The following is a 55,300-nucleotide window of genomic DNA, read 5'->3' as shown; positions in this document are numbered from 1 at the left end:
TCATACTCTGCGTATTTTTCTGCGCCAGCGTTTTGGTATTGATGTTCTTACTTTTGAACAGCATCCTGTGGCTTAATTCACATAAGGCGTATAGTATAATCTACATTATCTAGACGATCACAGTCATATCTACCTTTAATCTCTTGATTGAAAAAGCTGCCAACCGAGTCAGAGGAATGTAAATCTTCCCAAGTATCCTCGTCTACGCCTAAGTACTGATAAATAGATCCACTTTGAAACTCAACTTGCAAAATATGTTCGTTGCGATCATAGCCTACAGCCATAGCCATTGAAGAGACAACTGGTAGCATGACAATTGGTTCTTCTTCAAAGGGTAGTGCAGTCGTTTCAGTGATAGCTTCGTTCAGTTCTTGCAATCCTTCATAAGCTTGTATCGGTGCTGGAATTTCCAAAAACTCCAGTTCGTTGCCTCGATCAAGCAACAACTGCAAGTATCCATCAGAGTGAGCGATCGCTATTAAACTGCTCAAGTCTACCTTAGATAGCTTCATTTATTTTGTGTTGTCCTGTTTGCTTAGTCGGGAGTGTTAAAGTTTTGTGCAATACTTAAGTGCTTTTATAGTACATTTATACTATAAAAGCACTTTGCTGTCAAGTTTTTTCACTAAGCGATAATTTTAGGTGTGTAGAGACACGAAAGCATTGCGGTACGTTAGCGTAGCGGGGCGTTCGCGGGGCGTCTCGTAGAGAGGCCCAGTGGAATTTTGCGCCTCTACTAGGTTTATCAGTAAGTACAATTCAAGGGAAATCACTATCCAAATTGTAACTGCGTGTTAATTGTGGATTTTGATGAAGATGAATATGAGTTAGATGACCAAGAACCTACACTAGTCGCTTGCATAGATTGCTCTAACTATCACAGGATTGAGTAGAGCGGCAATTTGATAGTTTGTGGTATATATCCCTTGGGGTAGGATGGTGAGAATTCTCCAGAGTTTATCAATCCCTAGTAACTGACTAAACCGATAATTTGTGGCTAAAGTCATGGTCAGATTCATGACTTTTTTCATGAGTTATTGTGTAAAAGATTTATACAATAGTTGTATAAACTCAAAGTGATATTGAAATTTTAAACTCCAAGTGCTAGACATTAGCAGAAGCTAATCCCTAATCATCACAATACCTTTTATATATGTAATTAGGCTAGCAAACCTAAGTTACAAATATTTCGGAACATTTCTGGAATAAGCATTATGCCTTGTGTAGTCAGATTCAAATGAAAACATCACTTGATGCTTTTATCAGTTCAAGAGGGACTCATGATTAATCGGGCTATAGACTTCATCTTCGTAGATTCTTTTGCCTTTATAATTAATATCACATTTGGTACACTACTTCATACTCAAATATGCAATTACTCATGGTCAGGAAAAACACCCTTAGATTCACAACCAGAAGAGATTAGCTCTAATGAGTCTATTTCAACATCTTCTTCGGAAAACCTAGATTTAGCCACTCCTAGTCTCAGCAAATATTCCAAAGTAAATGCAAAGATGAAGGTAGAAGCTTTGAGTAAAAATACTTCGACGAGTGCGTAGATAGAAATCACTTTTACTTAGAAGGCTACACCTCGAATTTTTAAGTGTGAGTGCATAAATGATACATTGCAAAATACTATAGAATGAGCCTTCTGAGTTTCGCACTCCTGACTAGTCTAAACTTCAGTTAGTAGAACTTAGGCATCAAGTACAAAATGTGGGGGCAATACCCTGCCTTAAGCCGCTTTACGTCTACATGAATTGCCCCTATGGTAAATCAAGGCTTTCACAGCCTTTTTGCGTAAGTCCTGTTTAGTGCAAATCAGGGAGAGGTTTATCGAACTCACGTTATATTAGTCTGTTGGCTTGCGACCAAAGGTATAAAAAGTTGTGATATCGTTCCAAATGCCTTCTTGCGTCACTAATACTGCCAATTCTGCTTCAAATTCCGCCTCAAGTTTCTCCAACTGCCCAAATGAAAGTTGCTTCATGGGATGTGGAAATTGTCCAGGTGCTGGATGAGAACCTCCAGACCACATCTGCTTTGCCTGTTGTAGGCTAATATAACTACCGTCTTGCTCAGACTTAATTTCAATCGCCTCAAAGCCTGCTGTTTTTAGTAGGTCATGGCACTTTTCAATAGTGCCTGTCGGTTTACTGAATGCGAGTGAAACCCCATACTTTTGGGCGACTTTTTGCATAGTTACCCCTCCTACAAAAGCGGTGTCTGCAAATGCATGAAAGCCAATTAGCCCACCAGGTTTGAGCAATTGATTCCAAAGGCATAATGCCGCAGGAACGTCAGCCATCCAAATCAGGGCTGAGGAACATAGGATAACATCAAAACTGTTGGCTGGAAAGTTCAGTTTCTCAGCATCCGCGAGTACAAGCTCAATATTATTCAGCCCCAACGCCTCAATCTTGCGTTTTGCCTCCTCAAGCATCCCAGTTGAAATGTCCACTCCAACAACTCGACCTGCAAAACCGATAAGCTGTGCTGCTTCAATCGCCACCATCCCTGTCCCCGTTGCAATGTCTAAAACATGCTGTCCTTGGCTAATTTGTGCATGTTCAACCAGACGATGAGCAATTCGAGGATGCCAATCGCCCTCATCATAAGTTTGACCTCTGCAACTGTATAAATCCGCAATTTGTTGCTTGTATTCATTTAAATCAAGTTGTTGATTCATAATTATCTTCCACACAGTGTTTTTTGCCTTACATTTACATCATGCTAGAAAACTAATTCAGTATTCAAAGAGGTAAATAACATGTCACAACAGACCTTTATTCAAACCGACCTTGAGCGATCACTAGATATTGAGCAGTTTCCTGGTGCTAAGTTTTTTCCCCTAGCCGAGCCTGTATCACAGGGTTCAATACACCTGCTAACAATGAAGGCGGGTACAATGATTCCTATTCATACTCATCCTTGTGATGAATATGTTTATGTGATGAAAGGATTTGTAGAAACTGCGGGAAAGACTTGTTCGGCTGGAATTTTTTGGTTCACGCCAGCCCACATCCAACAAGGGCCCCACATAGCCATCACTAATGTGGAAATACTCACGATTCGGCTTGGGCCAATTGGCGTGTTTGAGTCATCTGTCGCAGATCCACTTTAGTTGTAAAAAGTGAGGCGTTGCTGATTTGATGTCTGAAAATTATTCTCATACCAATTCTGTATGAAGATGCGCCTATAAGACTTACACAAAACAACACCCTGTAGGGGCAATTCATGTAGACGCAAAGCGGCTTAAGGCAGGGTATTGCCCCTACGTGAATAAAGCGCAACCTTACATACAATTGGTATTACAAAGTTCACTGAGCGGATACTCTCCTCGGTGAACTTTACACTTGGTACAATTTTGCGTCAAAGCGTAGCATTAACAATGCAAGCCGACACATTGGCATTGCAGGGTATTGCCTTTAATTCGCGATGAATTAATCAAATGCTGTACTTAGTTGTGTAACCAAAACCCTTGTAGAGACAGAAAACTTTACGTATTTACATTAACGATTCATACCAGTATTGAGCAATGCAAAAGCGATCGCTCTATTATATTATTGTGAATTGTGATCCACTACACAAACAACACCATTTTGGTTGTCAAATAATTTACTCCTTGCCAATAGCATCAGAAGATAAGCAATAATCGAATAACATCCAGATTCAGGAGTTGCGGCATGACGCACAACGCAAACGACACAGCCAACAATCATTTCAGTTCAGGTGCTAAGGAACACAAAGAGAAAGCTTCTCGAAATCAAGTGATTACGGTTCCATTACCAGACGCAATTGCAAAAAATATTGAAGCGATTAGTTCACTTCATAGCCAGGAAGTTCGAGATATTCCTGCCCACCAGCGGATAGTAGAAGCGATCGCGACATTCTTTGGGCGATCGACATTTATGTATAGTTTGCTAGTCATACTGGCTCTCTGGATTTTTGGCAGTTTTTTTGATGGCTTATTGCCATTCAACCTGCCCCCGTTTAGCTGGTCAGGTCAAGGCTTAGACGCAGCTGCATTGGTGATTTCAACCGGAGTGCTAGTGCGACAAACTCGCCAAGAAAACTTTGCCGAACAGCGGGCGCAACTCATGCTACAGCTTAACCTGCTCTCTGAGCAAAAAATAGCCAAGATTATTGCTCTATTAGAAGAACTCCGTAACGATTTGCCTGATGTGATAAATCGGCATGATTCGGAAGCTGAATTGATGCAGCAAGCTGCTGACCCGATCGCAGTATTAGAAGCACTCCAGAAAAACCTGGCTGAAGAACTGTTATCAACAGAAGAAAACAATATGAGTTGATCACAGTTTTTAGTAGACTTTTTTCTATTTAGAAACATCAAACAAAACTTAAAGTATAATTTTTGTGTGAAGAATAAAAATTCATCGTATATTTGACTAGAGGGATACAAATGGCTCAATTGAATGGTGTAATGATGCAGTACTTCCATTGGTATATCCCTCCAGATGGTAATCTTTGGAATGAGTTCAAACAGAAAGTCCAAGAGTTAGCTGATGCAGGTGTTACATCTGTTTGGCTACCCCCAGCTTACAAAGGAATAGGGGGTAGCTCTGATGTCGGCTACGGGGTCTACGATATGTATGATCTAGGCGAGTTTGACCAGAAAGGCTCGGTTCGGACAAAGTACGGTACAAAAGACGAGTATATCTCTGCTGTCAAGGCTGCAAAAGCTGCTGGCATTCGAGTGTATGCTGATGTTGTCCTCAACCACAAATTAGGTGCAGACGTAGAAGAAGAGGTGGAAGCAACGCCCTATAGTCCAGACGATCGCAACCAGGCGATCGGTGAGATGCAAAAGATTAAAGTGTGGACTCACTTTACCTTCCCAGGTCGCCAAGGCAAATATTCCGATATGGAATGGCACTGGTGGCATTTCGACGCAGTTGATTACAACGTTTACAACGAAGGTGAGAACGCAGTTTATCTGTTTAAAGATAAACACTTTGACGACAACGTTGACCTGGAAAAAGGCGCTTTCGACTATCTCATGGGATGCGATCTGGATATGGAGAGTCCAGAAGTTCGCGAGGAGTTGAATCGCTGGGGTGAGTGGTTTGTAGAAACCACTGGTATAGATGGCTTTCGTTTTGATGCCGTTAAACACGTTAGAGCTGGGTTTTTCCCAGAATGGTTGATTCACTGTCGCCAAAAGGCAGGTCGCGATCTGTTTGCCGTTGGTGAATATTGGTCTTATGAAGTTGAAGCGCTCCACCATTTCCTTGACATCACCGAAGGCAATGTGATGTTGTTTGATGCGCCATTGCACTATAACTTTAGCGCTGCCAGCACACAAGGCAGTGACTACGATATGCGGCAGATATTTGATAATACCTTAGTGCAACAACAACCTACTTTAGCCGTCACCTTAGTAGAGAATCATGATTCTCAACCCTTGCAGTCGTTGGAGTCTGTAGTAGAAAGCTGGTTTAAACCGTTGGCTTATGCATTGATCCTACTGCGAAGTGAGGGTTATCCCTGTATCTTCTATGCGGATTACTATGGTGCTAATTACAAGGATAAAGCCCCAGATGGCAATGAGTACGAGATTTGGCTCGATAGTCATCAATGGATAATTGATAAATTTTTGCACGCTCGTCAAACCTATGCCTATGGCGACCAATACGATTACTTCGACCACGCTAATACAATCGGCTGGACACGCTTAGGAGATGAAGAACATCACGGTGGTATGGCGGTTGTTCTGAGTAATGGGGAAGAGGGGACTAAGTGGATGGAAGTTGGGCAACCCAATAGCACTTACATTGACATCACTGAACATATTAGTGAACCCGTGACAACGAATGATGAGGGCTGGGCTGATTTTCGATGCAGTGCTGGTTCCGTTTCTGTATGGGTTCCACAGTCGTAGTCGGGGTTTTAGCTAAATCTGACATTCATCCCACGCCTCACCTGCAAGGGGAGCGTGGGATAAATGGTACTGATTAAAACTTTAGACGTTAATTGCGATCGCTATGTCCGCGTGCAAATGGCGCAGATGGATTAGCAAGAGTGATCGCAAAATATAACACTATCAACTCTTAGATGCTTGTCGTCAGTGGGATACAAAAGCTGCTGTTCGGTCACTGAAACGATACATTGATACCGCCGGAGAACAGCTAATTGCATAATACAGTTCAGTTAAGGCTTAACTTTTTATCAAAGTCAATTTTTTAATGAACCGTCAAGGGCGCATAGACGCAAAGCGGTGAAGCAGCCCGGTCTTCTCACATTGGGAGAGGCTAGCCCCCATGAGCGACTGCTGTTAGCGTAGCGGTAGCGATAGCGCAGCGTTAGCGATAGCCCAGCGTTAGCGAGGAACGAGCGTCGGAACGAGCGTCCGTAGGAGTGTCACCGGAAGGGCTTCCCTCAGGGTTGAACGCAAAGGAAGAGAAGAAAGAGAAGGAAGAAATGCTGAACTGAACTGTATTGGCTAATTGCATACTTGCAGCAATTGCTCAGAAGCGCTGATTCTTGCTGAAACTAGATGATCTACCAGAACAGACTAAAGGGAAAATTTACACTATCCTGTTCAACGTGAGTTCGACGAACCCCTTTCTGTCTGGAACTTTATTTCAAGTCTCTCCCTTTGGGACTCGCAGAGGAACGGTTTTGCGTAGTAAAACCTCTAAGAGGTTTTTTGATTCAGTTCACATTATTCAGATAAATAGGTAGGGTCATCCATGAACAAACTGATCCAGCGTATTAAAGCATTACTCCAATGTATTTTCAAGAGGTTTTCATCCAATTCTGAGCAACCATCGCCCATAATAAATTCTCGCCCGTTAGATACATCTATCAAGAGTGTTTCTCCCCGATGGAAGTCTGGTTTGGTGCTTGTGTGTTCACAATGTGCAAACGAGCAGTCAGGCTCAACAGCTTCCGAAGAATTAGAGAATTGGTTGAAATCTCGTTTAAAGTTTGAGGGATTATGGGGTGAATTTCGGATTGTTAGCACCAGTTGTTTAGGTGTTTGTCCCCGGATGGGTATTACTGTCGTTATTGTTAGTAATGGAAGTGCTGGTAATAGTCCATGCTTAATTGTAAATCCCCAGAGCGATCGCGAACTTCTTTACTCACGCATCAAACAGAATAAAGAATGATTTTACAGCTTTGCTAACGCTTAGAGGTTGTTTGAAAATTCATGTCTGAGCGATTACTACTTTAAGCGAGGTATATTTGGCTATAACCCAACTATAACTTTCACGCCAACCGCAGATAAGGACACTTTTGTAAAAACCCAGATGCCTTGTTATGAGCCTCTAGGTTATGAGTATGCCCTGGCGTCGGTCGAATAATCCCATCAAACAGGTCATCCAACCCGTAGGGAGTGAAAAATTGCCATTGACCTTGTGCATCTAGTCGAACTCCCACAGCAGTAGCAGTGTGCAGCCAATTTGTGATCCCATCCTCTGTACTAGTGTAGGGTCTACTACCAAGACGCCAACAAGCAAAACTAGCTTGATTTTTGACATCAAACTCGTCATCAGGAAATTGTTCTGTAAGAGTCGCCTTTGCTGCTAGTTCTTGGGAACGACTCCCTTCTATATCAAAGAATGCGATATCAAAATCTTTAATACCTAACCCACAACCATTGCCAAAAATTGAAGCCCAAACGGTGTTTCTGACTGCACCCCCGGCTAACCACCAGTTAGGTAGATTTAGTTTAGCGATCGCTCTTAATACTGTATCAATAGGTGTATCAGCTAAAATCATCTGTAGACGAGTGTTACTATTCATATCAAATTGTAAGGAGATAAAACCTGTGAATCTTCCATATACTGGAGGTTGTCAATGTGGGCAGATTCGTTACGAAATTCATGCCCAACCGTTAACCCTCTATCTATGCCACTGTAAGGAGTGTCAGAAACAATCCTCTAGTGCCTTTGGAATGTCTCTTACTGTTTCGCGAGATGCTGTTGTGATTGTTCAGGGAAAACCGAAAGCTTGGACTCGGAAAAATGATAGCGGACGTGAAGTAAATAACCTGTTCTGTGGCGACTGCGGAACGCGATTGTTCCATGAACGGACTTACAACTCAAATACTATCAATGTCAAAGCCGGAACGTTAGATGATACAAGTTGGTTACGCCCAGTGGGTAATATCTGGACACGGAGTGCCCAATCGTGGGTGATAATTTCAGACCAATTGCTCAACTATGATGGACAACCAGAGGATGTGCGCCCTTTATGGGAAAAATGGACACAACAGCATCCATAAACGCACAATTACCGACATCAGACATCATACCCCTGATAGTTCTAACGCGCTCAGTTCGTAGTCTAACTGATGACTGTACCAAAGGAGAGAATAATAAAATTCTATTGGTAAAGTGCTTTAATGAACATATTAAATTATTTAAAACAGTAATATTCAACTCGAATTATAAGTTCAGTTTGTATATCATTAGTTTTACATACTTGTCTGCAAATTATGTAAAAAAAACTAACATAGGATCAAGATTTTTCTATAAAATCTTACTGGAAAAATTAAATTATGCGATTTAGCTAGAATCAGATTTTGAATAGATTTAAGTTCATTGTCGAAAGTTTTAACAGTTATTTCTAAACAAGGTTGATGAAAAACGATACACCACAAGAATTAAACCAAGATCCAGAAATTGGGCGCTTGATTGATGAGGTAATGTCTTCATCTCTGACTGATGAACAGTACCGCAAAAAGATGCAGCGGCGTAAGGAAGTGCAGGATCAACGGATAGCACAAGCGGTACCAGAAAAAGGGTTAATTATTGTAAATACTGGTAACGGTAAGGGTAAAACTACTGCGGCTTTGGGGATGGTGTTACGATCGCTTGGTCACGGGTATAAAGTAGCGATCGTCCAATTTCTCAAAGGAAGCTGGGAACCTTCTGAAAAAAGGGTTTTCAGCTATTGGGAAGACCAGTTAGAATTTCACGCAATGGGCGAAGGCTTTACCTGGGAAACTCAAGACCGCGATCGCGACCTCGACAAAGCTAGCGCCGCGTGGCAAAAATCATTAGAATATATTCGCAACCCAAACTTCCATTTGGTGTTGTTAGATGAAATTAATATTGCCCTCAAAATGGCTTATTTACCATTAGAGGACGTTTTAGCGGGTTTGGCAGAAAAACCAGCTAACAAGCACGTTATTCTCACAGGTAGAGGCGCACCAGCTGGTTTAATTGAGCGTGCTGACCTCGTAACCGAAATGACCCTAATTAAGCACCCTTTCCGCGATCAAGGCGTTAAGGCGCAACCAGGAATTGAGTATTAAGTTGGAGATTATTTACACATTTGCAATGTGCGGCGATCGCTAACTGTAATGGAATTTAACTGATAAAAGTCTTGCAGAGCCACCGAGTAAGGATAATTGCTGAACTCATCTTCACTGACTTGAGGCAGTCTATTGCTTGCAGCTACCTGATTCGACTGAGTAGAACTGGCTTCATTTGACGAACCATTAACCGTCATCGCCAACTCTCCTGACTGGTTGAGTGTACCCTGAAAACAATTAAACTCTGAATCGGGCATATACAATGCACCAGTTACCTTGCCCTGCTGCTTTTCAAATATGATGTAACCTTGACCAAGCTGGTTTGGTTTTGGGGATTGGCCATAGAGATAAATCCCATCTTTTACAGGAAAATTCGCTTTTGGTAAAACTTCTGCGCCTTTTGTGGCTTCTTGAGAACCTGGAACCAATGCTGTGGTTGTAGGGAAGGTTTTTCCGCTCTTATGCATAAAAAAATCTCTCTCTCCAGCAGTCCCTTTTAGTTGACTTCTCTGCTCTCTAACTATTCTTAGCTGCGACAATAGAGAGGTTTGGGAACTTTTCTGAATCTGAGCCGATGATAATGGCGAATCTGTAATCGGTAGTACTTGAGTCTGCTTGCCTATAAAGCCCAAACCAAGAAGTAAGCCTAAGCCTGCGAGAGAAATTCCCCACTGACGGGGAGATAAGAACTGATAAAAGTTGTTAAGCACCCTACTTCTCCTGTTAAAAAACTAACTAAGTTCTCTATAACTTACTTAAATCATAACCAAGTTTTAATTGTCAAAGACTTTGTTAACGACTTAGAGAATGTTTTAAAAGGATCTTTTGCTTTCATGGTAAGCACTGTGAAGCATCTCAGTACATGACTTAAACCTTAATTTTTCGTCAGAGTTAAACTAAGTCTGAACGGCAAAACTATACATTCCAGGACTTTTAAAACATCCTCTTATATTACTATTGTCCAAAAAATAAAACTGTCAAAAATTAAAGTTTTTATTTAATTAACTGTGTGCCCCTACCGCGTCAAATCTAAATATTTTTCCTGATTGTCAGTATAAAAAAATCGCCCCCTGAATCCAAGAGGCGCGTCACCAAGGTGGTGTAGAGACGCGGCATTTCGCGTCTCTAGTTCTAGCTAGCAACGTATTCTTGGACATTGGCACGACGGCGACGCAGATGAGCCAAAGCCTGATGCTCTAACTGGCGGACACGTTCACGGCTGAGATTCAATCTCTCACCCACTTTCGCCAATGACATTTCATTACCATCTTCTAAACCAAAGCGTAGGCCTAAAACTTCTCGCTGTTGCGGGGTTAGTTCTGCTAGCAGGTTGTTCAAGTCTTGGCGTAAGAATTCCTGGTTAGTGTAATACTCTGGCGATGGGCCGCCATCTTCGAGCATTTCTTGTAACTCAGTATCCTGGTTATCGCCAACTTTAACATCCAAAGACACTGGTTGACGCGCCATGTTCAGATACTCGCGGATCTGAGCAGGTTCTAGTTCCAGTTCTTTGGCAATTTCGGCTGGAGTGGGCGATCGCCCCAAGGTTTGAGCCAACTCACGCTGTACTTTCTTGATTTTATTCAGTTTCTCGGTAATGTGGATCGGTAACCGGATGGTGCGACCTTGTTGAGCGATCGCCCGGGTAATTGCTTGGCGAATCCACCAGTAAGCGTAAGTCGAGAACTTATAACCCCTCATTGGGTCAAATTTCTCCACACCCCGCTCTAATCCTAGTGTTCCTTCCTGGATTAAATCCAGAAACTCCATATTCCGCTTTTGGTACTTCTTGGCAATAGCAACAACCAAGCGCAAATTCGCTTCGATCATTTTTTGCTTTGCCCGCTTACCTTGCGCCACCGTTTGTTGTACCTCAGTTTCCGATTCTTGAACCTGGTCAGCCCACTCTGACATATTCGGTTCGCGGTGCAGCTTCTTCGCCAGAGCTTCCTTGGCGTCGATGAACTTCATCATTTGTTGCACCTGCTTCCCATAGACAATTTCTTGTTCACGGGTTAGCAGTGGTACACGCCCAATTTCCCGCAGATAGGTTCGCACCATATCAGCCGTGAATTTGGTGTTAAGATTTTCCGTTTGGGTGTTGACAGTAGGCATTCGTGTGTTATCCTCTACTCCGTAAGCACAATGTATCTTTTCTTACTAGAATTTATTGGCAAAGGTAGTACATCTATCACGAAATATCGGGAGCTACCAAAAGCAATTATCAATTGATACAGCCGTTGTTAAGACGGTAAGCCCCCAATGATAGGTTCCCCTACCTCCCCTAAATTTTCAATCTCTTATAATAAGCACGCTAATCGTTTCTGAGAATTCTTCTTTTGGGCAGTTACTGGCAGTTACTGATAGTAACTGGGAAATCCGAAGTCGGTATGAGTTCTACTTACCTTTATAATACGATAAATCAGGCGGATAGTAAAGTATCTTAAGATAATAAAGCGTCTAATTATAATTCAAAAGCAATCGTTTGCGAAAAAAAATTTAAAATTCCTTGAAATTACTTACTACATCTATAGTGACGCCAAAAACCCCTCTTCTGTTGCCAAACAGTAGCCGGATAACCGAACTTAATTGGCTGTGAGGATGGAGGGATGTTACGAATTGGGGCATTCATTGGGCATTGGAAGAGAATAACTCAAGACTAATGACCAATGAGCAATGGCAAATAACTATCTAGAATCCCAGGTCAGCTTTGGCTAGTTCAGCAGCGGCAAAGACTTCTGCGTCAGGTTTTTCTTCCCAGGCTGGCTCACCAATTTCTTCGTAAAAAGTTGCGTCGTAAGGACGGGTACGCACTACTACCGGCATCGGAACGGCATGACCCAAAATTAAGGCTTGTTGCTTAGAGTCTAACTTTGCCAACACCGATCGCAGCCCACTACCACCAGATACACCTGTAAAAATTGCGTCAATGTCTTTTTCATCATTAAGCAAAGCAGTAATGCGAGTCCCAATCTGGGACATAACTTCATTATCTATTCCTGATGGGCGTTGATCAACTACCAAAAGTGTGACAAAATACTTTCGCAGTTCACGGGCGATAGTTCCAAAAATCGTGCTTTGTACCACTCCTGGGTCAAGGAAACGATGCGCCTCTTCAATGGTAATCATCAATGGCGTCGGGCGATCGCAAGGATTTTTGCTTTGCAGGAATTTATCTGCTTTTTTGACGTAATGCTCGTGAATCCGTCGGGTGATCATATTTGTCACCAACATATAAGAGAGCATATTTGACTGGGAACCAAATTCTATCACAACATTCTTCCCAGATTCCAGGCATTGCACAATTTTACTAATATAATTCTGGGGGCAAACCGCTCGCATATACTTCAAACTATCCATCCGCAAGAGTTTGCGCTGCAATGCCATAATCGAGCCTTTGTGTCCGCGCTTCTCGTCGCAGAACATCTCGATTTCTTCGTTAGTCATATTTAGCAACTGGACAATCCAGGACTTGCCAAACTCGCTATATAGAATATTGGCATTATCTAAGGCTGCATCAGAGAGTCCTAAATCTCGACTACATAACTTAATATCTTCAACTTCTATTTGCTCATAGCTCAAATAAAGTTCTTGAGCATCACGCACACCGCGACGTTTTGTTGATTCTGGGTCGAGGGTGTAAACTTCCACCTTACTGGGAAAAAGTTGCTTTAGACCCTTAACAGTATTTACGTTCTTACCTTCTGCAACGGCTTCCCAGCCATACTCAGAGTGCATATCAAAAATCAAATTTACTGCCGCATTTTTACGGATAACGCCAGCTAAAAGTAACCGAGTTAGAAAGGATTTACCAGTACCAGATTTCCCGAAAACCCCATTACTCCGTTCTACAAAGCGGTTTAAATCGATACAAACTGGCACATCCATATCCAAAGGTTTGCCGATAGAAAAATTGCGCCTTTGGGGATCATCTTCCCAACCAAATACGCGGCGAAAATCGTCAACACTTGCTTCGTAAACTTGACTAAAGTGGCTAGGAATAGTTTTAACAGGCAACAATTCCATAGTAGTACTGGTTTGTGGCACAAATGAAGCCAAACCTGTCACCGATGGAAGAAAGGGATTTACCGATTTGCCATTTTTGGGGGAGAAAGATTCTTCAGTTTCGGGAGTGAACATCAACATCGGCGCCAGATTGATAGTACCGTATGTACCACTTCCGGCTAAAACATCTCGTAAAAAAGTGTCTTCCCAATTCGGTGGATTAGCAATAATTCGTGCATTAGCAGCTCCCAACGCTACATCTGTCAGCATACAAAAAAAGCGCGATCGCATCCCTTGCACAACAAGAAACTTACCCACCCGCATATCTTCCACAGAAATGTCAGGATGCAATCGTACTTCTAAACCTTCAGTTAGAGAACCTTGAATAACCGAACCTAATGGCTGTACCGAATTCATCTAGTTAATTACATGATTGTGGTGCGCTATCTTATGTTGAATTTTAATTGTATAGGGCAAAAGTTGCGAATAAATTAGAACTCATTCAATTTTAGATTTTAGATTTTTTCTTCAATCCCTTCTCCCTACAGCCCTTTGGGCATCCTACGGCAGGCGTTAGCCTCTCCCAAAGGGAGAAGGGGAGACGCTGCGCTTCTAACGCACCAAAGGTGCGACCTAAAATCTAAAATTGGCAGAGTTTGGAGTGCTGAGTGTCAGGGAATAACTAATGCCCAATGCCCAATTACTTAATCAATCTGAATCGAAGTTGGCGCACTTCCCGTTGGTGGAGTGGTAATGATTAATGGTTTGCGGAATTGGGCGTAAAGGCGATCGCGCCAACTGAAAAATGGTTCATAATCTATATTCTCTGAAAAAATTGGCAGTCCTTTACCTCTAATAGAAGCTGGTAAATCCAGATAGGGCCCAGAGGGGAACTTCAGCAATATTGATAAGCTAGCTACTGCCAAGTCAGCTAAAGTCGGCTCATCTCCTGTTAAATAAGGACTATCTGCCAATAATAACGTTACCGCTTCTAAGTCTTGTTTTAAGGATGCGATCGCTGACTGGATTACATCTGGGCTATAACCTACCCCAACACCCAACAGTGTTAGGAAGTCACTAGGTACTCCTTGAACCAGACTTTTAAATATATCTGGTGTTGAGGTGGGTAATAAAGACTTGCGGAAATTTTGATCTTGACTTAATGCAGCAAATAGTGCTTTGCGACCTTTGATACCTATGGACTCATCAGCCCATTCTTCTATTAATAAAGTTAAACCCCGTTTTTTAGGATCTTGCGGTATTATTGGGCGATCGGGATACTCTAAGTCTAAATACTTAGCTATTTTCGTAGAATCCGCAATATATTTATTACGATCCTTTAATACTGGGACTTGTTTCTGACCAGTCAGCCGGAACAGTTCTACTTGTCCAATTCCAGGTGTAACCTCTATTTTGCGGTAATCTAGTCCTTTAAAATCTAGAATTAGGCGCACTTTCTCTGAGTATTGAGAGAGTTCCCATTGGTATAATTCAAGCATATTGTATACCTTGTAACTGGTCAACTTTTTAACTTTACAATTGTAATTGTATCTTTAGTTAAAGTAATTTTTCTTGACATTAGGACTGAACTTATAAGTGGTTACGCAAAATTATTTATGTGATTGTGAGTGAAATTAAATGTATATTTAATTTTGTGCTACTACTTACCTGATTTTTGGCAAGATTATTGATTTCAAAAATATTACTTTTTGAATGATTAAAATATTAAATAATTAAATAATTTAATTTGGCATATATAAATTAACCTAACCGCTTAATCGTGATCCCAATTTCATGTGAAGATGCATTGGATATCTATACTCACAACTCTTGCTCTACAAAGATTTTATAGTTTGATATTCTGTACAAGCTCACAAAGAATTGATATGAGTCTTCAGCAGTTACTTTAATTTCCGTCACTGTTAGCCTACGTTAAAATATCTAGTACACTATGGCTATGGCGGAAGTTTGCCTAGCTTTAACAAGGGATTTTGCCCTAAGTCTTCTTAATTGAGATGGTAGCTGAATTTGAGCCAAGCTGTACTAGGTACTTAATTTCTCTACTTTTGCTGAGTAATCAATGATTAATTTCGACATTATAGCCTTATCCCATAAAGAGTTCCAGATTTTTGAATTAACTATTGACTTGCGTACAATTTTGTATAAAAATTTGCGTTTAAGTTTATTATTTCTCAGAGGATGTTGTAGCTTATAACTTGTAAATATGATATTTCTCCACGTTCTTAGAGTTTACGCTACACCAAGTAAGGCTTTTTAACTCCTTTTGGTGTAATGCAGAAAATCTGCTCAATTTACATGAAATATATGGTAAGTATATTTAGTACTTGTCAAGCGTGAGTTGAGGTTGGATATTTAACCTAATCAACACAAACTCTCCTGGAGAAAAATCTTACTTCCCTCTAAAGTTAGATTTTGTACATAGCAAAATGTTATAAATCTTTATGTAATGTATAGACAAAAAAGACAAACAATATTTATGAAGACGAATTACAGCAAATTACTGACCGCGTTGACAGGCATAGCAGGATTCACTAGTTTCAGTATTCTTATTACTCTACCATCTGATGCGAAATTGGCGCTAAATCCTAACCCTAGTATTTTCAACGAAGCTCCATATAACCAGGGTCAACGCCTTCAAATAAACGCTCAATACATACCTGCTGAGGCTGCTTCCGAAATAGAGAAAGGCAATACCAAACGCAAACAAGTAGCGCAGACAAGCGGTGTAACAAATCCCAGACCAAGTATTTTCAACGAACCTCCCTATAACCGTGGTGGTAACGCTACACCTAGTGAACCTACACCTCGCACCCCACGCACTATCCCAGGATCTCAACCTACCACACCACCAACACAAGTACCATCTACTGAGACACCTACTCCAACTCCACCAGGGCCAGGGGCAAGTGACAATCAAGGCAAAAACTTGTTAGCGTTAGCAGAGTCAAACGCTTCTTTTACCACCTTAACCAAGGCTTTGAAAGCAGCAGGATTGACCGGAGCTTTGCAAGGCAAAGATAACTTAACTATTTTTGCACCCACTGATGCAGCTTTTGCTAAGTTGCCACCAGATGCCTTGCAAGAATTGTTAAAGCCAGGTAACAAAGAAGTATTGATGAAGATTTTAACTTACCATGTAGTACCTGGTAAGATATTGTCCGCTGATTTAAAGTCTGGCGAAGTTAAAAGCCTTGAAGGCGGCATAATCAACGTTAAGGTTGATCCTGCTACCGGTGTAACTGTCAATGATGCTAAAGTGACACAGGCAGATATCACAGGCACTAACGGTGTAATCCACGCAATTGATCAGGTGATTTTGCCTCCTGACTTGTAATTTTTAAGTACAAATACAGCCAGTAACAAAACTAGATCGGCATCAAGTATTAATACGTAAAAAACCCGTTCAAATGCTAATTTTGAACGGTTTTTTTGTAAGAAAGGTGAGTTAAATTGGTAACCCTGCCTACCTAACTTTTCACAGGATTTCCTTAAAAAAGGCTTTGAAAGGTAAGTTTTTCAGTCCCACATAAGGAATTTTAACAAAACCAAAAATATTCATCGTTCAGCTAGGTTCTTAGCTAGTTAAAATCTCAAAGCAGCAAGTGACTACAATTGGCTGAGTCCCTAATCTAAATCACTGAGGTATAGGCAGACTACCTTGTAGTATCATCTGACTTGCCTTAGCTTGACAGCTGGCGCAGGCACAGCCAAACATCTGCATGGCAAGCTGTTTAACTCTTTCATTAGCACGTATTGATGGGGATTGGGGATATTCTTGTGAAACAGGTGCAGCAACTGTCTGTGTGTCAGTGGGTGTTAAGGTAGGATTGGCTAAATCTTGAGGAGAAAGCTTCTTAGCAAAAGCTGGATTGATAGTTAGTAATGTTAAAGCCAAAAAGCTTGAGCCGCAAAGCAAAGACATGACAATTTTATTCATGATTTACACCAATAGTAAACTTGATCTTTAAGTTGAGCTTAGACGAAAAAACTATAAATCGCCAGAAAAATTCTCAATATCAATATCTGTCATAATGTCATCTCAGACACCAGTTTTAGTTAGGCTAAGGTAAACTACCTTGTAATACCATCTGACTTACACGAGCTTGACAGCCAGGGCAGTCACAGCCAAACTTCTGTATAGCAAGCTCCTCGATTGATTGAGTAGGTCTGATTGATGGAAATTCGGGAGATTTTTTACTTACAGATGTATTAACTGTCTGCGTCTGGGCCGAGTTCAACTTAGGAGAGGTTAAATCCTGAGGAGAAAGCTCTTTTGCAAAAGCTGGATTGACAGTTAGGAGCGTCAATGCAAAAAAGCTAGAGCCGCAAAGCAAAGCCATGACAATTTTATTCATGATTTCCCTGAGTGGTAGACTTTATTCTTAGTTGAGTTTAGACAAAAAACCTACAAATCGCCAGAAAAATTAAACTTGTTTTTAATTGCCAAGTGGCGATTGATAGAGCCACTGATTTCGATCGAAATAACAATTACTTTTTGTTTGCAATCAGCCTTTGATCTTTATCTTGCATTTCTAAAAGTTCAGGGATAGTAACAAAGCTATAGCCCTGTTTCCGAAAGTTTGCAATAATTTCTGGTAAAGCTTGCACAGTTTTAGAGCGATTACCACCACCATCATGCATCAGCACAATCCCACCTGGTTTGGCCTTCCTGAATACATTATTAATTAATTTTGGTACAGCAGGACGCGAGTAGTCTACAGAGTCAGATGACCAGAGAATGATGGCATATTTGCTATTTCTAGCGTAAGCAGCCACCCCATTGTGCATGATTCCCCCTGGTGGTCGAAACAAATTTGTTTTAATCCCTGTCACTTGATAAATCAGGTCTGCTGTGTGGTTAATTTCATAGGCAGCTGCTTGTGGATTAAAGAATTGATACCAATGATGCCAAGTATGGTTACCAATTACGTGACCTTCAGCAATCTCCCGCTTTACTAAGCCTGGATTATTCTTGACATTTTGCCCAATGAGGAAAAATGTCCCTTTGATCTGATTTTGTTTAAGAATATCCAGTACTTGCGCGGTACTCTCAGGCCATGGCCCATCATCAAAGGTGAGAGCAATTACTTTCTGTTCGGGAGTAAGTTTTGCCGACTCAACTATTGTTCCTTGAAAACGTACTGGCACAGCATAGGAGAAACCCTTTATTTGTGCTAGTTGCTGCCAACTGTTAAGCATCGTCGCTTTTAGTTCTTCAATCTGCTGCTGAGTTCTAACCTTGACTGGTAGATTGTTTACATTTATATTCTTTGTACTTTCAGCCTCAGAGGAGCTTGATTTGATAAGCATCATCGTGCTAGCACTCAAACTGGCACTCAAGACAAGCAACGTAATTAATATTTTTTGCAGACTAAAAAATGACTTATTTTCCTCCACTTCATAGCTCCTTCAAGGGTCGAACCATCTTTTTTTTCACAATACTTCTAGCAGTTTTTTATCCTCTGGTAAGCCTTGCCATGCAAGCTACAGCATAATTGGTATATTTTTTAAAGTTAGCTCCAACCTTGACTCTGAAAAAATGGCTTACCCTATGGATAATCTAAGTATCTATAAGCAAAACCCTCACCATGAAAGTGAGAACCTTCTTGCGCGTTAATTTTTGTAACCTATGGGGTATGAGGGGAATTTCGAGAACTGTAAAAGGCAACTAATCCTGCCTTGTTAACATGAATATACTTATGTAGGTTAAATATTGCATATCGTATTGACAAAGCCATTGCGAAATTATGACGAAGATGTGACCTTACTTGAGTGATGACGGTACAGGGCAGACTCGTTAAAAAATTTATTTGATCCCCGACGGTACAAGATGAGTGAACACCATTAACTGCTGAAAGTTGTGCAAATAAGGCTTTAGAGTGAGTCACAGAATCTCCCCCACTTACTTTTGTCTAACTCGCTTAAAAAAGGGATTTCCAATAAATCATCCATTTTGTGGGATGGGCAAGATGCCCATCCCACATGAGGTCACTGCATACTCTTTTATTTTGAAATTCCTTAACAGGTTACAGGCTCGACATTACATCCCGTGCTACTGCTAAAGTCTGATCAATATCCTCTTCGGTGTGAGCAAAAGACGTAAACCCAGCTTCAAACTGAGAGGGTGCTAAGTAAACACCATGCTCTAACATACCACGATGAAAGCGTCCAAATTTGGCTGTATCAGACTTTTTCGCATCTTCGTAGTTATGAACTGGGCCAGAGGTAAAAAATAAGCCGAACATCGCGCTGATTTTACCGCTGCAAGCCGCATGACCATTTTCTTTGGCAATTTGCAGTAAACCATCTGCTAGCTTTTTAGTAATCCGGTCAAGATACTCGTAAGTACCTGGCTTTTGCAGCAATTCTAAAGTCTTAATGCCAGCAGTCATCGCCAGGGGATTACCTGAAAGAGTTCCAGCTTGATATACAGAACCAGCGGGCGCAATCATTGACATAATATCCCGGCGACCACCATAGGCTCCTACTGGCAAACCACCACCAATCACCTTACCCAAAGTTGTTAAATCGGGAGTGACGCCAAATTTTTCCTGAGCGCCACCGTAAGCAATGCGGAAGCCTGTCATCACCTCGTCAAATACCAATAACGCTCCATGCTCGTGAGTCAGTTCCCGTAATCCTTCTAGGAAGCCAGCATCAGGTGCAATAAACCCAGCATTGCCGACGACTGGCTCAAGAATGACACCAGCAATCTCGTCGCGGTTTTCTTCAAATAAGGCTTTAACTGCTTCTAGATCATTGAAAGGCGCGGTTAGAGTAGTGCTAGTTGCCGATTTAGGAACTCCTGGTGAGTCTGGCAAGCCAAGTGTGGCAACCCCAGAACCTGCCTTCACTAGAAACGTATCGGCGTGTCCGTGGTAACAACCTTCAAACTTGATGATTTTGTCTCGGTTGGTGAAAGCCCGCATCAGCCGCAAAACTCCCATACAGGCTTCAGTTCCAGAGTTAACAAATCTGACCATTTCGATACTAGGAACGGCATTGATGACCATTTCTGCCAAAACGTTTTCTAGTACTGAGGGAGCACCGAAACTTGTACCTTTTTCTAAAGCTTCATGCAACGCTGCAATTACTTCTGGATGAGCATGACCGCAAATAGCTGGGCCCCAGGTGCCTACATAGTCTATATATTGGTTGCCATCTACATCCCAAATATATGCACCTTTAACACGCTCAAAAACAATGGGTTGTCCGCCTACAGATTTAAAGGCACGAACTGGAGAACTGACTCCTCCTGGCATAAGGTTTTGAGCAGCGGCAAAGACTTCTTGTGATTTTGTTGTTTTAATTGTGGTATTTACCAAGGTTCTCTCCTAACAGTGGGCAATAAAAAGCTCTATCTTAGGATAGTGTCAAAAACTGCTTATAATTTCTATCCTATAAAACTAGCTGAACAGAAAAATAATAATATGTTATACAAGTCGAATAAAGATTTACCTTTAGATGTTCAAACTCGATTATCTGAAGCATATCAGGATCTTTACCGAGCAGCTTTTAACTCGGCGATCCATTGGTATGGCGAAGCCTCAAAAGCTCACAAAGTCGCGTTGAGTGCTGTGAAGATGCAGTCTGCTATGGAACGGAATGCTCTTGTTGAAAGCTAGATAAGATAGTTCAATTAAAAAAAACATGCCAGCTGCCCTATTCAGAATGGTATCGTAAATCCATGAATTATTCTAATTAGGGCAAACTAGCTGGTATGTCTTCTAACGATTCGCGATCGCTGCATTACGCCATCCCTGTTGAGGAAATTCGCTACGATGAACGCGGTCTAGTACCTGCAATTGTCCAAGATTATTTGGATGGTACTGTTCTGATGATGGCGTGGATGAATCAGGAGTCGTTACAAAAGACTTTGGAAACTGAAGAAACTTGGTTTTGGAGCCGTTCCCGGCAAGAATTGTGGCACAAGGGGGCGACTTCTGGACATATTCAAAAAGTCCAAAGTATCCGTTATGACTGTGATAGTGATGCGGTACTCATAGGGGTAGAGCAATTAGGAGATGTTGCCTGCCATACTGGAGAACGCAGTTGCTTTCACCAAATAGAAGGGAAAATTGCCCCACCACCAGGAGATACATTGTCGCAATTGTTTCAAGTAATATGCGATCGCCGCGACAATCCTACTGAAAGTTCTTATACCTGTAAGTTATTAGCAGGTGGTGATAACAAAATTTTGAAAAAGATCGGTGAAGAAACCGCTGAGGTGGTAATGGCCTTTAAGGATGATCAAGCAGATGCGATCGCAGGTGAAGTGGCTGATTTGCTGTATCATACTTTGGTTGCCTTAGCTCACCATCAAGTTGATTTAAAATCTGTGTATCACAAGCTTCAAGAACGTCGTCAATAGAGGGAATAATAAGTCATTTTACCGTGGGTGGAATGAAACTTTTAATCAGCCCAAATTCGATTTAGGTACTGTAAAATTACCACGACAATCGCCACACTCAAAGAAAAGCCTAGCCAGAAACTATCAGTAATAATTCGCGGTTGATCTAATGCCCATCCACCCAAAGGATGACCAATAAAATAGCCAACACCCCAGCACACAGCGTTGATGGAGAAATAAACGCCGCGTTGATTTTCAGGGGCTAACTCAGTGACTAAAGAGGCAGCAGATGGGGTATAAGAAACAATCGCACCAGCAAATACTCCCAATGCCAATGCTACCCAAACCAGATTATGAGATGGGGCAGTACCGCTTACCCAAACCAGGGCAAAACCAATTGCCCATAAAATAGCAGACACAGTAAGTGCGAGTGTATGAGAACAGCGTTTTAAGGCAGTGGTAACTGGCAATTGACAAATGATCGCTAGCACCAGATGCCAAGCAAATAGAACGCTAATCGTAGTTTGAGCAAATCCTTCGGTAGTACTTTTGATAACAAAGTTTTTGAAGTAAAGCGGCAGGGTGCTATGGATTTGAGAAATATAGATTGTGAAGAATATATTAACTGCTATGTAGACAAGGAAGCGGCGATCGCTTAATAGTGTCATCCAAGAAGCAAAATATTGTGTCTTTTCAGATTCCCCCATCTGCTGTTGTTCTGTTTGATTAATTCCCAGATAGACAACCCCAAAAAATACCATAAAAGAGATAGCATCAATGACAAATAGCCAGCGATAACTTTCAATTATCGCAATTAAAAACCCAGCAAGCACAATTCCTATAGCTAACCCAAGATTATCTGCTAGTCGGGCGATCGCAAAAGTTTCCCGGCGATTGTCAATCTGGCTGGCATCAGCAACAACAGCTTCAGCCGCCGGCCAATAGAAACCTATCCCTAAACCGCTAATCAAGCTACCAATTACCAAAATAGTAAAATTACTGGTTGCAGCTAAAACTAAAGAACCAATTGCTGAAATCGCCGTCGCTAGCAACAAAGTGCGGCGGCGTCCCCATTTCCCAGAATCAGCCAAGGAACCACCTACAATCCGCCCGACAATGCCGGAAATCGAGGCGCTACCCAAGGCTACCCCAACACTGGTTGCAGATAAACCAACTTGATTGACAAAAAAGATCGGGGCGTAAAACAGGGTAAACCCAGTGCCGACTTCCGATAGGAATCTACCAATTGCGAAAATCCATATCTGGGGATGTATCGAGGGCAGCCATGATGATAGCTGAGATTGAGAAGTTAATTTCATGATCTTAAATGTCATAGTTTTGTGACATTTTGGTAATTCTTATCAATTGCGGTAATTTTCCTGACTCATTCCACAGGGTTTCCACAGGGATTTTAGCAGTTTTCCACAGGTACTTTACGAACTAATGGGCTTCTTGCCGTCTTGCTGGGGATTGTTAATCAACTGTGGCAAGGAATTTCAAGGACTGAGTTTTTGTAAAGTAAAGTAACAAAAAATAGGCTCTAAAGCTGATTATTCCGTTCGCTTTTATTTTTTATACAATCGTTTTTAACATTTCGCAGCATTGACAAACCCACCCCCTCTTAGCGCACAATGATTCGGCTTGCTTTTGTAGTCCGTTCAACCGTTGGTATCAAATGTGTAAAATATATTACCTGAGATGTGGGCGCAGATTGTCGGGCTAGCGAAAGAGCGTGTGAGGTAGCTTTAGGCCGTTTCACCGCAAGCAACTTGTCCCTCTTGATTGTCCTCATAGGAGGAAAATCTCATGAAAGCAACGGTTAGCATCTTTACAGAAATTCCCGAAACACTCCACGAATCCTTAAAAAACTACTTAGAAACTCATCCCGATTGGGATGAAAACAGAGTATTGACGGCGGCGTTATCATTGTTTTTACTCCAAAATGGAGATAGCGATCGCCGTGCTGCCCGAGTCTATCTGGAAACTTTGTTCCACCACTCCTCAGTAGAAATGCCCAGCATTGATTCACCCGCAACTGCTAATCTACTAGACACCCCATAGGTACTGGTATAAAGGGCGTTATTCTGGCTCATGCCCTAATAAAGACACGTAAACCGTGCCCGATCAATGGGATTTTGACCCAATAGCGTTTGAGCATATTGGGGCAATATTACAACAAAAAAGATCAGTAGATTCTGATCCTTAAAAGGTTCCAATAGTTTCTCCTATTGCTAAAACTAATTGGTAATAGCGCCAGATTTAGAATTGAGGCAAGACTTGAGTATATTAGCTGACCGTTAGTACTTATTATCTAACGGTTTTTTTGATACAATCACGTTCGTAGGGGCGCATAGCTATGCGCCCCTACGGACTCCAACCTAAGCACGGTTATATACCAAAACAGTCAAATGCAAAGAAAAATTTTCTAGTGGACTCTCTTACCTGTCCACTGTCTTAAACAAATAAAGAAATATCTCAAATAACGGACTGGTCTGTATTTGAGGAATATCTATCTATTTTGATTGTCTAAATTCCTCTTTTACTAAAGTCAAAGAAATTCATTAATTCCTCCCCCAAGAGTCAACAGTCAAGAGTTAAAAAACTTTAGACTATAAACTCAGGACTTGGCTTCCAAGTGCTGGGGGTGAGGAGGAGATTCAAACTTATACCCTACACCACGTACAGTTTGAATCAATGCTGGCTGACTAGCATCAATTTCAATCTTTTTGCGAATTTGGCCGATATGTACATCTACAACCCGCTGGTCGCCGACATATTCATAGTCCCACACCTCTTGGATTAGTTCTGCACGTCGCCAAACTCGACCTGGATGACTGGCTAAAAAATGCAACAAGTCAAATTCCAGAGCAGTTAAGGGTACTGGTTGGTTATTAAGTGCCACCTCTCGTCGCACCGGATCAATCATCAGTTTTTCAAATACCAAGCGTTTCTGCTCGGCATTAGTTATCACTCGTTGACGCCTCAAAATAGCTCCGACTCTGACTTCTAGCTCTCCTAGCCCAAATGGCTTGGTGAGATAGTCGTCAGCACCTTTAGAAAAGCCGCGAATTTTGTCAGCTTCGTCAGCACGGCTAGTCAACATCAGAACAAAAACACCATTACGACTTTGCATCTCTTGGCAGAGGTTAAACCCAGTTACATCTGGTAGATTAACATCCAGAATTACCAAATCCGGGTTAAATTGCTCAAATAGAGATAAGGCTGTCTTTCCATCTTCGGCAGCCTCTACCTGATAGTTCTGTTTAATCAAAAAGCGTTGGATTAAATTCCGAACCGCAGGGTCGTCGTCAACTACAAGAATCTTGGCAGGAGCCATGACCATTACTTTGCACAAATATACGTAAGATTAACAAGAGGGTTGCACAGAAACGCAGTTGCCACTTTCGGACTAACTAAGAATCTACATGGCTACGGCATTATAATCCTGATCATTCAAAAATAAATACTCTAATCAGGATTGTGGGCGATGAGAACGCGAAACTTGTGTTAGCCACAGTATATAGGCGCTCTGACTTTAGCCGCAACAGTTATTGACACCAAGACACCTTCTTGATCCCAGTTAGGTGGTAACTTAAAACGTTTCAATTTTAAATCGATATTGTGGATATATACCACAAGCGATTATTCAATATAATTGAAAAAACTCTATTAAGGCACAGTAAGTTGCCAAATCTGAAACAGTAAAGTTGATTTTTTCATAAAAACTATGTGTTTTAGGTACTCTCCGTTCAAATTCTAGATTAGAGCCAGAACTGGGCAACGACATGAGGGTATACACGGAGTTATAGCTATATGTTAAAGTAACTATAGTTGAAATTACAAAGTCAATCAAACTAACCCGTGCTACTATCCTGGTAGGACGTAAAATAGGTCGAGACTTTAGTTTCGATTAAAACAAAACCTAAAGCCGTTTTTTTCTTCGACAAAATACTGCCGCTGACTGAGGCTGAAGTAACAAACTCCCATGAGCGATCAAAATCCCTACGAAAAACTTGGGGTATCAGAAGAGGCTAGCTTCGATGAGATTCAGTATGCTCGTAATCGCCTATTCGAGCAACATAATGGCGATGCCAAGCATTTAGAAGTAATTGAAGCAGCTTACGATGCGATTTTAATGGATCGCTTACGGATGCGCCAGGAAGGTAAAATCAAAGTCCCTGAGCGTATCCGGTTTCCAGAGTTGCGAGTGCAATCGCCTCCTAAAGAAAGTCCAACCCCTCGTGAGCAGTCACCTGCATGGCTGCAACGGATGCTGGATCAGCCAACGCCTGCGGATATACTCTTACCAGGAGCTTGGTTTCTTGGTTTGAGTTCTATTAGTGTGTTTTACCCAGAGGGAGGCGATCAGGTTTTGCAGTTGGCATTGGTGGTTGGGGTAGGCACCAGTATTTACTTTCTCAATCGTAAGGAAGGCAAATTTGGTCGAGCAGTTTTGTTCACCCTGGTCAGTTTAATAATTGGCTTAATCGCTGGGGGACTAGTTGCTAACTGGCTCTTACCACCAATATCATTTATCAGTCTGGGAACAAATCAGTTCTCTACTGTAGTAACGTTTATATTGTTGTGGTTGGTTAGTAGCTTTCTCCGCTAAACCGCTACCTGCAACCAAGTTTCTATAAAGAAGACGTGGTTTATGTGTGTTCTTCTTAAATAAGAAAGTCAGGAGTCAGAATAGGTATGCTGACTCCTACTCTAATTGGCAACCTGAATGCTGATTAACGTGAGTTCGACGGGTGACATCAGTCGAATAAAGAGACCCTAAGAGGTTTTACTACACGAAACCTATCTCTCTCCGACTCCTAGAGGGACAGACTTGAACTTTAGTTCAAGGCAGGGAGAGGTTTGTTGAACTCACGTTGATTAGGTTTTAAGAATATTGGCTGAAAACCCCGAAGTTGAAACCCAAAAAGACTATTTGGCTATAAAAGAGAAAATTTATTTCCTGGGGAGTAATTGGCATAATTGAGATTGATGCAAAAGGAAAGACAATAAACGAATGCCGATTAATTCAATCTGTCGCAGCTACACAGCCTTTCTAGACAAGGTGTTTAGGTTTTAGGACTAAATCTACAGCAGCGCTGAAATCCTTAACGATTAAGTCGGGGTGGTAAAGTTCCAATTGGGTGCGATCGCGGATGCCAGATTCTACAGCCATCACCTTAATACCATAATTTTTAGCCGCAGTAATATCGGCTTCTGTATCTCCCACCATCCAGATATCAGTGGCGGGGGGCAGTTCTTCCAATGCCCTAGCCATTAACAAAGGCTTATCTTCAATATCACGAGTTTTAACGTAGTCGTTAGTCAGGCAATAACAACGATTTTCCGGGAAAAATCTCCCTAAATCGTGTTTTTGAAAGGCATAATCTAGTTCTCGAAATCGGCGCATGGTCATAACTGCCAAATCAATTCCAGCTTGTTGGATTTTTAACAGTGCATCTACAGCACCAGGCGCGAGAGTATCATAGTGAAAGTAAGCTTCTGTATGCACAGTTTGCCGCCGTAACTGGGCAAATTCTTGTGCTTGGGCTTCATCTAACCCTGAATTTAAGGCGATTTGTTTTTCGGGAATGCGCGATCGCTTTAACTGCCAAAATTCCGCTTTCGGAAGTTCTTGCACTACTTGGTCTGGACGACGGGTTTTCTCCAAACAGAATTGATAAACATGGTAGTACCGTTCGGAAACATCAATAATTGGGCCGTCGAAGTCAGTAATCAGTCTTAGCATCGGCGCAAAAAGTTAATTTTTATTAAAATTATCTCAGATATATGTCTATTTTTCGAGAGGATCAAGTCTAGCTAAGGGTTTTTTGTAAAGTTTTTTTAAGAAAGTATCGACGATGACCTGGAGGAAAATCTTCTAACTCTCCAAAAACTTCATACTTTCACCATCGGCTGTAAACTTCTCAATCAACATGCTGCCAGGTTTTATCATCGCGGTTTAAAAAACTAACACTTTAGATTTATTAGAGGTATTTTTAACCTCTTAAATTAAAGTCTCAGAATCTTCAGATATTGTTTCTATATTTAAATCTTCTTTGTTTAAATTGTCTATATCTAAAGAAGCGTTTAAAAGTTCACTCCATGAATTTGGAGGGTTTTCCTGAGCAAGCATTTTTGTAAATTTTTGAGAAGGATCTGTTTTCGATCCTTCTTTTCTCAGCGTTTTTTCGTCGTTGACCTAAGCGTAAATAATTATTTTATCAGTACTACTGTAACGAAAAAATAAACGGAACCGTTGAAAAAATTTTGCTCGAAACCAATGCTTTCTATCTGCCCCTAGCTTTTTTCCCTGTCTGAACTCTTTTGCTGTAGGGTCTTTAGGAATATGATTATAAACAAGCTCCTTAATAATGTTAAGGAGCTTTGTAGATGGGTAAGATTGGTATGTTTCAGGATTACTTTTTTCAAGCTGCTCAACAGTCACAATCAGTTTTTTAAAAGATTCACTGAAAGCGGGGTGAGCTTTTAATGTCCACCCATTAACATTCATGCAAAAATAAACTCCTCTGGTAGCTCCTCATTAAAATCAACTGCCATACCTTTGGTAAGAGCTTCTGCACGATGATACAAATCTTCAGTGAGAGGTTCAATAAAACTAGAGCTATGAGCAATATCTTTGTCAATTAAGTCTAAGAACGCTTCTGTATAAAATTTAGCTTTAACTTTGTCAAATTTTTTATTGGTTCTTTTTGCCTTTACATTGCTTTGGCTAGAGTAAAAGACTACCTCACTTCTAGACTCTCTACGAAAAGCTATAAAATACTTACGTGGGTGTGCGTGATTAGTAGCTTCTACAATAGCAATATAATTACGTCTATCACTAGACTTGACTTTCATGTTTTTTAGTCTAGTTTTCAGCTTCTATATCTAATTTATCTCAATATCTTTCACTCTGCAAGTTACTTAAAAATCAAGGCTATCACCATTAAGTCAATAGAAACAGTACAACATATCTAGCATTTGCATAAGTAAGTCGGCACGATAAAACCAAGGTATGTTGAGTTTTTTAAAAACCCTATAACGATTCATTTATAAGCTCTTTGCCGACTTTATACTTCGTTACATAGGTTTATTTTTTAACACCGATTTACTTAATCTGCAATATTGCCTACATTGAATTCCTGAAGTTGCTTGTCTACAAAATCAACTTGTTTGGAGTCTGGCTGAATTTCAATTGATATTTTGTACTCAGTGCATCATTGCAGGGTACCGCGTTTGATTTGTTCGCTTTCAATAGCTTCAAATAAGGCGCGAAAGTTACCTTCGCCAAAACCTTTAGCTTGGAAACGGCGCTCAATAAACTCAAAGAAAAATGTCGGCTGTTCAAAAATGGGCTGGGTGAAAATTTGCAGTAATAAGGGCGCGGTTTGTTGTGCCCCTATGGGAAGATATTCTTGCCAGTCCACCAGAATTTCCTGTTGAGCGATCGCTTCCAGTTCTAGAGGTGATAGGGTGAGTCCTGGACGCTGTTTTAGTTGTGAGTAGTAGCTTTGGGGAACTGAGAGTAAAGATAAACCACTGGCACGAAATTTAGCGATCGCACTCACAAGATTAGTTGTCCGCAAGGCAATATGTTGAATTCCTGGCCCCCGGTTAACATCGAGAAACTCCTGAATTTGGGAATTACTGGAAGCTGGTTCATTAATTGGCAATTGGACTAAAGCGTTGCGCGAGACCATCACCTGGCTATGTAAACCAGAGCGATCGGTTTTAATTTTAAATGCCTGCTGGGGTTGAAAACCTAAAATGTTTTCGTACCAAATGACGGCACGTTCCAATTCACCAACTGCCACGTTTAACACTATGTGGTCTATGGCAGTAATTGAAGAGGACACGGAGACACGGGGAGACGGGGACAGGGAGAGTTCTTTCTTTGTGTCGTCTATTCCCGCTTCTGGACAGCGCCTTTGGATCAACGTATGAGTCAGTCCACCCCAGGCGGCAATTTTGCCACACTTGAGGAATGCCGCACCTACCTGGCGTTCCTGGATGGGTTGTAAAATTGTAGCACCGTGCATTTGAGCGAGTGCGATCGCGCCTTCAACATCTTCGACAGCAAAAGCAACATCTGCCACACCAGGTGGATATTGAAGTAAAAACTCAGCTACTGGACTTGTGGGTAACAGTGGTGAAGATAGAAAAAAGCAGACAGCACCACTTTTCACAACTTCTGTACAAGTGTGAAACGAACTGATGCTCTTAGCTACTGCTTCAAAACCAAGATGGTGTACAAACCAATCCCGCCATACTTTGGCGTCTTCTACATAGAAATGAACGTGATCAATTTTCATAAATACTGAAAATCAAGCATAACAGCTTATATGTCTGTAAATTTTGCCTTTTTTGCTAAATTTTCAGGTCTTTCCCAGGCAAGAATTATGTAGGCGTACTCCCACTTTAAAAGAACAGATGACTATCAGGTTGAATATTAATTTCCATTGGCACAGCTTGCGGTTCGGCAGAAAGGGCAAAGAAAATCGCATTGGCAGCAGTTTCAGGACTGAGCATTTTTTTTCGGTCTACTTTTAAGTTCACGTTATCCCAGAAAGGAGAATCTACCCCACCAAAGTAGAATAGCGTGAACTTGATACCAAAACGCTTGAGTTCCTCTGCCATGCATTTACTGAAACCGACAACACCAAACTTAGAAGCAGAATAAGCCGCTGCCATTGCCATCGAATGCTTGCCCAGAATTCCTACTAGATTACAGATGTGACCAGACTTGCGCTTTTGCATCTCTTCAGCAGCCGCCTGAGTGGTGTAAAAGCTGCCTTTTAAATTGACATCTAGCATCTTGTCTAAATCAGCGGGTTCCAGGCTGTTGTAAGGCTTGAGTATACCAGCACCAGCTGCATTCACCAAAATATCGATTTGACCAAACTCAGCGACGGTCTTTTTTATCAAAGTATCTACTTGTTGGGGGTCAGTAATATCGGTGGGAACGGTCAAAACTTGCCCTGGTAAATCAGCGGCCAGTGTTGTTAAACGAACTGCATCTCTGGCAGCCAGTATCAACCGGACTCCAGTGGGCGCTAGTTTGTGTGTTAACGCTGAACCAATACCACCAGTAGCACCGACAACAACAACGACTTTATCCTGCATCGTATTATTTACATTTATTTACATCTTTTTACATAATACTGAATTACAGATTAGGTTGTACGTAGACATCCAGAAAGTATTTACTTGCAGAGTAGCGGAGTTACCTCATATTCTTTGCCACTGGTCTTTAATGTAAATGTGGGAGATGATTCTAGATATTTGGTAAAATTGGAACCTAACTTTAATTTGTTAATAATTGAATTAGGAGATTCCCCAGTTATTCTCTGTATCTCTGTACCTAGCTTTGACACAGATAATTTAGTTTTTGGAGAATTTATTTGGATATCTTGAATTATTTTCAAGAGAAATTTATCTAATGTTTCTCCATCATAAATTTTAGCAAAATCTTCTTGTTTTTCCTGTTGAATAGATTCTATAGATAACTCTTTTGGAAGAGAAATTATTTCTTCAATTTGTGGCTGCTTTTGATTATAGTTGATATTGATATTGCATCTTTCTTGAAATAAACTGGCAATAGCCGCTAAATTGTGTAATCGAGCATTAATTGAATCTTGTTCGTTTTTAATTAAATCTTGAATTTGCTCAACCACTTTTTCTAAGGATGGAACTTCTGTTGCCATAGATAAGGAATAATGAGTGAATTTGCCACTATTCCGGTTTTCTATATACAAATTTTGTCCTTGTCTACGTACCCAATGGACAATTAATCCTTGATTTTGGAGTTCGTTACAAAGGTGGATCAAAATTCCATCGCTAGAACAGACCAAGATTTCTTTAGCTGTTGGATAAGAGTGTAAAATACAAGCACCAAGTGCGATCATTTTTGCATCAGCACTATCCTTACCCTCAGGCACATGGACAAGTTGATAGCCACGGTTATATAGTTCAATATCTTGTTTACCAATACTTTGATTTCTCCAGTTAGCAAATGCGATTTTAACTTGAAGAGGATACTTACAGATACGGGCTAAAAATAATTGTGAATTAATATCTAATTTTAAGTTTTCCGCATCCAAAAGTAGAAGGGAGATTCCTGTTTCTAATTGATGTTGAATTTCAGTTTTTTGTTTAAATTTTTGGCTCAATTGACTGAATGCAGCAGATTCTAGCCAATCAGGTGATAATATAGTTTGCAGCAGTTCTTCAGCTAATGTAAAACTAAAAGAGCTAAGGCTTTTCTCTGTAACTTTTTCTTCTGATAGGTTTTTTACTAAAGAAAGTTCTCTAGTTTCAGGTATAGATATTTTAGGATGCCCGTTGCTGTTAGCAAGCAAGTCAGTTTCCAGGGAACGAGGGAATGCAGGCTCAAGAAATTGTTTACCACAATTTTTGCAGAGGTAATTCTGCTTGTCATTCCTACGACCATTTTTACGATATAAAGTAGATTCGCACCGGGGACATTTCATCTTCTGATTCAGGTGGTCTAGAGCAAATACTATTCTTAAGTATATAGTATCAAAAACTACTGTAAACGTCAGTTTATATTGCCCAACACAAGATAAACTCAAAGCAAGCAGAAATTAAATTCAACCTTAATTTACGCTTGCATTATGTCGTAGCCCTCTAAATAGCTAAAATTTAAGAAACACTTCAATTGATGCGGGCGAAAACGTAGTCGCGGGTGCGAGAATCCACGGGGTTAGTAAAGATTTTATTTGTAGTACCAAATTCAACCATTTGAGTAATGCGATTTTCATTACTACAAAAGAAAGCCGTAAAATCAGATAGGCGAGGAACTTGCTGCATATTGTGAGTAACAATCACAATTGTCAACTCAGAGCGCAAGTTATGGATCAGATGCTCAATTTTCATGCTACCAACAGGATCAAGACCTGAACAAGGTTCATCCATCAACAGAACGTTCGGTTTTACTGCTAAAGCACGGGCAATACATAATCTTTGTTGTTGACCGCCAGAAAGCTCTAAGGCAGATTTGTGCAGCTTATTTTTCACTTCATCCCAAAGTTCAGCAGTCTTGATGGCAGATTCAACAATCCCATCTAATTCTACTTTCGGATGCCATCCAATTAATTTCACCCCATAGGCGACATTATCGTAAACGCTCATGGGAAAAAGATTTGGCTTGGGAAAAACCATACTAACTTGGCGACGTAAGCGATTGATGTTGACACGACGCTCATAAATACTCTGTCCAAAAAATTCTACTTTTCCTTCAACTCTCACTTCTGCTTCTAATTCACTCATGCGATTTAACGATTTAAGAAAAGTAGATTTGCCACAACCACTAGAACCAATAATTGCCGTGACTTGGTTTTGGTAAATATCCATTGACACGCCTTCAACTATCTTTTGAGTGTCGTAATATAAGCTGAAGTTTTTGACTCTGATAGCTGGAATTAGTTTACTCATATTCCTAAAACGTGTGAAACAAAACTTGACGAAGCAAAGCAGTAGAAATCAGCGCCGCTGTTTCACTATGTTACTCCCAAAAGGAGATGTTCATGGAAATTACGGATCTATACAGCAGATAAACTGTTAGTAGTATTTATATTAAGACTGTATCCCAAAATTTCTCTTTTACAGATTTTTTATACCTACCTTTCGCACCTTGACACATATACTATCCTTTCCTATTAAAAGGATTCGGACTGGTTCGACTTAAAATAGCTATGTCGAAATAAAAATATTAATATCATATACCCTTTATGGGTAGTCAAACAATTTTGGATTTTGGACTTCGGCTACGCTCAGTCGAACGGTTTTAGATTTTAGATTAACCCTATGCCTGTATTTTGCGCGTTCCCGCTCTTTAAGCAGATAGTTTGACAAAAATCATTAAATCACGCTAGGACATACTTTAACCGAAACGCCCTGAAATGTAATCGCGGGTGCGGGGGTCTAATGGGTTGTTAAAGATTTGCTCTGTAGCACCAAATTCAATCATTTGACCAATGCGACTTTCATCGGTGCTAAAGAAAGCCGTAAAATCAGAAACGCGAGCGGCTTGCTGCATATTGTGGGTAACGATCGCAATTGTCAACTCAGATTGTAAACTATGAAGCAGTTCCTCAACTTTCATGGTTGCGATGGGGTCAAGAGCCGAGCAAGGCTCATCCATCAGCAGAACTTTTGGCTTGACTGCTAAAGCACGGGCAATACATAATCTTTGTTGTTGACCACCAGAAAGCCCTAAAGCTGATTTATCTAGCTTATCTTTCACTTCATCCCAAAGAGCAGCGCTGTGAAGTGCAGATTCGACGATTTCATCTAATTTTAATTTTGAATACCTGCCTGCTATTCTCATACCGTAGGCAACATTTTCGTAAATACTTATAGGAAAAGGATTCGGTTTTTGGAACACCATACCAATTTGACGCCGTAACCGATTGATGTTGACACGAGGAGCATAAATATTCTGACCAAAAAATTCTACATCTCCTTCAACTTTCACAGGCCCTTCTAATTCACTAATGCGATTAAGAATTTTGATGAAGGTAGATTTACCACAACCACTAGGGCCAATAATTGCCGTTACTTGATTTTTATAAATATCTATTGACACCTTTTCAATTGCTTTTGTTGTGCCATAGTAAAAGCTGATATTTTTAACTTTGATAGCTGGAATTAGGTTATTCATACTTGCCCAAGCTGCAAAACAAAACAAAAATTTATTTTTACTTAATTCTTCTGTGGCTAATAACTAAGCGAGAGAGAATACTGACACATAAAATTAAGCTGAGTAGAACTATAGAAGTAGTCCATACTAATTGGCTTTTTTGTGGGTCGGGGTCGTTGTAGAGGTTAAAAATCAATACTGGTAAGGAAGCTGTTGGACTTAACAATCCTTCTGACCAATCTAGACTAAATAAAGCAGTAAAAATTAAGGGTGCTGTTTCACCAGCAGCACGAGCTACAGCTAATAAAATGCCTGTAGTAATTCCGGGAATTGCAGCAGTGACAACGATGCGAAAGGTAGTTTGGAAGCGAGTTCCTCCTAAAGCAGCGGAGGCGAGGCGTCCAGATGTGGGAATAAGTTTTAAGGATTCTTCTGTTGTCAGTATAATCACAGGTAGCATAATCACGGCTAAAGCAAAACCGCCTGCGATCACACTAAATCCTTTAGTTAGCAAAACTATCACACCATAAGCGAATACGCCTACAACAATTGAAGGCACACCTGTAAGAATACTGCTGATAAAACGAACAATACTAGCAATTGGATTAGTTTCACCAAATTCCGCCAAGAAAATTCCTGTCATTATCCCTGTGGGGATGCTTAAAAGTGAACCGATTACCACCATGATTATGGTTCCCAGGATGGCATTTCCAAAGCCATTGTCAATCACTGCTTTGACAAACATATCTGATTGAAGTCCAGATATTCCCCGGACGAGAATTTGCCACAAAATTGATATTAAAGGAATGAGTGCTAAACCTGTCAAACCAAAGGCGATCGCATTCATTGCATAAGTAAATATTACTCGTTCTGTTGGCAAAGGACTGCATAATTCTGTCGCCAGGGATTCATCAGTTTCTGACTGGATGTAACCACTCATATTTTTGATAAACTTTGATTGATAAACGTCTTGCTACACTGAAGGATTTGTGGCAATCTTAAACTGAAATAGTGTTATGTATTTTTCCTCGTAAACCATTTCACCAAGAGTACAGCGCCAACATTTACAACTAGAGTCAACCCAAACAAAATCAATGCCAAATAGCTTAAAGCGCCTATATGCAATCCCGGTTCAGCTTCAGCAAATTCATTAGCTAATACAGAGGGAATTGTATAAGCTGGATCGAGTAAAGAAGCACTGATTTGAGCAGAGTTACCAATCACCATAGTGACAGCCATTGTTTCACCCAGAGCGCGTCCTAAGGCGAGCATTGCTGCACTCACCATTCCCGAAAATCCAGCTGGTAGCAAGACCCGAAAAATTGTTTCCCAACGGGTGCTACCCAAAGCCATAGATGCACTACGTAATTCTTTAGGGATAGCCATTAAAACATCACGAGTAATTGCTGCCATTGTAGGCAAAATCATGATGGCTAGAATAATTCCAGCAGTCAACATATTAGTCCCAGAAGGGTCTTCTGTATTAAACAGTGGTATCCATTTAAAAGTACTGGCTAGCCACTTTTGTAGAGGTTCTAGAACTGGAATAAAGACAAAAATCGTCCACAAACCAATAATGACACTGGGAATTGCTGCAATTAATTCAACAACAAATGCTAAAGTTGTTCGTAGCGATGAAGCTAATAAATTTTCGCTCGTTACTAAGGCTACTGCTATTCCCACTGGGACAGCGAATAAAATAGCGATCGCACTACTTACCAAAGTTCCATAAATGTAGGGTAATGCACCAAAAATCTGATTACTTGTATCCCAATCTTGGCCCCACAAAAACCCCAGTCCAAACTGCTTAATGGCTGGTAAAGCTTCGTGTAAAATTACCCAACTCATCAAAAATAGCACTGCAACGGTAATCACGGCAAATAAGTGTACTAACCGTGTAAAACCTTGGTCAAACCAAAAATTTGTGCCGCTGATAGCTGTTAGATTGAAATTTTCATCGCCTAGATTTGAATCATCTGATGAATTTGCCATTACAAATCAATAAAATAGATTTTTTTCTTATTAATAAAGTGAGTTGTCAACTTCCGCTACTAGACCATCGATTCAGTAATCAAAAACCTAACCCCCTAGCCCCCAACCCTACAAGAGTTGGGGGAGAGGTTCTTCCAGGATTACGAATGGATACTCTAGGAGAATAAAGTAGTAAGATTGCAAATTAAGGTTTGACAGAGCTATTCACAGTCTGAAGTACACGATTTGCCACATCAGATGGAATCTTGGTGTAGTTGAGGTCATCGTTATATTGTTGACCGTCTTTCAATACCCAATTAATCCATTTCTTAATAGCATCAGCTTTAGAAGCACTAGCATACTGTTTGTAAACCATAATCCAGGTAAGACCTACGATGGGATAACCTTGTCCTGGATCTCCTACAAAAACGCGGTAGTTTTCTGGAAAAGTGACAGTTGACAAAGCTGCATTTGCAGATTCTAAAGAAGGAGCAACAAATTCTCCTTTCTTATTTTGTACCAATGCTGATTTCAAATTGTTTTTGACAGCGTAGGCATATTCAACATAACCAATAGAACCAGGAGTACGAGATACTAAGGCAGCTACGCCTGGGTTGCCTTTACCTTTGAGGACATTTGGCAGATTCCATTTTGGAGCAGTGTTAGTTCCAACTCTGCCTTTAAAATAACCGCTGGTAGCACTTAAGTGATTAGTAAAAATGAAAGTTGTACCGCTACCATCGGCGCGAACAACAAATTTAATTGATTGATTTGGTAGATTGACACCTGGATTATCAGCTTTAATTTTTGCGTCATTCCATTTAGTAATTTGACCTGAGAAAATTGCTGGTAATGTACTGCGGGACAATTTAAGATCATTAACGCCTGGAAGATTGTAAACCACAGAAACGGCACCGCCTGCTGTGGGTACTAAAATTACACCGTTCTTGACTTTAGCGATTTCATTATCTTTCATTGCAGCATCACTACCACCAAAGTCAACGGTTCCAGCAGTGACTTGACGAATACCACCACCGCTACCTATTGCTTGGTAGTTAATTTTCAAGTCTGGATACTTGTTTTTGACTTCACGAGCATAGCGTTCGTAAAGCGGAGCCGGAAAAGTTGCTCCTGCACCATTCAGAGTTTCAGCTTGTGCGATCGCACCAAAAAATTGACTGAGTGCAACAGAAGTGGTCACTACTGAAGTAGCAACAACACGATTCAAGATGGTGGTCGAAAAAATCATATTACCTCTGATTAAAGGAATATTTTCCTACTTTAATTTCATCCTTAAATTAACTTACATTTTTTCTAGTTAACGATGAATAAACAAAAGATTAAGGTGGGTTTAACTTTTACTTTCAACCACAAATATTTTGATTTACTAATATTAATATTAATTGAATTGTACAATTTACCAATCCACCACAATCTAAATTTTTTCATGTTTGCTTGTGGCTACAATATATTACCAAAAGTATAAATAATCCTATTCCTACCAGATATTTAATCGGCTCAGGTACGCTGGGATTCGGAGAAAAAAAGCCTTCGATCGCACCAGCAATAACTAACATTGGTACAATCCCAAATATTAGCTGTACTGCTTGAAAACCATAAAATTTCAGTGCATCACCACGGCGATATTTACCAGGAAATAAAATTGCTCTTGCTAATAAAAATCCCGCACCCCCAGCAAAAAAGATGGCGGGTAATTCCAAGGAACCATGCGGCAACACAAACGCCCAAAAAGGATAAGCCAGATTATTTTGACCCACCAAAGTACCAACAGCACCAATCAACAAGCCATTAAATACCATCAAGTAGGCTGTGTATGCTCCAGCCGTGATGCCACCAGCAGTAGCACCAAAAGATACCGACAGATTATTGATCATGATACCGCTGGATGCCAGAGGTTCAACGCCAACAATTGACCCCATCCACAATTTATGCTCATCTCGCACCTTGGTAATCAAACTTTCAGGTACTATCAACGACATAAAGCTAGGATTTTGCCAGGAATACCACCAAGCTACTACTGCCCCCAGTAGAAACAGCGCCGTTGCAGCAGCAATATATGCAGATGTTTTCTGGACTACAGATGGTAATCCCCAATGGTAAAATTCTAAGATTGCCTGCCATTCCTGTCGGCGCGAACCTTGGTAAATCTGCGTATAAGCACGAGTTGTTAAAGATTGTAAACTTTGTATCAAAGTATTGCTAATTTGCTGGGTACGGGCACGAGCTAAATCTGCTGCTACTGAACGATATAAACTCGCTAACTCTCTAATTTCTGTTGCTTGTAGGGACTTTAGCCCTTTTTTTTCTATCTGCTTTAATAGGGCATCTAAACGCTGCCAATTCGGTTCTCGTCGCGCAATCCAACGTTGAATATTCATGAATTTTGGGAACACTGAGTTTAACTAAGCTTAAAATATCCTCAAATTCATCTCCGTACTTCCAAGGGAAAGTTGCCATTATGTCTGAAAATTTTGGATCTCCCGGTCAGATACAACCACTAAGTGTAGGAAATGTTGTCAGTGCTGCGGTACGATTATATCGTTCTCATCTGAAGACTTATCTGAAACTGGCTTTAATTGCTCACTTGTGGATTATAGTTCCGATCTATGGTTGGGCAAAATATGCAGCTATTTCTGGACTAATTTCACGCTTGGCTTTTGCAGAATTGATTTACCAACCTGAAAGTGTCCAAGTTGCCAGCAGCCATGTTAATCCGCGTCTGTGGTCATTTTTAAGAGTTGGTTTTCAAGTAGGAATATCAATACTTTTAATTTATTTTGGAATGGTGATCGCAGCTGGTATCTTGGCTGGCTTGCTGGGAGTAGTATTAGGAAGGATATTCGGTGCTAGTACAGGCGTTATAGTCGTAACTACATTGGCAATAATTTTTACAATAATTGTGGTGTTGGGACTAACCTGGTTCTACTCTCGTTGGGTAGTAGCTGAAGTACCACTAGCAGTTGAGGAAAATATTAATGGTAGCAAAAGTGTTGCTAGAAGTTGGGAGTTAACTAAAGCTTCGGTACTTCGCATTCAGGGCGTTGTTTTAGTTGCTTTTTTCGTTACACTGCCGTTAGTGTTTGTATTAAATTATGTACCTAGCTTATTCCTCATAAAGCTTGAGCAAGGTACTATTATCTACTGGATTGTGTATGTTATTTCTTTGATCGGCAGCTTAATAGGTGGAGTTTTTGTGATGCCATTCTGGCAAGCACTAAAAGCTGTTTTATACTTGGACTTGCGGACTCGGCGTGAGGGTCTAGGTTTGCAGTTACGAGAACCTCCCTCACAAGATTTTCGTTAACTCAACACCTTAATTCAACTCTATTAATTTTCAATTAGTTAAAATATGCGCTTTTTTAATCGCATCACATTCCAGACTCCAGAAAGTGTAGAGTTGGAATTCACTTTAGCAGGAATCGGCAATCGAGCTTTGGCACTGCTGATTGACTATACAATCTTGATTGTAACCTTGCTTATATTTGTCCTTACTTGGAGTGTCTTATCGACGCAACTATTAAATTTTGTTGAAGATTTTTTTACTAATGGCAAAAATTTAGGAGTTTGGTTATTAGCAATTTTATTTATTATCGCCTTTGCAATTTATATCAGCTATTTTGTATTTTTTGAAACCTTATGGTTTGGGCAAACCCCTGGTAAACGGTTTGCTAAAATTCGCGTGGTTCGAGATGACGGTAGACTCATCGGGCTACAACAAGCAACCCTACGTACCTTACTTCGACCCTTTGATGAGACTTTGTTTATTGGCGCTTTTTTAATTATGTTGGGCCGTCGAGAAAAGCGTTTGGGTGATTTGGCAGCTGGCACAATTGTGATTCAAGCCCAAACACCCACTGCATCGGCAACATTGACAATTTCAGAACAGGCAAAGGTACTCAATCAGCAGTTAGTAGAGATTGCCGATTTATCGCAATTATTGCCCGATGATTTTGCTGTTATTCGTGAGTATTTACAGCGACGTGGTGCAATGTCATTAAAAGCAAGAGCTTCACTATCTCTAAAGTTAGCCGAGCAAGTTCAAACTATTATTAATTTAGAAAAGCTCCCAGAAGCTGTTACACCTGATGTATTTTTAGAAGCAGTTTACCTCGTTTATAAACAACCAGGATTTTGATATGAAAAAACTAGTACAGCATGGTATAAATCCAGCGACTATCTCAATTAACTAGACACAAAGGGGCAAAATACCCTTGTTAAAGTTAGGCAAACTAACACCATAGTCTATTAGGAAAAGGTAAGTAGATAGGCGTGAATAATTAAAGTTTTGTAGTAAGGACTGGAGCCGCTTACTACAAGGCAATTTAATTAATTTTACATTGAGTAACAGAATTTGATTGATTCTTGCCTACTTACTTAATATTAAACAATAATTCAGAAGTTAGAATTCAGGAGTCCGAATAGTTAAAGAATCAGAAGAATATTTGATGAATGAATATACCGAGCATCCTAAACTCCTGATAAATCCTGACTCCTGAATGCTAAATTCTTACGTTTATTGTGAAGATGATCCGCAAATCAGGTCAAAAACTTAAAATTGGCCAGTCTGGTTCACGATAATAGCGTGTCATATTGTCAAACTTCCGCAATTCAACGCGATGAATCAAAAATTCTGGTAAATTCGACAGCCATTGATCATTCAATTGAGAAAGCATTGTGCTGAAACTTGTGCGGTCTAAGTCAGATGAAACCTCCCCAAAATAAGCTAATGTAATATGGGCTGTGAAGTGATAATGCTGCTCAATACCCAAAGCAATTAACTTAGGATTTTGATAAATTGTTCGGCGAAATTTAATAATTTCCTCGTAGCAGCGTTCATCTTGAGGTATTAAACAAACAGCTACAGCTCTTGGCATCAGTATCAGTCCCAGCATTTGCCATTGAATTGGATGACTCCTGTTTGTCATCAATTGTTGATATTGCTGAAATATTTCGGTTAAACAAGAGTGTAACTCCTGGTCAAAATTGGGATTTTTTTCGCAAGCATCAAGGTAAGCACTGTCCCAAATTAAATCCGCTAAAGTCAGATGGAAGCTAGCAGGAGGTACAGGTACAATCAAATTACGGTTTACAGGCAACTGTAAAAGTTCCTGTTGGTAAGTCTGTAATTTGGCATAGAAAGCAGAGTTTTGTGATTCTTCTGCCGGCGGGGTAGTTAGCGTATAGCCAGGAAAGGACGCTGCTTGTCTCAACCCAGAATGTGGCTGGAATTTAGAAGATTCCTGAATATGCTGGACTTGGGATTTGTAAGCTTCTGGCAGCGTCAGTCGTGCTAACCGATTTAAGTAAGTTTGATAGTTATCGTCCAATCTTCATAGCCTCACGCTCTCACTTGATAGATTTTAGGGAAAATTACCTTGATTGAGAGAATGATTTCAAAAGTATTTAGTTTTTGGGTGTGATGGTTGAGGGGGTGGGGAGTGGGGAGTGGGGAGTGCTGAGTAAAGAAATAGGGAATTTAACTTTTTTACTCAGAATTCGGAACTGTTTTGCTCAATGCCCAATGAGGTTTATCTATGCCAATCTATGTTTACTGGGGTGAAGATGATTTTGCCATAGAAAAGGCGATCGCTATGCTGCGCGATCGCGTCCTTGATCCCCAATGGATCAGTTTTAATTACACTTCATTTCCTCCAGATCAAGCTGATGCTGCTATCCAGGGGTTAAATCAGGTCATGACACCCACTTTTGGCGCTGGTGGGCGCTTGGTATGGCTGATAAATACTACTCTGTGCCAACACTGTCCAGACAATGTATTAGCAGAATTGGTGCGATCGCTACCAGTCATTCCCGAAAACTCATTTTTATTGCTCACCAGCCGCAACAAGCCAGATGAACGTCTCAAATCCACGAAATTGTTAAAACAATTTGCTACCGAATTCCGAGAATTTTCCCTCATTCCCCCTTGGAAAACAGAATTGCTGGTGCAATCTGTTAATCAAGCAGCCCAGACTGTGGGCGTGAAACTGACTGCCAATACTGCCCAGATGTTGGCAGAATCTGTAGGAAATGATACACTTATTCTCTACAATGAGATGGAGAAATTACGGTTATATGCCCAAGGTAGCAACAAGCCTTTAGATGTAGATACCGTGACGAAGTTAGTAAGAAATACTACTCAAAATAGCTTACAATTAGCAGCAGCAATCAGAACAGGAGATACAGCTAAAGCTTTGACAACGTTGGCGGATCTGATCAATGCTGCCGAACCGGGATTACGGATAGTTGCCACATTAATTGGACAATTTCGCACTTGGGTATGGGTCAAGATTATGATAGAAAGTGGTGAGCGCAATCAACAAGCGATAGCTATTGCTGCTGATATCGGTAATCCCAAACGGATCTACTTCTTACAGCAAGAAATTAGGCTGCTTTCTATGCAACAGTTAATTTCTTGCTTACCCCTACTACTGGAGTTAGAAGTCAGCCTCAAGCAAGGAGCATCAGAAATGTTAACACTCCAGACTAAAGTCATCGAACTTTGTCAAGTATGCCGAGGAACTTAACAATCAAATATAAAAGCTTGATGTATTCAGCGGTTGCTGGAACTTCCAACTCCGAAAATAATTCCAAGTCCTTATAATATCCCTGATGTAGTTTTGTGTTACACACTTTATGAAGAAAACTTCCGACTTCTTTTTCAGACTTAGCCGAAAGCGAATTCTTTTCCAATCATTCTTTTTCGGCGCGATCGCTACTGTGAGTGTGATTTCCAACGCGTTTTCATTGAGTTCAAAAGCTAATGGTCAAACTCCAACACCAATAGTTAACAATACTGAAATCAACAGTTACGCTCAAGCCGTGCTAGCAATGGAGCCAGCCCGTCAAAATGCCTTTGAAGAAATTAAAAAACTTATTGGTAATGGAGAAATTCCCAAGATTGTTTGTAACAATCCTAACAGTATAAAGGATCTTCCAACAAAGGCTCAAGATATCGCCAAAAATTTCTGTACCCTCTCTGAAAAAATTGTCAAAGATAATGGTTTGAGCAATGATCAGTTCAACAAAATTACTATGGAACTACAAAATAACAATATCTTATTAAAACAGCAGGTTTCCAATACCTTATTATGCCTACAAAAAGCTCCTAATACAATTAGGGACACAGCATTGTGCCCCAACCTGCATAACCAATTATGATTGCGATATTACTCTTCAAGTACAAGAGATGCTTGTCGCTTAGTGTGAATATTTTTCATGTGCTTTTTTACGGTGTTGATGGTGATGTAAAGTTTATTAGCAATTTCTTTGTAGCTGTAGTTGCTTCTATAGAGAAACCAAATTTCAGCTTCTCGCGGCGTCAGTCCAAATTTTTTAACTTCAGTAAGTGCTACATTTTTCACAGACTCATATTGGTTTTCTATGGTAACTAATAAGCAAGGTACTTCAAACCCATTTAAATCTAGCAATCTCACCCTAATACGAAAAATATTTGACTTATCAAGCACAATCTCATCTGACAGAATTAGCAGTTTATCAGAAAACAAATACCTACTATTGACTAACGATTTACAAAGATTCCAGATGGCTGATGGGACAAAATTCTGATTAAAATTGCCTTGATTAAATTGACAACAAAGGCGATGAGCAGATGCATTAGCATGAATCACTTTACCCGCCTTGCTTAAAATTAATATACCGTCTTCTAAGCCTTCAATTACTTCTTGTAAAAAATTAGCCCGCTTCGACTCATGTAAGTTAATACTATCTAGCTGTTGTGGTTCAGCTACTATTTGTACTAATGTCTTTGTTAGAGCAATCATAGGAGGTATTGTAATGTATCAAATACTGCTTATTAGTTAGATTTATGGTAGTTGGAAGATGCACATCTTTTTTACATGATTATTTGAATAAATTACGTGAATATTACAGACCAATCATGCTAACAGCAGGAATACAAGTGTCATTTATAACATGCTTCTCCGATAATACTCAAATAAGAATTTATGTAGCCTGTTTGGATTAACTCAGGTTACATAATTTAAATACAACTCTAAAATTGCCTATTTCGGAAGTCGCTTCCAATAAGTTTTGGATAAGTTCTCCCCGCCTGTAGTTACCCCCTTATAGCGTTTCCTAACGTTTTTTTATGTCTCTGAAGAGAGAAAAATAAGATGCTGACCTTGAATCTTTTTTAAAGCCTCACTTGATAAGCAAAGCCAAAAAATCCTTGTTAGGAACCAAGCACAAAGAAACAAAGTTTTAAATATTCTCTAATGAGAGTAATAAAACAGTGAGGTTAAGCTGTACTTCACCCTGATAAAGAATAAGTATCTCCTCTCTCCAAACTCACCCAGAGGGGTTGGGGGTGAGGTTTTGTGTACTTCATGCACCTGGGAACCGCTAAAAAAATGGAGTAAAGGAGGAAAACAGCAAGCCTTTTTAAGGGGAATCATTGCATTGCCTATTGAAGCTGCTTCTACTAAATAGCGATCGCTCCAATACAGAATAATTATTTATATTGAGATAAAAATATACATATAAATATTTTTTTAATGCAGGTATTCACCAACTACACTAAATTGCAAAGGAAAAAACTGCTTTTTGGTAATTGGTAATTAGGGAAAATTTGGAATTTTGGATAAATTTTGATATTAGGAAAAAGGGAATAGGGCATGAGGAGAAGCTACGAGGCTGCAAGGGGGCGACTTTTCAAAAGTGGTAGCTTGACTGTAAACCTTGCTCCTTGCTCTTTACCTGGACTCTCTACGTGGATAGTACCGCCATGTAATTCTACTAAATGACGCACGAGCGCTAATCCTAGTCCTAATCCACCATAGGTTCTAGTGTTAGAACTATCAGCTTGACGAAAGCGATCAAAGACATAAGGAAGAAAGTCAGGACTGATACCAATGCCTGTGTCAATCACCTGAATTTGGGCATATTTATCCGTTGTCTGTTGTTTTTCTTCACCAGTGACTACTGACAATTGCACCTCTACCCGTCCTCCTACCGATGTGAATTTGATGGCATTGGATAGCAGATTCCAGATGATTTGCTGCAAGCGCTCGAAATCCCCGGAAATTAAGAATTGAGAATTTTCACTAAGCTTGCTGTCCTCTGAGTGTTGATTGGTTTGGGATTGTGCTTCCAGAGATTCTAGATTTTCGCGATTGATTTCTAATTCCAAATCTGAATTTTGCGCGAAAGTGACCACGGGGAGTATCCCCGGTGGCGCATTTCGCGTTTCTTTTGAGGGAATCAGGGAAAATCTCAAATCGATTTCCTTGGACTGGGCGGCTAGACTAACAGTCTCAATGGCTGATTCAATTATCCCAATCAAATTGCAAGTACCAACATTGAGGCGTAACTTGCCTCTAATCATCCGTGATACATCCAGCAGATCCTCAATTAGCTGGGTTTGCGCCTTAGCATTGCGCTCAATTGTCTCCGTAGCCCTAGCCATTTGGGTTTCACTGAGCTTGCTTCGTTGCAGTAATTGCGCCCAGGCAAGGATGGCATTGAGGGGCGATCGCAACTCGTGGGACAATATTCCTAAGAATTCATCCTTCATGCGGTTAGCATCTTGCAACTCCTCAGTTTGTTGTTGCAAAGAAGCAATTAAACTAGCCCGTTCCATTGCGATCGCTATTTGGTCGCATACTGCTTGCATCATCCCCTTTTGATTGTCGGTGAAGCTTAACAGAGTGCGGCTGCCAAAAGAAAGAGTACCCAACAGCCGTTCTTGAGCGATCAATGGGTATGTATAATAAGCAGTAATGCCTAAAGAGCGAATCAATTCTGTTTTCTCTTCAGTTGATTGCTGCACATTCTCTACAGCTATAGGATGGCGTGAGAGCGCTACAGTACCACAAACCCCTTGACCAAATGCCAACCTCTCAACTTCCTTTGCCATCTCCTGGGAAATGCCACTGTAAGATCCCAACTGCAATACCTGAGAGTTATCCTCAACCAAATAGTTAAAGTAAATATCTAAACTAATTTGGTCTTTTAGTTTTCGGTAAACGCTATCAATTAGTACTACTGGTTGTTGGCTCGATAGTAAATCGTTAGCTGTGTCAAATAGTAGGTTTAGCCTTTTGTAACCTAACGAGAGTGCTTTTTGTACCTCCTTGAGGTTGCTGATTTCTTGGAACACCAAGATACAAGTAGCCGGATGCCCGTGCATTGCTGGCAGGGTATCAGCAAATACTAGTAGAGAGCGGACACCAGCAAGAGTGTGCCAGTCTACTTCCAATCCATTCAGGCGTTCGCCAAGAGCAACCCGCACTCCTGGCATTTGCTCATTGGGGATGCGATCGCCAGCTGCATCTGTGTAGTGGTAAACTGTGTGATAATCTGCGGCGGGTACACCTTTGGGAAATTCGCCCCCAGCTAATTCGTCAGCAGAGCGATTGGCAAAAGTTACCCGCGCCGTTCCTGGTTCAATAAACAGCAACGGTCTTGGCATCATATTTAACACATCCTCTAGCCATTTTTGCTGATTTAAAAGTACTTCCTCTGCCTGTTTGCGCTCCGTAATATCTAAAAATGCACCAACGCTTCCTCTGGTTTTACCCTCTTCGTCAAACAGGGGTGCAACATACTCCAACAGGTTGACGATTTTTCCATTTTCATGGACGACATCGAGTTCACAATCCAGAACTTCGACACCATGAGTGGCAGAGTATTGCATTGGCAGTTCCTCTGCTGACAGTTCCCTTCCTTCTTTGTATACTTTAAAGCTTGTCGGTTTTTCATCACTGGGAGCGTTGAGGGAGGCATTTGTATCTGAGGATATTCCCAACTGCTTGGCAAAAGCAGGGTTGACCTTGATATTTTGGCATTTTGGATCTTCAGCAATGCCAATTCCAATAGGAATGACCTCCAACAAAGTTTGTAACTCAGTAATGCGGCGCTGTAAATCCTTGTTTAGTTGTAAGATTTGTTTCTTAGCCTGTCTTTGTTCGCTGATGTTGCGAGTCACAGTTGCTAAGGCAATTGGCTGACCTGTCTTATTGTCTGTAACAGTGAAGATGTTGTAATCAACTGGTATCGGTTGACCTGTTTGGAGGTGACAAAAGCAGAATTCTCCCTGCCAGCGCCCTTGTAATAGCACAGTTGGCAGTATATATTCTTGAAAATAGGCTTTGTCTTTGGGCATGACGTAATCTAATACTGCTTTTTGCCTGACTTCATCAAGGTTGGCAAGCCCTACCAGCTTTTGACCTGCATTATTTATGTAGAGTAATTCACCCTCAAGGGTGGCGATGCCGATAAAGTCAGAGCTATTTTCTACTAGCGATACTAATTTTTGTTGCTCTGCTTCTGCTTGCTTACGTTCACTCAAGTCGAGGATAAATGCTACTGACTCTTCTCGGTTTTCTCCTAGTAGCACGTAACCAACTAAAACTGGGATGCGGCTACCATCCTTACGAATGTATTCTTTCTCGTAGGGCGTACAAGCAGCGTTGGCGCTTCTTTGTGCTTCGGCAACACTTCGCTCATCCAAGTATAGATACTCTGGTGGTGTGATATTGCTCCAACTTAGCCTGCCTGCTAACAAATCCTCTCGTGTATAACCAATCATTCTCAGAAATTCGTCATTTGCTTGCTGGATACCGCCATACACGTCGCCAAACAGAATACCGATGACGTTAGCATCTACAAAACTCCCCAGTTTAGCTTCGTAGGTTCTCAGTGCTTCTTGAGCAAGATCACGTTGATGGCTGAGACGTTCAATAACCGCCGCACTTTGCCAAATCAAAACACTAAAAATCACAATCAGGATGATCGCAAACACCGATACTGCAAAAGCCGGATCGTATTGTCCTGCCCGTTGACCTTCAACAATTATCCACCCCAATCCAAAAGGGACTGCGATCGCGGCAACCAACAAACGACGTGCAATTAAGCCACCGTAGGTATCACTTGTAACTACTTTCATTAACCCCTGTTCTGGCCGCGCCCAGAGAATACTTATACTTAGTAAACTCAACAACACCGCTGTATGTAAGGACATTGATGTTGTATAAGGTGCAAGTCCGTAGAGAACTTTCACTTTATAGGCATAGCCCATGAGCGCTTGAAAGGAAATTAAAGTAGCTATCAGAGCGATAATCTGGACATACCAATAACTGCGGTCGCTTTTTGGATCAACCACAATCTGTAGGGCGACGCCCACCAGCATAAAGTTCAGTGCTGTGTTCACCCCCATTCGCCCCGGACGTAATGTCGCTATACTAGTTAGCGAATCACGCGATAGGAGTTCGTCAATACCAAGATTCCAGCCAAACAGATATTCACAGACTGTAAGCACAGCAATTATGGTAGCCGCTATTGCACAGACCCTAGAAATTAGAAGCGTGGGGAAATGGGGAAATAATTTTGAGTCGCACCTTTGGTGCGCTTCCAGCGCAACTTGAATTTTGAATTTTGAATTGTTTCCCCCTCCTCTTAAAAACAGCCACAGCGACACACCACACAGTACAAAACACAGCGCTGTGTTGACTTTCATTGTCGCCGAACTACCACGGAAGCCGCGTTTGAGAACTTCAATGCCAAGCCACCAGCCAAATAGTACCAAGCTGCCAACAAAAACAGCGATCGCACTTGCAACTTTTCCTACAAGTAAATTTGTAGGGATTTTAAATATATCTTGCAGCCGCAAGCGGTTAACATTTAACATTGAGTGTTTTCTAACCGCATCTATCTAGCCTAGTAAACTTACGTATTTCCTACGGTTGAGCTATTTCTCCTATTTGTATTGTATGTTACCCTTTTAATTGCTTTTCATCTACCCTTATGCATATTTTTTTTGAGCAATTAAAAATCAGAAATAAAGGTGGTTTTTTGAACCACCTTTGTGGTCTATCAGAATTGCAGGTTATGTTGCTTACCATTATCTTGGAAACGTTGCTCTCCAAGACCAACAAGTTCTACAATCACTTCACGCGGTGCAGGTGTCCATTCCCCAACTCTCGCTCCAATTTCCACAACTGTTTGGTTTGCCTCTGTAAATACGCTTATATTTGTTAACGAAAAATTTTTATCTTGATACTCATTTGTCTGTCCATCATCTTCAAATAACTGGTATTCGTTATTACCAGGCCAAATCCGTAATCTAATTTCGTCGAGTGGGGCTTGATCAACGTATTGCGTGACAGGTTGCATAGGAACGATCGCACCGCTACGGACATACAGTGGCATTCTTTCTAGTGGTGCATGAGCAAGAATGTGAATCGGGCCTTCATAACGCTCACCACTCCACCAATCATACCAAATGCCGACGGGTAAATAGACAGATCGATGCTCAACTCCAGGGCGGTAAATTGGTGCAGCCATCAGCGACGCACCAAGCAATACTTGATCATAGAGGCTATAGGTTTTCGGATCGTTGGGGAAATGGTACAATAAGGGTCTTAAAATCGGTGCGCCCGTTGTTGCTGCTTCCCAGAAAAGACTATAAATGTAGGGAAGTAGTTGGTAACGTAAATTAATATATTCTCGACAGATATTTTCAACGCGATCGCCAAATACCCAAGGTTCATGACGAGCAGTAGACATTGCCGAGTGACCGCGCATCATTGGGTAAAGCATTCCTACCTGCATCCACCTAGCAAATAATTCAGCTGTGGCGTTACCAGCAAACCCGCCAATATCGCAACCCACAAACCCCACACCCGAAAGTCCCATGTTGCAAAGCATCGGCAGAGACATTTCTAAATGCTCCCACAACGATTGGTTATCTCCCATCCACACAGAAGACCAGCGTTGCACACCAGCATAACCCGATCGCGTTAACACAAATGATCGCTCAGAGCTTCGATGCCGTTCCAACCCTTCATAGGAGGCTTTAGCCATCATCAACCCATACAAGTTATGCACTTCTGTATGAGTTACATCAATTTTAGATTTTGGATTTTGGATTTTGAATTTTGAATTCTCTCCCTCTCCCCCCTGTGGTGCATCTAGGGGAAACCAAATTTTTTCACCTTCATCACCAAAGGGGCGATCATTTATGGCAGGTTCGTTCATATCATTCCAAATTCCTGCCACACCAACATCGGTTAAGCTTTTGTGTAAATCAGCCCACCAGTTAGACACATCAGGACGTAAAAAGTCAGGAAAAACAGCTTTCTCAGGCCAAACGTAGCCGTGGAACAACGTACCATCAGCTTTACGCACAAAATAGTCGTTTTCTATTCCTTGGTCAAAAACGTGATAATTGCCTTCTGGTTCATATTTCACACCAGGATCAATGATTGTGACTGTTTTGAAACCATCTTGTGCTAAATCACTGATGAGTTTTGCCGCGTTGGGGAAACGCTGGGGACTCCAGGTAAACACCCGATAGCCTCGCATATAGTCAATATCTAAGTGAATAACATCGCAGGGAATGCGGCGTTGACGAAATTCCTTTGCTAGTTCCCGCACAACGCTTTCTGATTCGTAACTCCAACGGCATTGATGATAACCTAGCGCCCATTTCGGCGGTAATGGCATTCTCCCAGTTAGCTGAGTATAAGTCTCTAGGATTTGGGCTGGTTCAGGGCCGTAGATAATGTAATAATCCAATTCACCGCCACGAGTTTCCATCTTCCAAATACCTGGTTGTTCAGCACCAATATCGAACTGACTCCAAAAAGTGGTATTGAAAAAGATGCCATAGCTTACCTGAGGGCGCAAAGCCATAAAAAATGGAATTGCCTGGTACATTTCATCAGTCAGTGCATCATAATCTAAGGAATCCGTTGTCCAGTTGGTTTTTACTTGGCTGAGTTTATCCAAAAAGCCTGTGCGTTCACCAAAGCCATAGAAATGTTCATCGGCTGCAATTTGTTTCCACCCTGCAACTGCACCCATCCGCCAACCCATCCCAGTTTCTGCATCTTGGGCGAAAGGACGATTAGCTTTGTCGAAACAGGTGATGCGACACTTTTCTCGCTGGACACACACACGAATCTGTGCTGTCTCAATTTCTACCGTTGTTTCAGTTTCCTGGACTGCAAAAGGTGTTGTCGCCCATTCTGCATCATCCAGCGTCACTGCCCAAGAACGCCGGGGCATAAATTCTCCAGTCAGTGCCAGACGCACGCGGATTAAATTGGAGGCAAGTACACTGATGGTCAGGCGTGAGTCGCCACAGTCAAAATTAATAATATTATTGTCCCAGGTTACAGCTTTTACATTGCTAACAGTTGTCCAAGGTTGGGTCGTAGTCGGTAGTTTTCCGAAATATTGCGGCATATCAGTTATTCAGCAGATTAATACTTGTCCGCATTTCATGATTACAGAGATACTTAGTCTCAAACTCTTTCTTTCGCTAGAAGTTGGGTGAAAGATTAGGAGATATTTTTTAACAAGAATCGTTTTTGTTATCCACAAGTTATTGTGACCACACTAAATACCAATACGCTTGGGTTAAGAAAATTGATCCGTTGAGGCAGCCAGGGCAGGACAAACGCATCTAAATTACTTTTGCTTACAACCAAAGTTAAGAACCAACAAGGATAGGCTACAAATTTATGATTAACTGTACTAAGTAATTATGGTTGTAGGAGCTAACAAAATTATGAGATTTTTCAATTTTTGTTATATCAGTCTCCCACTAATAAGCTTTGCATTATTAGGGTGGATAGCCCCAAGAGCTAATGCAGCGCTTTTAGTGGGGAGTTATTATAATAACTCCGTTCTGCGTTATGACGAAAAAACGGGAGAATTCATTGATGATTTCGTTCCTTCCGGTAGTGGCGGACTAAAGGGAGCAACTGGTTTAACTATTGGACCCGATAAAAATCTTTATGTTAGTAGTATTTTGAGCGGTAGCGTCCAACGTTACGACGGAAAAACAGGGAATTTCATTAGTACCTTTGTTCCTTCCGGTAATGGTGGACTAGATACACCTGAAGACTTGGTTTTTGGACCTGACAGCAATCTCTACCTTACCAGTATTAACAGCCGCACAAGTAATAGTGTTCTACGCTACAACGGGCAAACAGGAGCATTTATCGACACTTTTGTCCCCTCAGGTAGCGGCGGACTTAATGCACCTTTTGGTTTGAGCTTTGGTTTAGACGGGAACCTCTACGTCAGTAGTAGTCTGACTGATAGTGTCTTAAGATATAATGGGCAAACAGGAGCTTTTCTCGATACTTTTGCTACAGAGGAAAAAGGGTCGGAACCTGATGGCTTGAGCTTTGGACCAGACGGTAATCTCTACGTCGCTAACTTTCGGACTAATAATATCTTGCGCTATAACGGTAAGACAGGAGCTTTTATCGACACTTTTGTCCCATCTGGCAGTGGCGGACTTAACGGCCCTGTAAAGCCAATCTTTGGTACCGACGGCAACCTCTACGTTAGTGGTTTAAATAGTAACAATGTGTTGCGTTACGACGGCAAGACAGGAGCTTTTCTTGACACTTTTGTTCCTGCCGGTACAGGTGGATTAAATGGGGCTGGCTTTTTGGCTTTCACTGAAGACAGCACTGTTGTTCCTGAACCTAGAATGGGGCTAGCTGTGTTGGCACTTGGTGCTATGCTAGGAGCAAGCAAGCTACTTAGCCGTAAGCAGAAAGCCATATCATAAAAATCTAGCTTGCTTAAGAGGAGGTAATAATTACAAATTACGTAAGCGCCACGCAAAGCGAGTCTGCATACCTCTACTCTTAAGCAAGCTACGTACAGCGTCTCCCAGAGAGCGTCATTATCAATTACGAATTATTTTGACATCATACTTCTGCCTCCTTCAAGCTAAGTTACTCTATATCCTGCGGCTGCTCGTTTAATGACTTTAATGCATCTAGACTGCAACACAAACGCGGCTTGTCAGGGTCAGTCAAATCTAGCTTATCCCAAGGTATTGTATAACCACCGTAGATTTTCTGCGCCCCAAGTAGATGCAAAATTTTTAACCCAATTGTCCAAGCGGATAACCTTTCTAACACCGCAGCATAACCGATAAGATATTCTTTAACAATCCATTCTTCGCCTTGTTGTTCGGCGCGTACTTCCTGAATGCGTCCGACGGCTTTACCTGTTGAGTCTAATACTGGCTTACTCAGTAGTAATTCTAGATGAATTTCAGGGGTTGTCATCGTCCCCCTCCTGGAATTCGGGCGATGATGCGATCGCGCAGCCATTTTTCATAGCCTAAGGCTGGTGTTGCTTCAGCTTCAACATCGACTTTGACATCAATACCAATATCCCGCACTTTTGACCACGGAATCCGAAACGGTTCACTTTGTTTAGCACCCCATTTACTTGCAATTGCTGCTACAAAACCTGCAAAGCGGGGATTTAGCCGTTTGGTAAGGGTTGTCACTCCTACTTCAATATAAGCAAGTCGTGGTGGTTCGCGATCGCGCAATTCCATCACAATGCCATCAACTTTACCCATTTTGCGTTGATTGCAGTCAACTAATTGATTATCAAGAACATCTCTAATAACATCCATTTTCTATCACTTCACGTTAATTATTGATAGATTTACTAAGCCACAGAGGCGTAAAGATTGCAAAGGAATAAAATGTTATAAATTCTAATCCAAAATCCAAAATCTAAAATCTAAAATCTAAAATCGATTTATCCTCCAATAATTTCCAGTGGAATAGCAACGATCGCTAGCACAAATGTCAGCGCAATTGTAAAAATGACAACGCTGTTACTAATCCAGCCGTTACGATACTTGCCAACGTATAATTCATCGTTCATCAAAACTAAAAAAGGTATAATTACAGGCGGCAAAATCACTGCTGTAATTGCCATTGAAAACAAAGTCAATTGCAATGGATCGATCCCAAATACCATCAGTAATGAAGCGAGAAAGACAAACACGGTGTAGACTAAACTAAAGCGTGCGGCATCTTTTGGTTTAAGGTTTTCGCCCCAATTCCAACCAAAAGCTTGAGCCACAATATACGCTGTATCAAGGCTTACCTCCAGCGCTGCACCAAAGCAAGCAATCCCTAGCGATGCTGTAAATAGTACAAAACCCCAGTAACCAAAGGTTTCTGTCAACATCAGCGCCGCCTGTTCATAGCTATCAACCTGGATACCTTTGGGACCGAGTACCAGTGCTGCCACAATCAACACTCCCAGCGATACAATACTACCAAAGCCCATCCCTAAACCTGCAACGGCGCGATTCACACCGATATACCCTTCATCCCATTTATCTTCTACTGCACCAGACGAGTAGAAATAAAACAAGTACGGGCTAATCAATGCCCCTAGTATGCCAACGGCAAGGTATAAGTAATGTGCGGTGTCTTGTTGTGGCAGAGTTGGCAACAAACCAGAGCCAAGTTGTGTCAATGATGGATGCAGCTTAAAAGTAGCGACGACAAATGCTAGAGTAATTAATCCGAATAAAGAAATACCGTTTTCAATTAATCCAAATGTCCCTTTCCAAAGTAGCAACCAAATTGCAAAGGCTACGGGTAAAGCAAACCACTGGAAACTAATGCCTGTTACTAATTGCAGGGCAATACAAACACCGCCAATTTCAGCTGCTAAAACCAGAAAATCGACGACAATTTCTGCAAATAATGGAATGATATAAAAGTTGAACCCAAATCGTTCTCGCACCGCCGCAGCTAATGTATGTTTGCTAACGGCTGCTAAACGTCCAGACATTTCCACCAGAAAGATTACACAAATTGTCCCTAAGACAAACGCCCAGATTAGTTGGAACCTATAGGTAGATCCAGCTTCCGCAGCAGTAGCGATCGCACCTACATCCAGAAAGCCGCCGATACTGGTAACAATACCAAGAGCGATTTCCAAAATTTTATTCATGGGTTTGCCCTGCTACTTTTATGAGCTTGTTTAGCGTTCGCTTTTCTGCTGCTAATTCTCCAAGTTTTTGCTGTACCTCTGAACGATTTTTTTGTGCCACAGCCTTGGACATTTCCTCTGTTTTATTTGCTATAGCAGTCGCCATCTCAGTTAGGACGTAGGATATATAGAGAAGTGATTGATTTGTGCATTCCTATGGCAAACCCTTACAGTTATGACCTAC

49 protein-coding genes and 2 pseudogenes are annotated in these 55,300 nt (G+C 41.0%); 17 read left to right on the top strand and 34 right to left on the bottom strand.

Going from position 1 to position 55,300, the window contains the following annotated elements:
- Positions 1–77 precede the first annotated feature (77 nt).
- Together V7K21_RS03005 and V7K21_RS03000 are read right to left on the bottom strand one after the other, a co-directional pair.
- A complete protein-coding gene (locus V7K21_RS03005; protein WP_335171388.1) occupies positions 78–512 on the bottom strand; it encodes a KTSC domain-containing protein in 435 nt (144 codons plus the stop codon).
- Positions 513–848: 336 nt separating this feature from the next.
- Positions 849–1,031, bottom strand: coding sequence for a hypothetical protein (locus V7K21_RS03000; RefSeq protein ID WP_335171386.1), 183 nt, complete (start codon positions 1,029–1,031; stop codon positions 849–851).
- 249 nt (positions 1,032–1,280) lie between these two features.
- Here V7K21_RS03000 and V7K21_RS02995 point away from each other — a divergent pair, with 249 nt between their 5' ends.
- Positions 1,281–1,559: a hypothetical protein gene (locus V7K21_RS02995; RefSeq protein ID WP_335171383.1), complete on the top strand. Its 279-nt coding sequence runs from the start codon at positions 1,281–1,283 to the stop codon at positions 1,557–1,559.
- 293 nt (positions 1,560–1,852) lie between these two features.
- Here the strand turns inward: V7K21_RS02995 and V7K21_RS02990 are convergent, their stop codons facing one another.
- The gene (locus tag V7K21_RS02990) at positions 1,853–2,689 is read right to left on the bottom strand and encodes a class I SAM-dependent methyltransferase (protein ID WP_335171381.1); all 837 of its coding nucleotides are present in this window, start codon (positions 2,687–2,689) and stop codon (positions 1,853–1,855) included.
- A gap of 81 nt (positions 2,690–2,770) precedes the next feature.
- Between V7K21_RS02990 and V7K21_RS02985 the strand changes: the two genes are divergently transcribed.
- The 4 genes from V7K21_RS02985 (at position 2,771) to V7K21_RS02970 (ending at position 7,133) form a co-directional block, all read left to right on the top strand.
- A complete protein-coding gene (locus V7K21_RS02985) occupies positions 2,771–3,124 on the top strand; it encodes a cupin domain-containing protein (protein ID WP_335171379.1) in 354 nt (117 codons plus the stop codon).
- Between the two features lie 562 nt (positions 3,125–3,686).
- A complete protein-coding gene (locus V7K21_RS02980; RefSeq protein ID WP_335171378.1) occupies positions 3,687–4,313 on the top strand; it encodes a DUF1003 domain-containing protein in 627 nt (208 codons plus the stop codon).
- Positions 4,314–4,423: 110 nt separating this feature from the next.
- A complete protein-coding gene (locus tag V7K21_RS02975) occupies positions 4,424–5,902 on the top strand; it encodes an alpha-amylase (RefSeq protein WP_335171376.1) in 1,479 nt (492 codons plus the stop codon).
- Positions 5,903–6,713: 811 nt separating this feature from the next.
- Positions 6,714–7,133, top strand: coding sequence for a (2Fe-2S) ferredoxin domain-containing protein (locus V7K21_RS02970; RefSeq protein WP_335171374.1), 420 nt, complete (start codon positions 6,714–6,716; stop codon positions 7,131–7,133).
- Between the two features lie 100 nt (positions 7,134–7,233).
- Here the strand turns inward: V7K21_RS02970 and V7K21_RS02965 are convergent, their stop codons facing one another.
- The gene (locus V7K21_RS02965; protein ID WP_335171372.1) at positions 7,234–7,770 is read right to left on the bottom strand and encodes a nucleotidyltransferase family protein; all 537 of its coding nucleotides are present in this window, start codon (positions 7,768–7,770) and stop codon (positions 7,234–7,236) included.
- A 25-nt stretch (positions 7,771–7,795) separates the two neighbouring features.
- Between V7K21_RS02965 and V7K21_RS02960 the strand changes: the two genes are divergently transcribed.
- Together V7K21_RS02960 and cobO are read left to right on the top strand one after the other, a co-directional pair.
- Positions 7,796–8,251 carry a GFA family protein gene (locus V7K21_RS02960; protein ID WP_335171370.1) on the top strand — a complete coding sequence of 152 codons (456 nt, stop codon included), beginning with the start codon at positions 7,796–7,798 and terminating at the stop codon, positions 8,249–8,251.
- 357 nt (positions 8,252–8,608) lie between these two features.
- Complete coding sequence (cobO, locus tag V7K21_RS02955; protein ID WP_335171368.1) at positions 8,609–9,286, top strand: cob(I)yrinic acid a,c-diamide adenosyltransferase; 678 nt, start codon at positions 8,609–8,611, stop codon at positions 9,284–9,286.
- Between the two features lie 8 nt (positions 9,287–9,294).
- Here the strand turns inward: cobO and V7K21_RS02950 are convergent, their stop codons facing one another.
- From V7K21_RS02950 to V7K21_RS02935, 4 genes are all read right to left on the bottom strand, one after another.
- Positions 9,295–9,996 (bottom strand): hypothetical protein, encoded by a 702-nt coding sequence (locus V7K21_RS02950; RefSeq protein ID WP_335171366.1) that lies wholly within the window; start codon positions 9,994–9,996, stop codon positions 9,295–9,297.
- 421 nt (positions 9,997–10,417) lie between these two features.
- Positions 10,418–11,401 carry an RNA polymerase sigma factor, RpoD/SigA family gene (locus V7K21_RS02945; RefSeq protein ID WP_335171364.1) on the bottom strand — a complete coding sequence of 328 codons (984 nt, stop codon included), beginning with the start codon at positions 11,399–11,401 and terminating at the stop codon, positions 10,418–10,420.
- Positions 11,402–11,977: 576 nt separating this feature from the next.
- Positions 11,978–13,708 (bottom strand): ATP-binding protein, encoded by a 1,731-nt coding sequence (locus V7K21_RS02940; protein WP_335171362.1) that lies wholly within the window; start codon positions 13,706–13,708, stop codon positions 11,978–11,980.
- Positions 13,709–13,995: 287 nt separating this feature from the next.
- Entirely contained in the window at positions 13,996–14,790 is a 795-nt protein-coding gene (locus V7K21_RS02935; protein WP_335171360.1) for a glutathione S-transferase family protein, read from the bottom strand.
- Positions 14,791–15,788: 998 nt separating this feature from the next.
- Here V7K21_RS02935 and V7K21_RS02930 point away from each other — a divergent pair.
- Positions 15,789–16,646 carry a fasciclin domain-containing protein gene (locus V7K21_RS02930; RefSeq protein WP_335171358.1) on the top strand — a complete coding sequence of 286 codons (858 nt, stop codon included), beginning with the start codon at positions 15,789–15,791 and terminating at the stop codon, positions 16,644–16,646.
- A gap of 300 nt (positions 16,647–16,946) precedes the next feature.
- On the opposite strand, the gene V7K21_RS02925 is transcribed toward V7K21_RS02930, so the two are convergent.
- The 4 genes from V7K21_RS02925 to hemL form a co-directional block, all read right to left on the bottom strand.
- Positions 16,947–17,249 (bottom strand): hypothetical protein, encoded by a 303-nt coding sequence (locus tag V7K21_RS02925; protein ID WP_335138089.1) that lies wholly within the window; start codon positions 17,247–17,249, stop codon positions 16,947–16,949.
- Between the two features lie 124 nt (positions 17,250–17,373).
- Positions 17,374–17,667, bottom strand: coding sequence for a hypothetical protein (locus V7K21_RS02920; RefSeq protein WP_335171356.1), 294 nt, complete (start codon positions 17,665–17,667; stop codon positions 17,374–17,376).
- A 133-nt stretch (positions 17,668–17,800) separates the two neighbouring features.
- On the bottom strand, positions 17,801–18,709 hold the full coding sequence (locus V7K21_RS02915) for a polysaccharide deacetylase family protein (protein WP_335171354.1): 909 nt from the start codon (positions 18,707–18,709) through the stop codon (positions 17,801–17,803).
- 629 nt (positions 18,710–19,338) lie between these two features.
- The gene (hemL, locus tag V7K21_RS02910; RefSeq protein WP_335171352.1) at positions 19,339–20,637 is read right to left on the bottom strand and encodes a glutamate-1-semialdehyde 2,1-aminomutase; all 1,299 of its coding nucleotides are present in this window, start codon (positions 20,635–20,637) and stop codon (positions 19,339–19,341) included.
- A 105-nt stretch (positions 20,638–20,742) separates the two neighbouring features.
- On the opposite strand from hemL, the gene V7K21_RS02905 reads away from it, so the two are divergent.
- Both V7K21_RS02905 and hisIE read left to right on the top strand, forming a co-directional pair.
- Complete coding sequence (locus V7K21_RS02905; RefSeq protein WP_273769461.1) at positions 20,743–20,937, top strand: ChaB family protein; 195 nt, start codon at positions 20,743–20,745, stop codon at positions 20,935–20,937.
- 95 nt (positions 20,938–21,032) lie between these two features.
- Complete coding sequence (gene hisIE / locus V7K21_RS02900) at positions 21,033–21,683, top strand: bifunctional phosphoribosyl-AMP cyclohydrolase/phosphoribosyl-ATP diphosphatase HisIE (RefSeq protein WP_335171350.1); 651 nt, start codon at positions 21,033–21,035, stop codon at positions 21,681–21,683.
- 41 nt (positions 21,684–21,724) lie between these two features.
- Here the strand turns inward: hisIE and V7K21_RS02895 are convergent, their stop codons facing one another.
- The gene (locus V7K21_RS02895) at positions 21,725–22,996 is read right to left on the bottom strand and encodes an MFS transporter (protein ID WP_335171348.1); all 1,272 of its coding nucleotides are present in this window, start codon (positions 22,994–22,996) and stop codon (positions 21,725–21,727) included.
- A 472-nt stretch (positions 22,997–23,468) separates the two neighbouring features.
- Here V7K21_RS02895 and V7K21_RS02890 point away from each other — a divergent pair.
- Positions 23,469–23,660 (top strand): annotated as a pseudogene (locus V7K21_RS02890) (DUF2811 domain-containing protein); the annotation flags it as partial.
- Between the two features lie 619 nt (positions 23,661–24,279).
- Here V7K21_RS02890 and V7K21_RS02885 read toward each other — a convergent pair.
- Positions 24,280–24,999, bottom strand: coding sequence for a response regulator transcription factor (locus V7K21_RS02885; RefSeq protein ID WP_334872043.1), 720 nt, complete (start codon positions 24,997–24,999; stop codon positions 24,280–24,282).
- A gap of 648 nt (positions 25,000–25,647) precedes the next feature.
- Between V7K21_RS02885 and V7K21_RS02880 the strand changes: the two genes are divergently transcribed.
- Complete coding sequence (locus V7K21_RS02880) at positions 25,648–26,274, top strand: CPP1-like family protein (protein WP_335171346.1); 627 nt, start codon at positions 25,648–25,650, stop codon at positions 26,272–26,274.
- A 444-nt stretch (positions 26,275–26,718) separates the two neighbouring features.
- On the opposite strand, the gene V7K21_RS02875 is transcribed toward V7K21_RS02880, so the two are convergent.
- The 12 genes and pseudogenes from V7K21_RS02875 to V7K21_RS02820 all read right to left on the bottom strand — a co-directional run bounded on the left by V7K21_RS02875 (position 26,719) and on the right by V7K21_RS02820 (position 38,696).
- Positions 26,719–27,411, bottom strand: a complete 693-nt coding sequence (locus tag V7K21_RS02875) for an HAD family hydrolase (protein ID WP_335171344.1) — start codon at positions 27,409–27,411, stop codon at positions 26,719–26,721.
- 258 nt (positions 27,412–27,669) lie between these two features.
- Positions 27,670–28,176 (bottom strand): annotated as a pseudogene (locus V7K21_RS02870) (type II toxin-antitoxin system YhaV family toxin).
- The gene (locus tag V7K21_RS02865; RefSeq protein ID WP_335171342.1) at positions 28,173–28,523 is read right to left on the bottom strand and encodes a hypothetical protein; all 351 of its coding nucleotides are present in this window, start codon (positions 28,521–28,523) and stop codon (positions 28,173–28,175) included. The pseudogene V7K21_RS02870 and the gene V7K21_RS02865 overlap by 4 nt, the downstream one beginning before the upstream one ends.
- Positions 28,524–28,882: 359 nt before the next feature.
- On the bottom strand, positions 28,883–29,977 hold the full coding sequence (hppD, locus tag V7K21_RS02860) for a 4-hydroxyphenylpyruvate dioxygenase (protein WP_335171340.1): 1,095 nt from the start codon (positions 29,975–29,977) through the stop codon (positions 28,883–28,885).
- 106 nt (positions 29,978–30,083) lie between these two features.
- Positions 30,084–30,788, bottom strand: coding sequence for an SDR family oxidoreductase (locus tag V7K21_RS02855; RefSeq protein WP_335080422.1), 705 nt, complete (start codon positions 30,786–30,788; stop codon positions 30,084–30,086).
- Between the two features lie 80 nt (positions 30,789–30,868).
- Positions 30,869–32,155: an IS1/IS1595 family N-terminal zinc-binding domain-containing protein gene (locus V7K21_RS02850; RefSeq protein ID WP_335171338.1), complete on the bottom strand. Its 1,287-nt coding sequence runs from the start codon at positions 32,153–32,155 to the stop codon at positions 30,869–30,871.
- Between the two features lie 184 nt (positions 32,156–32,339).
- Positions 32,340–33,119 carry a phosphate ABC transporter ATP-binding protein gene (locus V7K21_RS02845; protein WP_335071486.1) on the bottom strand — a complete coding sequence of 260 codons (780 nt, stop codon included), beginning with the start codon at positions 33,117–33,119 and terminating at the stop codon, positions 32,340–32,342.
- Positions 33,120–33,567: 448 nt separating this feature from the next.
- Entirely contained in the window at positions 33,568–34,347 is a 780-nt protein-coding gene (gene pstB, locus V7K21_RS02840) for a phosphate ABC transporter ATP-binding protein PstB (protein ID WP_335171336.1), read from the bottom strand.
- A gap of 37 nt (positions 34,348–34,384) precedes the next feature.
- A complete protein-coding gene (gene pstA / locus V7K21_RS02835) occupies positions 34,385–35,266 on the bottom strand; it encodes a phosphate ABC transporter permease PstA (protein ID WP_335171334.1) in 882 nt (293 codons plus the stop codon).
- A 74-nt stretch (positions 35,267–35,340) separates the two neighbouring features.
- A complete protein-coding gene (gene pstC / locus V7K21_RS02830; RefSeq protein ID WP_335171332.1) occupies positions 35,341–36,318 on the bottom strand; it encodes a phosphate ABC transporter permease subunit PstC in 978 nt (325 codons plus the stop codon).
- 184 nt (positions 36,319–36,502) lie between these two features.
- Entirely contained in the window at positions 36,503–37,546 is a 1,044-nt protein-coding gene (gene pstS, locus V7K21_RS02825) for a phosphate ABC transporter substrate-binding protein PstS (protein WP_335171330.1), read from the bottom strand.
- A 196-nt stretch (positions 37,547–37,742) separates the two neighbouring features.
- Entirely contained in the window at positions 37,743–38,696 is a 954-nt protein-coding gene (locus V7K21_RS02820) for a stage II sporulation protein M (protein ID WP_335171328.1), read from the bottom strand.
- A gap of 80 nt (positions 38,697–38,776) precedes the next feature.
- Between V7K21_RS02820 and V7K21_RS02815 the strand changes: the two genes are divergently transcribed.
- Both V7K21_RS02815 and V7K21_RS02810 read left to right on the top strand, forming a co-directional pair.
- Entirely contained in the window at positions 38,777–39,622 is an 846-nt protein-coding gene (locus V7K21_RS02815) for a hypothetical protein (RefSeq protein ID WP_335171326.1), read from the top strand.
- A 45-nt stretch (positions 39,623–39,667) separates the two neighbouring features.
- Positions 39,668–40,453 (top strand): RDD family protein, encoded by a 786-nt coding sequence (locus V7K21_RS02810; RefSeq protein WP_335171324.1) that lies wholly within the window; start codon positions 39,668–39,670, stop codon positions 40,451–40,453.
- Between the two features lie 406 nt (positions 40,454–40,859).
- Here the strand turns inward: V7K21_RS02810 and V7K21_RS02805 are convergent, their stop codons facing one another.
- Positions 40,860–41,645, bottom strand: a complete 786-nt coding sequence (locus V7K21_RS02805) for a DUF1868 domain-containing protein (protein WP_335171321.1) — start codon at positions 41,643–41,645, stop codon at positions 40,860–40,862.
- 207 nt (positions 41,646–41,852) lie between these two features.
- On the opposite strand from V7K21_RS02805, the gene holA reads away from it, so the two are divergent.
- On the top strand, positions 41,853–42,842 hold the full coding sequence (holA, locus tag V7K21_RS02800; RefSeq protein ID WP_335171319.1) for a DNA polymerase III subunit delta: 990 nt from the start codon (positions 41,853–41,855) through the stop codon (positions 42,840–42,842).
- A 109-nt stretch (positions 42,843–42,951) separates the two neighbouring features.
- Complete coding sequence (locus V7K21_RS02795) at positions 42,952–43,476, top strand: DUF4168 domain-containing protein (RefSeq protein WP_335171317.1); 525 nt, start codon at positions 42,952–42,954, stop codon at positions 43,474–43,476.
- Between the two features lie 8 nt (positions 43,477–43,484).
- Here the strand turns inward: V7K21_RS02795 and V7K21_RS02790 are convergent, their stop codons facing one another.
- The 3 genes from V7K21_RS02790 to V7K21_RS02780 form a co-directional block, all read right to left on the bottom strand.
- Positions 43,485–44,099 (bottom strand): helix-turn-helix transcriptional regulator, encoded by a 615-nt coding sequence (locus V7K21_RS02790; RefSeq protein ID WP_335171315.1) that lies wholly within the window; start codon positions 44,097–44,099, stop codon positions 43,485–43,487.
- An 863-nt stretch (positions 44,100–44,962) separates the two neighbouring features.
- Entirely contained in the window at positions 44,963–48,964 is a 4,002-nt protein-coding gene (locus V7K21_RS02785; protein ID WP_335171313.1) for a PAS domain S-box protein, read from the bottom strand.
- Positions 48,965–49,149: 185 nt separating this feature from the next.
- A complete protein-coding gene (locus tag V7K21_RS02780) occupies positions 49,150–51,525 on the bottom strand; it encodes a glycoside hydrolase family 31 protein (protein ID WP_335171311.1) in 2,376 nt (791 codons plus the stop codon).
- Between the two features lie 418 nt (positions 51,526–51,943).
- On the opposite strand from V7K21_RS02780, the gene V7K21_RS02775 reads away from it, so the two are divergent.
- Complete coding sequence (locus tag V7K21_RS02775; protein WP_335171309.1) at positions 51,944–52,867, top strand: Vgb family protein; 924 nt, start codon at positions 51,944–51,946, stop codon at positions 52,865–52,867.
- Positions 52,868–53,036: 169 nt separating this feature from the next.
- Here the strand turns inward: V7K21_RS02775 and V7K21_RS02770 are convergent, their stop codons facing one another.
- The 4 genes from V7K21_RS02770 to V7K21_RS02755 form a co-directional block, all read right to left on the bottom strand.
- Entirely contained in the window at positions 53,037–53,375 is a 339-nt protein-coding gene (locus V7K21_RS02770) for a hypothetical protein (protein ID WP_335171307.1), read from the bottom strand.
- Positions 53,372–53,734 (bottom strand): hypothetical protein, encoded by a 363-nt coding sequence (locus V7K21_RS02765; RefSeq protein WP_335171305.1) that lies wholly within the window; start codon positions 53,732–53,734, stop codon positions 53,372–53,374. Before V7K21_RS02765 ends, V7K21_RS02770 begins: the two co-directional genes overlap by 4 nt.
- A gap of 128 nt (positions 53,735–53,862) precedes the next feature.
- Positions 53,863–55,077, bottom strand: coding sequence for an NRAMP family divalent metal transporter (locus V7K21_RS02760; protein WP_335171303.1), 1,215 nt, complete (start codon positions 55,075–55,077; stop codon positions 53,863–53,865).
- Positions 55,070–55,222 (bottom strand): hypothetical protein, encoded by a 153-nt coding sequence (locus V7K21_RS02755; RefSeq protein WP_335171301.1) that lies wholly within the window; start codon positions 55,220–55,222, stop codon positions 55,070–55,072. Before V7K21_RS02755 ends, V7K21_RS02760 begins: the two co-directional genes overlap by 8 nt.
- Positions 55,223–55,300 lie beyond the last annotated feature (78 nt).

The organism is Nostoc sp., from assembly GCF_036919595.1.
Classification (GTDB): Bacteria; Cyanobacteriota; Cyanobacteriia; order Cyanobacteriales; family Nostocaceae; genus Nostoc.
Note: the sequence above shows the minus strand (reverse complement) of the source record. Positions and strands in the feature narration are given on the sequence as shown.

What these genes read in the sequence shown, in the direction of transcription:
- V7K21_RS03005 (WP_335171388.1), bottom strand. Translation starts at nt 512, where the DNA reads ATGAAGCTATCTAAGGTAGACTTGAGCAGTTTAATAGCGATCGCTCAC.
- V7K21_RS03000 (WP_335171386.1), bottom strand. Translation starts at nt 1,031, where the DNA reads ATGAAAAAAGTCATGAATCTGACCATGACTTTAGCCACAAATTATCGG.
- V7K21_RS02995 (WP_335171383.1), top strand. Translation starts at nt 1,281, where the DNA reads ATGATTAATCGGGCTATAGACTTCATCTTCGTAGATTCTTTTGCCTTT.
- V7K21_RS02990 (WP_335171381.1), bottom strand. Translation starts at nt 2,689, where the DNA reads ATGAATCAACAACTTGATTTAAATGAATACAAGCAACAAATTGCGGAT.
- V7K21_RS02985 (WP_335171379.1), top strand. Translation starts at nt 2,771, where the DNA reads ATGTCACAACAGACCTTTATTCAAACCGACCTTGAGCGATCACTAGAT.
- V7K21_RS02980 (WP_335171378.1), top strand. Translation starts at nt 3,687, where the DNA reads ATGACGCACAACGCAAACGACACAGCCAACAATCATTTCAGTTCAGGT.
- V7K21_RS02975 (WP_335171376.1), top strand. Translation starts at nt 4,424, where the DNA reads ATGGCTCAATTGAATGGTGTAATGATGCAGTACTTCCATTGGTATATC.
- V7K21_RS02970 (WP_335171374.1), top strand. Translation starts at nt 6,714, where the DNA reads ATGAACAAACTGATCCAGCGTATTAAAGCATTACTCCAATGTATTTTC.
- V7K21_RS02965 (WP_335171372.1), bottom strand. Translation starts at nt 7,770, where the DNA reads ATGAATAGTAACACTCGTCTACAGATGATTTTAGCTGATACACCTATT.
- cobO (WP_335171368.1), top strand. Translation starts at nt 8,609, where the DNA reads ATGAAAAACGATACACCACAAGAATTAAACCAAGATCCAGAAATTGGG.
- V7K21_RS02945 (WP_335171364.1), bottom strand. Translation starts at nt 11,401, where the DNA reads ATGCCTACTGTCAACACCCAAACGGAAAATCTTAACACCAAATTCACG.
- V7K21_RS02940 (WP_335171362.1), bottom strand. Translation starts at nt 13,708, where the DNA reads ATGAATTCGGTACAGCCATTAGGTTCGGTTATTCAAGGTTCTCTAACT.
- V7K21_RS02935 (WP_335171360.1), bottom strand. Translation starts at nt 14,790, where the DNA reads ATGCTTGAATTATACCAATGGGAACTCTCTCAATACTCAGAGAAAGTG.
- V7K21_RS02930 (WP_335171358.1), top strand. Translation starts at nt 15,789, where the DNA reads ATGAAGACGAATTACAGCAAATTACTGACCGCGTTGACAGGCATAGCA.
- V7K21_RS02925 (WP_335138089.1), bottom strand. Translation starts at nt 17,249, where the DNA reads ATGAATAAAATTGTCATGTCTTTGCTTTGCGGCTCAAGCTTTTTGGCT.
- V7K21_RS02920 (WP_335171356.1), bottom strand. Translation starts at nt 17,667, where the DNA reads ATGAATAAAATTGTCATGGCTTTGCTTTGCGGCTCTAGCTTTTTTGCA.
- V7K21_RS02905 (WP_273769461.1), top strand. Translation starts at nt 20,743, where the DNA reads ATGTTATACAAGTCGAATAAAGATTTACCTTTAGATGTTCAAACTCGA.
- hisIE (WP_335171350.1), top strand. Translation starts at nt 21,033, where the DNA reads ATGTCTTCTAACGATTCGCGATCGCTGCATTACGCCATCCCTGTTGAG.
- V7K21_RS02895 (WP_335171348.1), bottom strand. Translation starts at nt 22,996, where the DNA reads ATGACATTTAAGATCATGAAATTAACTTCTCAATCTCAGCTATCATCA.
- V7K21_RS02885 (WP_334872043.1), bottom strand. Translation starts at nt 24,999, where the DNA reads ATGGCTCCTGCCAAGATTCTTGTAGTTGACGACGACCCTGCGGTTCGG.
- V7K21_RS02880 (WP_335171346.1), top strand. Translation starts at nt 25,648, where the DNA reads ATGAGCGATCAAAATCCCTACGAAAAACTTGGGGTATCAGAAGAGGCT.
- V7K21_RS02875 (WP_335171344.1), bottom strand. Translation starts at nt 27,411, where the DNA reads ATGCTAAGACTGATTACTGACTTCGACGGCCCAATTATTGATGTTTCC.
- V7K21_RS02865 (WP_335171342.1), bottom strand. Translation starts at nt 28,523, where the DNA reads ATGAAAGTCAAGTCTAGTGATAGACGTAATTATATTGCTATTGTAGAA.
- hppD (WP_335171340.1), bottom strand. Translation starts at nt 29,977, where the DNA reads ATGAAAATTGATCACGTTCATTTCTATGTAGAAGACGCCAAAGTATGG.
- V7K21_RS02855 (WP_335080422.1), bottom strand. Translation starts at nt 30,788, where the DNA reads ATGCAGGATAAAGTCGTTGTTGTTGTCGGTGCTACTGGTGGTATTGGT.
- V7K21_RS02850 (WP_335171338.1), bottom strand. Translation starts at nt 32,155, where the DNA reads ATGAAATGTCCCCGGTGCGAATCTACTTTATATCGTAAAAATGGTCGT.
- V7K21_RS02845 (WP_335071486.1), bottom strand. Translation starts at nt 33,119, where the DNA reads ATGAGTAAACTAATTCCAGCTATCAGAGTCAAAAACTTCAGCTTATAT.
- pstB (WP_335171336.1), bottom strand. Translation starts at nt 34,347, where the DNA reads ATGAATAACCTAATTCCAGCTATCAAAGTTAAAAATATCAGCTTTTAC.
- pstA (WP_335171334.1), bottom strand. Translation starts at nt 35,266, where the DNA reads ATGAGTGGTTACATCCAGTCAGAAACTGATGAATCCCTGGCGACAGAA.
- pstC (WP_335171332.1), bottom strand. Translation starts at nt 36,318, where the DNA reads ATGGCAAATTCATCAGATGATTCAAATCTAGGCGATGAAAATTTCAAT.
- pstS (WP_335171330.1), bottom strand. Translation starts at nt 37,546, where the DNA reads ATGATTTTTTCGACCACCATCTTGAATCGTGTTGTTGCTACTTCAGTA.
- V7K21_RS02820 (WP_335171328.1), bottom strand. Translation starts at nt 38,696, where the DNA reads ATGAATATTCAACGTTGGATTGCGCGACGAGAACCGAATTGGCAGCGT.
- V7K21_RS02815 (WP_335171326.1), top strand. Translation starts at nt 38,777, where the DNA reads ATGTCTGAAAATTTTGGATCTCCCGGTCAGATACAACCACTAAGTGTA.
- V7K21_RS02810 (WP_335171324.1), top strand. Translation starts at nt 39,668, where the DNA reads ATGCGCTTTTTTAATCGCATCACATTCCAGACTCCAGAAAGTGTAGAG.
- holA (WP_335171319.1), top strand. Translation starts at nt 41,853, where the DNA reads ATGCCAATCTATGTTTACTGGGGTGAAGATGATTTTGCCATAGAAAAG.
- V7K21_RS02795 (WP_335171317.1), top strand. Translation starts at nt 42,952, where the DNA reads ATGAAGAAAACTTCCGACTTCTTTTTCAGACTTAGCCGAAAGCGAATT.
- V7K21_RS02790 (WP_335171315.1), bottom strand. Translation starts at nt 44,099, where the DNA reads ATGATTGCTCTAACAAAGACATTAGTACAAATAGTAGCTGAACCACAA.
- V7K21_RS02785 (WP_335171313.1), bottom strand. Translation starts at nt 48,964, where the DNA reads ATGTTAAATGTTAACCGCTTGCGGCTGCAAGATATATTTAAAATCCCT.
- V7K21_RS02780 (WP_335171311.1), bottom strand. Translation starts at nt 51,525, where the DNA reads ATGCCGCAATATTTCGGAAAACTACCGACTACGACCCAACCTTGGACA.
- V7K21_RS02770 (WP_335171307.1), bottom strand. Translation starts at nt 53,375, where the DNA reads ATGACAACCCCTGAAATTCATCTAGAATTACTACTGAGTAAGCCAGTA.
- V7K21_RS02765 (WP_335171305.1), bottom strand. Translation starts at nt 53,734, where the DNA reads ATGGATGTTATTAGAGATGTTCTTGATAATCAATTAGTTGACTGCAAT.
- V7K21_RS02760 (WP_335171303.1), bottom strand. Translation starts at nt 55,077, where the DNA reads ATGAATAAAATTTTGGAAATCGCTCTTGGTATTGTTACCAGTATCGGC.
- V7K21_RS02755 (WP_335171301.1), bottom strand. Translation starts at nt 55,222, where the DNA reads ATGGCGACTGCTATAGCAAATAAAACAGAGGAAATGTCCAAGGCTGTG.